We start from the raw sequence: 55,911 nt of genomic DNA, 5'->3' as shown, positions 1-55,911 counted from the left end.
ATCTGACATCAGAACTAAGACTGAAGAAGTTGTTAAATTAGCTAAGAGTGTAGCTGATATAACTGAAGCTGAATTCATCGTATCTGGTGGTAGAGGAGTAGGATCAAAAGAAAACTTTGAATTACTTCAAGAATTAGCTGATGTTTTAGATGGAAACATAGGAGGATCCCGTGCTGCTATAGATAACGCTTGGATCGATAAAGCTTACCAGGTAGGACAAACTGGTAAAACAGTTAGACCTAAGATATACATTGCAGTAGGTATTTCCGGAGCTATTCAGCATTTGGCTGGTATGCAGGATTCTGACTTTATAATAGCTATAAATAAAGATGAAGGCGCTCCAATTATGCAGATAGCTGATGTAGCATTAGTAGGAGACTTCAAGAAAGTTGTTCCTGAACTAATAGCTCAAATAAAAGAAGCTAAAAACTAGCATTTATAATACATGTTTGCACTTTTGTTAGTGCAAACATGTATATTTTCATATGTTTTGTTAAACTATAAAATATATTTGTTTAGGGAGGGTATATATTATGAAAAAGATTTGTGTTCTTGGTGCAGGAACTATGGGAGCAGGTATTGCTCAAGCTTTTGCAGCAAAAGGTTATGAAGTAGTATTAAGAGATATAAAGGATGAGTTCGTAGAAAGAGGACTTAACGGAATAAACAAAAGTCTTTCTAAGTTAGTTGCTAAGGGAAAAATGGCTCAGGAAGATATGGATGCTATACTTGAAAGATTAACTGGAACAGTTGACCTAAACATGGCAGCTGATTGTGATTTAGTTATAGAAGCAGCAGTAGAAAACATGAAAATAAAGAGAGAAATATTTGCTGAATTAGATAGAATCTGTAAGCCAGAAACTATTCTTTCCTCAAATACTTCATCTTTATCCATAACTGAAATAGCTACAGCTACAGCAAGACCAGACAAGGTTATAGGAATGCATTTCTTTAACCCAGCTCCAGTTATGAAGCTTGTAGAAATAATCAGAGGAATGGCTACATCACAGGAAACTTTCGATGCTGTTAAAGAAGCATCAGTAGCAATTGGCAAGGATCCAGTAGAAGTTGCTGAAGCTCCAGGATTCGTTGTAAACAGAATATTAATTCCAATGATCAACGAAGGAATTGGAATTTTTGCTGAAGGAATAGCTTCTGCAGAAGATATAGATAAGGCTATGATGCTTGGAGCTAACCATCCAATGGGACCTCTTGCATTAGGAGACTTAATAGGATTAGATGTATGCCTTGCTATAATGGACGTATTATACACAGAAACAGGAGACTCAAAATACAGAGCTCACTCCTTACTTAGAAAATACGTAAGAGCTGGATGGCTTGGAAGAAAATCAGGAAGAGGATTCCACAACTACGCAAAATAATTTTAAATATATAAAGCTAGAGTCTTTAATAGGACTCTAGTTTTTTTATTATTAAGACTTACTTAGCTAAAATTTTTATATTACCTCTTATATCGCTGATTTCATGGTTTGATTTTAAGAATATCTTAAATTATCTTACTTTTTTAGTTGATTATTTGACTATTATTTATATATAATAGTCTATAAGAAATGAAACACTTTATTTAGCTAAAATGTGCTAATTTATGAGGCGTACATAGTTTTATAATTGTCTAAGTAAAGATTAATTAAAGGAGGGAAATAAATGTATAAAATTTTAAATAAAAGACTTTTAGCACCAAATATTTATCTTATGGATATAGAAGCACCAAGAGTTGCCAAATCAGCAAAGCCAGGACAATTTGTAATAGTAAGAATGGATGAAAGAGGAGAAAGAATACCTTTAACTATTTGTGATTATGATAAGGAGAAAAAATCCGTAACAATAGTATTTCAGGTGGTTGGAAGCTCTACAAAAAAGATGGCGGCTTTAGAGGTCGGAGAGTATTTTATGGATTTTGTAGGACCACTTGGACAGCCTTCTGAATTAGTTCATGAAGACTTAGAAGAGTTAAAGAAAAAGAAAATAATATTTATTGCAGGTGGTGTTGGAGCTGCTCCGGTATATCCACAGGTTAAGTGGTTAAATTCTGTAGGCGTAAAGGCGGATGTAATAGTTGGAACTAAATCAAAGGAAACCCTAATACTTGAAGAAGAAATGAAAGAAGTAGCTGGAAGTATGTATGTGGCAACTGATGATGGTTCCTATGGATTTAAAGGGTTGGTTACAGATCTTCTTAAAAAGTTAATTGACGAAGATAAGAAGGAATACGATTTAGTTGTAGCTATAGGCCCTATGATAATGATGAAGTTTGTCACAAAGCTTACTAAAGAATATAATTTAAAAACCATAGTAAGTTTAAATACTTTAATGGTAGATGGTACAGGTATGTGTGGAGCTTGTAGAGTTACGGTAGCTGGAAAAACAAGGTTTGCCTGTGTAGAAGGTCCAGAATTTGATGGACATGAAGTAGACTTTGAGGAAGCTATGAGAAGACAAGGTATGTATAAGACAGAGGAAGGCAAAAAGTTACTTGAAGACCAGGAAAAAGCAGAAGGTCATAAATGCTTTGTAGGATTGGATGGTGAGGAATAATGGATAAATTTAAAAGAACTTTATCTAAAGAACAGAGCCCTGAGGAAAGAGTGAAAAATTTTAAGGAAGTATCTTTAGGTTATACTGAAGAAGAAGCCATAAAGGAAGCAAAAAGATGTTTAAATTGTAAAAATCCAATGTGTGTTCCTAAATGCCCTGTAGCTATAAATATACCTGAGTTTATACAGCATTTAAAAGAGGGGAATTTTGAAGAGGCAGCAAGGGTGATAAATAGAGATAGTTCACTTCCAGCAGTATGTGGAAGAGTATGTCCACAGGAAAGCCAATGTGAAGGCAAATGTATACTTGGGATTAAGGGGGAGCCAGTAGCAATTGGTAAACTTGAAAGATTTATTGGAGACTGGTCAAGAGAAAATAACATAGACTTAACTGTAAAGAGTGATAAGAAAAATAAAAGGGTTGCAGTTATAGGAAGTGGACCGGCTGGGCTTACTTGTGCAGGAGACCTAGCTAAAATGGGATATGATGTTACTATCTTTGAAGCTTTACATGAAGCAGGCGGAGTTTTGGTATATGGAATACCTGAATTTAGACTTCCAAAGGAAACTGTGGTAAAACATGAAATAGAAAATGTAAAAAAATTAGGCGTAAAAATTGAAACAGATGTTATAGTAGGTAGAACTGTTACTATTGAAGAACTTATGGAAGAAGAAGGTTTCGGTGCTGTATTTGTAGGCTCAGGGGCAGGACTTCCGAAGTTTATGGGGATACCTGGGGAAAATCTTAATGGAGTATTTTCTGCCAATGAGTTTTTAACTAGAAATAATCTTATGAAAGCATTTAGAAATGATTATGATACTCCTGTAAAGGTAGGAACAAAGCTTGCTGTAGTTGGCGGTGGTAACGTAGCTATGGATGCTGCTAGAACTGCAAGAAGACTTGGAGCAGAAGTTCATATAGTTTATAGAAGATCGGAAGAAGAACTTCCAGCAAGAAGAGAGGAAATTCACCACGCTAAGGAAGAAGGAATAATATTTGACTTACTTACAAACCCAATAGAAATACTTAGTGACGAAAATGGGTGGGTGAAAGGTATGAAGAGCATTAAGATGGAACTTGGTGCTCCTGATGAGTCTGGAAGAAGAAGACCTGTAGAAATAAAAGATTCAGAGTATGAAATAGAATTAGACACAGTTATAATGGCCCTTGGAACTTCTCCAAATCCGCTTATAACTTCAACCACTGAAGGATTAGATACAAATAAATGGGGATGCATCATTGCAGAAGATGAAACAGGTAAGACTACTAAAGAAGGAATATTTGCCGGTGGAGATGCTGTAACAGGAGCAGCTACAGTTATACTTGCCATGGGAGCAGGTAAAAAAGCAGCAAAGGCTATTGATGAATTTTTAAGTAAGTAATTAGGTGTTAGGTGCTAGGAGTTAGGAAATGTAGAAACTTTGTCATACAAAGTTTCTTATAATCCTAGTATCTAGTACCTTTGTTCCAGGTATGAATAAAAACTTTGTTATAGAAGTATAATAAAAGGATATTACGACGTTTTTAATGCTCTGTGTCGTATAGAATTTTCATCTAGGAAGGCGTTCATTTCGCCGAGAGCGGCTAATATTTATAAATTTAAGATCCCTAAGCCGCTTAAACTCGCTGTCGCTCAGACAATAGGCGTCTCTTAACGGTATTTTAAATTTGTAAATAAAGCCGTTCTAAGGCTCATTCAATGCCTTCTACGATGAAAATTCTATGCTCCTGAGCATTAAAAAGTTCTCCATGTGAACTGCTGAAGGAAGAAATTCAGCCGACTGAATTTCTAAAACATTTTAAGATTTGGCACGTAAAAATATTTTAGGCGACAGCCCGAGAGTTTATAAGAAGTTATAAGTAATGAATAGAAAACTTAATTCATTAGTCAAAGATGGGTAGTTTTATATAGGAAATTGGATAAATAGTATCTTGCGACATATCGGTTTTGCGGACTTACCAGTCCTTTAGTCAGGTAAGCATGAATGATATTTTTAATGTTGAACACAAGTATGGATTTTGCATTGTGGAAAGCATTGAGCAAACAATTAAAAGCTCTTTATTTCTGATTTTAAGGCGCCGTATAGAGTCTTCTATTGTTTGAGCTATAGCGAGTTTAGAAGGCTTAGGCGCCTTAAAAGGAAGAAATATTAGAGCTTTTTGAGTAGCGAACGCTTTCCTAAATGCAAATTCCATACGACCTGTTCAACATTAAATATGTCGCAAAATTTCTAAAAGGAGAGATAAAAGATGGATTTTAATTATATAGAAACATATATAGAAAATGATATAAGTGTGGTAGTTGTAAAGGATGTTTTAAACTTTGAACTACCACATATTTTTGAATGTGGACAGTGCTTTAGATGGAATAAACAAGAGGATGGCAGATATATAGGGGTAGCTTTTGGACGTGTGATAGAAGTAGAAAAAAGAAATAATGATGTTTTAATATATAATGCTACAGAAGAAGAATTTAAAAATATCTGGATGGAATATTTTGATTTAACTAGAGACTATGGAGATATAAAAGGTATATTAAGCAAAGATGATCTTTTAAAAAAAGCAGTAGAATTTGGTCATGGAATAAGACTTTTAAAGCAGGAGCCTTTTGAACTTATTGTTTCCTTTATAATATCTGCAAATAATAGAATACCAATGATAAAAAGAGCTATAGAAAAGATAAGTAAAAATTTCGGAGAGCCTCTTTATTATAAGAATAAAACTTATTATGCTTTTCCCACAATAGAGAAATTACATGCTGCTACAGAAGAGGAATTGGAAAGCATAGGAACAGGCTTTAGAGCAAAATATATAAGAGATACAGTTGAAAAAATATATAACAGTTTAAATCAATTAAGTCAAACTTACAATGAAAGCTTTGATATAAATTTAATAATAAGCAAAAATGATGATGAATGTCATAAGGAACTTCAAAATTTTATGGGAATAGGTCCTAAGGTGGCAGATTGTATAATGCTGTTTTCTATGGAAAAATACTCTGCATTTCCAGTAGATGTATGGGTGAAAAGGGCTATGCAACATTTCTATGTAGCTCCAGATGTATCTTTAAAGAAAATTAGAGATTTTGCTCGTGAAAAATTTGGAGAACTATCAGGTTTTGCTCAACAATATTTGTTTTATTATGCTCGAGAAAATAACATAATTGGGTAAATTCAACTACAATATCAAACGGTGACAGCAAAGGTAAAAAAAATTGTTAAAAAAATCGCAAATATGTATTAATTTTTTTTGAGTTTCTGTTATAATATATATAGTAAGAAAAATCTACAGTTACAAAACTGTAGTAACGATTTAAGTAATTTATTCACACAATTAAATTACTTTTTTGAAAATTAGGAGGAGCTAAAATTATGGAATTTGAAACTCAATTAAAAAAATTAAAATATTTAGTGCTTAAAGAAGTGGCTAAGATGACTTTGGAAGATAGATTAAACAAAGAGGAATTAGAAAAAGTTCCGTTTACTATAATAGAAGGTGATACAGCAGAATATAGATGTTGTGTATATAGAGAAAGAGCAATAGTTTATGAAAGAGCAAAACTTGCAATAGGCTGTCTTCCAAATGGACAAGAGGCTGAAAAGTTTGTACATGTAGAAGATAATGATCAAATAGTATATGTAATTGATGCGGCTTGTGATAAGTGTCCTATAAATAGATTTATTGTAACAGAAGCATGTAGAGGATGTATACAGCATAAGTGTATGGAAGTATGCCCAGCAGGGTCTATTACAAGAGCAGCAGGAAGAGCTTATATAAATCATGAAACATGTAAAGAGTGTGGACTATGTAAACAGGCGTGCCCTTATGGAGCTGTAGCAGAAGTAATGAGACCTTGTAAGAGAGCATGTCCTACAGGAGCTCTTCAAATGAATTTAGATAATAACAGAGCTACTATAGATAAAAAGGATTGTGTAAACTGTGGTGCGTGTATGGGAGCATGCCCATTTGGAGCTATATCTGACAAAAGTTATATAGTAGATGTAACTCGTTCACTTATGGATAAGAAAAAGGTATATGCAGTGGTGGCACCAGCTATTACAGGTCAATTTGGTAATAAAGCAAAAGTTGGACAGGTGAAAGCGGCATTTAAGAAAATGGGATTTGTAGATATGGTGGAGGCAGCTTGTGGTGCAGATGCAGTAGTTGTACATGAAGGCAATGAGTTTGTGGAAAGAATGGAAAAGGGAGATAAGTATATGACTAACTCCTGTTGTCCAGGTTTCTTAAACTACATTGAAAAGAAATTCCCAGATCAAATAGATAAGGTATCAGGTACAGTATCTCCTATGGTAGCCACAGGAAGAATGATAAAGAAAATGGATCCAGAAGCGGTAGTTGTATTTGTAGGACCATGTACTGCTAAGAAAAGTGAAATTAAGAGACCAAGTGTTAAAGATTCAGTAGATTATGTTATGACTTTTGAAGAAATTACAGCTTTGATGGGAGCATATGATATAGAACCTCAAAATTTAGAGGATGAAGATATAAATGATGCATCATCCTTTGGAAGAGGATTTGCTCAAGGCGGAGGACTTACAGCTGCTATTGAAAACTATATAGAGAAAAAAGAAGTTAATGTAGAATTTAACCCTGTTAAAGTAAGTGGCCCATTTGAAATAAAGAGAGCTATGATGATGGCTAAATCCGGAAGATTAGAAGGAAACTTTATTGAAGGTATGATGTGCGAAGGTGGATGCATAGGTGGCCCAGCTACTATGGTTTCTATGATGAAGGCAAGACCACAGCTTGCAAAATTTAGTAGGGAAGCTCAAATAAAACATGTTATTGATAATGAAAATTTAAAGCATTATGAAGAAGTTAATATGGAGAGATAGTAAAAGGGAAGTTGCCAGGGCAACTTCCCCTTTCAGTCTATAGTGACTAATCTCTAATCACAAGTTATGGACTAAAGAAATTTTCAATACTATAGTATATAATTAGCTATTAAATGTCATTTACAAAAGTGTATATAACTGCATATATCATAAGATAATAATAAATATATTTAAAAGTTTTGATATAATAGAAAAGGTAGAGAATAGGTACTATTTACTAAAGAGGGTGAAGTATATGAAAGGTGGAAAACAAGATGGTTTACTAGAGGTGTTTGAATATATAAAGGAAAACATGGGAGTTATAATATTTTCTGCTTTATTTATATTGTTTTTATTTGTGGGATATAAGTATTTCCATGATTATTTTTACATATTAAAAGATCCAAACGAAGTTAGAAATCTCATTAATTCCTATGGACAGTATAGTATACTAGCATTTATCCTTCTGCAAATGCTACAGGTAGTAGTATTTTTTATTCCTGGTGAGATAGTTCAAATTGCAGGTGGATACATTTTTGGAACGGTATCTGGCAGTATAATTTCACTTGTAGGTATTTGTTTAGGTAGCATTATAATATTTATAATATGTAATATATATGGTAAACCTTTTGTAGAAAGAATTATATCCAATAGACATTTAAAATTTTTTAAAAAGATATTAAAGCTTGGAAGTGTAAATTACATAGTATTTATACTTTATTTAGTACCTGGGATTCCAAAGGATGCATTAGCTTATATATGTGGAATTTCAGATATTAGTCTTAAAAATTTTGTTGTATATTCCACTTTAGGGAGATTTCCTGGAATATTTTTATCTGCTTACTTTGGAGCTAAAATAGGTACTGACAATAATCCATTATTAATTGGAATAGCTGTAGTTGCAACAGTGCTTTTTACATTAGGTATAATAAAGGGAGAAAAAATAATAAAAAATATAATAAGGAATGGAGAAAAAGAAGAGCCCTAAATTTTAGGGCTTTATTGCATTATGCTTATTTTTATAAAATATCATATATATTACTGAAAATATAAGTATTAACACAGCTATAAGTATAGCACAGTGCATAAAGAATTCTTCAGGAAGTATGCGTATTACAGGATCTTTATCTATATCAAATATCCAGTAATCATTATTAAAAAATATAGCATGAAAGGTATTAAAAACTTTGTTAAAGTTGATTGAAAATACTGTGAGTAAAAATATGGGTAGAGAAACTAAAAGCCAAGAACTATATTTAAAAATTGAAAAATTTTTATATTTATAACATAGGTATACAGCAACTGAATTTAACAGAAGCGATATGTAAAATATTTTGTCAACTAAAGAAAATATTTTTCTAACTTCATAAAAGTGTATTACACCTTCATGAGAAGCTTTAAAAGAGGGCAATTTAAATTGTGTATTAGGAGGAGAATATAAAAAACTTATAAGATAATTATAATTTTTTTTGATTTCGCTTGCACTCATATTTACAAATTTTTCTATGCCTAAATACTTTATATCAAAATAATATAATTGTCTGAAATTCACAGTGATTTTTACTGAAAGGGTTATAGCAAATAGTGTCAATGAAAGCACAAAGATATATTTTAATAAAGCATGAATTTTTTTCATAAAAATGCCACCTCCTGGAAATATTAATTATGTTGTAATGATATTATATAGTTTGGAGTATTTTATTAAAATATAGTATTAGAAAATAAAAGAAAAAATAAGCAAAATGCCAAAAAATATAGATAAATTATAATAATAGGGTATAATTTAACAGAAAGAATAAATAAGGGTAACATTTACATTTGATATTATATATGCTATTCTTTATTATAATAATTGTATTAGCACTCATTGATGGTGAGTGCTAATGATAAAAAATTAATTAATACATCTCGATTTATTTGAGATGATTCATTCTTATAAACATAAATATTTTAAGGAGGGTTTAAAATGAGAATTAGACCACTTGGAGACAGAGTTGTTATTAAAAGAATTGAAGTAGAAGAAACTACAAAGAGCGGAATAGTTTTACCAGGAACCGCTAAGGAAAAACCACAAGAAGCTGAGGTAGTAGCAGTAGGACCTGGTGGAAAAGAAGTTGTAATGGAATTAAAAGTAGGAGATAAAGTATTATTTTCTAAGTATGCAGGAAATGAAGTTAAAATTGATGGCGTAGAATACACAATATTAAAACAGGATGATATATTAGCTGTTTTAGAATAATTTCAAAATATAAATTAATTATCTAGGAGGTAAGTGTAATATGGCAAAGAGCTTATTATTTGGAGAAGAAGCTAGAAGAGCTATGCAAGCAGGTGTAGATAAGCTTGCAAATACAGTTAAGGTTACTTTAGGACCAAAGGGAAGAAATGTTGTTTTAGATAAAAAATTTGGATCACCACTTATAACTAACGATGGTGTTACTATAGCAAGAGAAATTGAACTTGAAGATGCATATGAAAATATGGGAGCACAACTTGTAAAAGAAGTTGCAACTAAGACAAATGATGTAGCAGGAGATGGTACTACAACAGCTACATTACTTGCTCAAGCTATAATTAGAGAAGGATTAAAGAACGTTACAGCAGGATCTAATCCAATGCTAATTAGACGTGGAATACAGATGGCAGTAGCAAAAGCTGTAGAGGAAATTAAAAATATTTCAAAACAGATAAATGGAAAAGAAGACATAGCAAGCGTTGCAGCAAATTCAGCAGCTGATGAAGAAATAGGAAAGCTTATAGCAGATGCTATGGAAAAAGTGGGCAACGAAGGTGTTATAACTATTGAAGAATCAAAATCTATGGGAACTGAATTAGATGTTGTTGAAGGAATGCAGTTTGATAGAGGATACTTAAGTGCATATATGGTAACTGATTCTGAAAAGATGGAAGCAGTGCTTGAAGAACCATATATATTAATTACAGATAAAAAGATAACTAGCATACAGGATATACTTCCAATACTTGAAAAAATAGTTCAACAGGGAAGAAAGCTGTTAATAGTAGCTGAAGATATAGAAGGAGAAGCATTAGCAACACTTGTTGTTAACAAATTAAGAGGAACATTTACTTGCGTAGCGGTTAAAGCTCCTGGATTTGGTGACAGAAGAAAAGATATGCTTCAGGATATAGCAATACTAACTGGTGGAGAAGTTATTGCTGAAGAATTAGGAAGAGATCTAAAGGATGTTACATTAGATATGCTTGGAATAGCTGAATCCGTTAAGATTACTAAGGAAAATACTACAATAGTTAACGGAAGAGGCCATAAAGAAGCTATAAAAGATAGAGTTAACCAGATAAAGGCTCAGATAGATGAATCCTCATCTGACTTTGACAGAGAAAAACTACAGGAAAGACTTGCAAAACTAGCTGGTGGAGTAGCTGTAATCAAAGTTGGTGCTGCAACAGAAACTGAATTAAAAGAAAGAAAGCTAAGAATAGAAGATGCTTTAGCAGCTACTAAAGCCGCTGTGGAAGAAGGAATTGTTCCAGGTGGTGGAACTGCATATGTAAGTGCTCTTAAAGAAATGCAAGAATTAACTTCTGACGTAATAGATATCAAAGTTGGTATTGATATTATAAGAAAAGCTCTTGAAGAACCAGTAAGACAAATAGCTACTAATGCTGGAGTAGAAGGTTCTGTAGTAATAGAAAGAGTTAAAAATGGCGAAGTTGGCGTAGGTTATGATGCTTTAAATGACAAATATATAAATATGATAGAAGCTGGTATAATTGACCCAACTAAGGTTACAAGATCTGCACTTCAAAATGCTGCATCAGTAGCTGCTACTTTCTTAACAACAGAAGCTGCTGTAGCTGATATGCCAGAAAAAAATCCTGCTCCAATGCCAGGACCAGGAATGGACGGAATGTATTAATATAAAAATAAGCTGTGGACTAGATCCACGGCTTTATTTTTGTACTAAAGTATATTAGTTGTTTATAATGAGGATTAATATTATGGAATACTTAATTATTTTTATTTTGGGAATTATAATTGGAAGTTTTTTAAATGTATGTATTTATAGAATACCTAAGGAGGAATCTATTTTATATCCACCATCTCATTGTACTAGCTGTAAAGGTAAATTAAAGTCTTATGATTTAATTCCAATTTTAAGTTATATTTTATTAAAGGGAAGGTGCAGGTATTGTAGAGAAAAAGTGTCAATAAGATATCCAATGATTGAATTTTTAACAGGGATATTATATGTGCTAGTTTATATAAAATATGGTGTTACCTTAGAAACTATAAAGTATATTATAATGGTAAGTATTTTAATTGTTATAGGAATGATTGATTTAGATACTACAAATGTTTACTTTAAAACTACGTTAACAGGATTTATCGTAGCTGTAACTTTTTTAGCTCTGCATGTCTATATGGGACTGCCTGTAATAAATTACATATATGGGAGTATCATAGGTGGGGGAACTTTATCTTTAATAATACTTATAACTAAAGGTGGCATGGGATGGGGAGATGCGGAAATTTGCTCCGTATGCGGATTATTTTTAGGATTTAAACTAACGTTATTAATGCTATTTTTATCCTTTATTATTGGATCCGTGATAGGACTAGCGCTTATAGCCTTAAAGAAAAAAACTAGAAAAGATTATGTGCCATTTGGACCATTTATAGTAGTAGCTTCTATTATAACTATACTTTGGGGACAAGACATTATAACGTGGTATTTATTATAAAATTAAGGTAGAGTGTATTTAATGAATCTGTTATGTCTAATGACTATGAGTTTTATGATAGTAAGAAAGAAGGCTTTGACAGCATTGCAGACATGTTTAAATAAGAGTAACTAGAGATTATTAGAAAGTTAGATTATTAAACATTTACATTACATTTTTATATTTAATAATGTGAAATAAAATAATTGACAAATTACGAAAAATTCAATAGAATAATGTCAATAGTTAAAATTAATGAAGGAAACATATCAAATATAAACATAACTCATATATCCCCTGAATATGGCAGGGAGTATCTACCGGGAGCCGTAAATTCCTGACTATGAGTGAAAGATAGACGTGTATTAAGTTGTACATGCTAATTTCACTTATAGAGAATAAGTAAAATTAGCATGTTTTTTTGTCTATAAATTATAGGTTTAGAGCAAATAATAATAATAAACATTTTCATGAACTTTAGATGTGATGAGCTGCAATAAAATTAAATTCTAAAAAATTATATAAGGGAGAGTGGATTAAATGGCAATTATTTTAAAACAAGGATATACTTTTGACGATGTACTTTTAGTTCCAAATAAATCAGAAATATTACCTAATGGTGTTACTCTTAAAACAAATTTGACTAAGACTATTAGCTTAAACATACCACTTATGAGTGCTGGAATGGATACTGTTACAGAATCCAAAATGGGAATAGCTATGGCTCGTGAAGGTGGTATTGGTATAATACACAAAAACATGACAATTGATCAGCAAGCTATGGAAGTGGACAGAGTTAAAAGACAAGAAAACGGAGTTATAACTGATCCATTTTTTTTATCTCCAGAAAATACTCTTCAAGATGCATTAGAACTTATGAGTAAGTATAGAATATCTGGTATTCCTGTAACAGTGAGCGGAAAATTAATAGGAATTATAACAAATAGAGATATAGTATTTGAGCAAGATTATTCAAAGAAAATATCAGATGTAATGACAAAAGAAAATTTAATTACAGCACCAGAAAATACAACTATAGAAGAAGCTAAGGCAATACTCAAAGAGCATAGAATAGAAAAACTTCCATTAGTTGATAAGGATAATAACTTAAAAGGACTTATAACTATAAAGGATATAGAAAAGGTAAGAAAATTTCCTAATAGTGCAAAGGATAGTAAAGGCAGACTTTTATGTGGTGCAGCTGTAGGTGTAACTAAGGATATGATGGAAAGAGTTAAAGCTTTAGTTGATGCACATGTAGATGTTATAACTGTAGATACTGCTCATGGACATTCAAAAGGTGTTATAGAAGCTGTAAGAACTATAAAGAAAGAGTATCCAGAGCTTCAAGTTATTGCAGGTAATGTAGCTACTGCAGAAGCAACTAAGGATCTTATAGAAGCTGGAGCAGACTGTATAAAAGTTGGTATAGGACCAGGATCCATCTGTACTACAAGAGTTGTAGCAGGAGTTGGTGTACCACAGCTTACAGCTGTAATGGATTGTGTTGAAGAAGCTAATAAATATGGAGTACCTGTTATAGCAGATGGAGGATTAAAGTACTCAGGAGATATAGTTAAGGCACTAGCTGCTGGAGCTAAGGTTTGCATGATGGGTTCTATGTTTGCAGGATGTGAGGAATCTCCAGGAGAAACTGAAATATATCAAGGAAGAAGTTATAAAGTTTATAGAGGTATGGGTTCTCTTGCAGCTATGGCTTGTGGAAGTAAGGATAGATATTTCCAAGAAGATAATAAGAAACTTGTTCCAGAAGGCGTAGAAGGAAGACTTCCATATAAGGGATTTGTATCAGAGACAATATTCCAGTTACTTGGTGGAATTCGTTCAGGTATGGGATATTTAGGTTCTAAGACTTTAGTTGATCTATATGAAACAGCTAGATTTGTAGTTCAAACATCAGCAGGTCTTAGAGAAAGCCATCCTCATGATATAGTAATGACAAAGGAAGCTCCAAATTACAGCGTATCACAGTAATTAAAAATAAATTTGAATTGAATATTACTAATAGATAATTAATAACCCCTGAGGAGGTAACTATGGAAAAGGAATTAGTTTTAGTAGTTGATTTTGGTGGACAGTACAACCAGCTTATTGCTAGAAGAGTAAGAGAAAATAATGTATATTGCGAAATAATTCCATACACATATTCAATAGATAAAATAAAAGAAAAAAATCCTAAAGGAATAATTTTTACTGGAGGACCTAACAGCGTTTATGGTGAAGGAGCTCCAAGAATCGATAAAGAAATATTTGAATTAGGTGTTCCAGTACTTGGAATATGCTACGGTGAACAGCTTATTGCCCATACTCTTGGAGGAAATGTTAAAAGCCCTGATAAAAGAGAATATGGTAAAACAGACGTAAAATTAGATAAAACATGTCTACTATTTGATGGAATAGAAGAGAATGAAAGTTGTTGGATGAGTCATACAGATTATGTAGAAGTGGCTCCAGAAGGTTTTAGAATAGTTGGAACTACAACTCAAACTCCTGTTGCAGCTATGGAGCATGTTGAAAGAAAAATATATGGAGTTCAATTCCATCCAGAAGTAGAGCATACTCCTTTTGGAAAGAAAATGCTATCAAACTTCCTATTCAATATCTGTGGATTAAAGGGAGATTGGTCAATGTCTTCTTTTGCTGAACAACAGATTAAAGCTATAAAAGAAAAAGTAGGAGACAAAAAAGTAATTTGTGCACTATCAGGTGGAGTTGATTCATCTGTAGCTGCAGTGCTTGTTCATAAAGCTATAGGCAAACAGTTAACATGTATATTTGTAGATCATGGTTTACTTAGAAAAGATGAAGGAGACCAGGTTGAAGAAATATTTAAAAAGCAGTTTGATATGAACTTAATAAGAGTAAATGCTCAAGATAGATTTTTAGGAAAGCTTAAAGGTGTAAGTGATCCAGAGAAAAAGAGAAAAATAATAGGTGAAGAATTTATAAGAGTATTTGAGGAAGAGGCAAATAAGCTAGGAGAAATAAGTTTCCTTGTTCAAGGTACTATATATGCAGATGTAGTTGAAAGTGGAACAGGAACTTCTGCTACTATAAAGAGTCATCATAATGTAGGAGGACTTCCAGAGGACATTCAATTTAGTCTTATAGAGCCTTTAAGAGAGTTATTTAAAGATGAAGTAAGAGCTGTTGGAGAAGAAATTGGAATACCTCATAACTTAGTTTGGAGACAGCCATTCCCAGGACCAGGTCTTGCAATAAGAGTACTTGGAGAAGTTACAGAAGAAAAGCTAGTTTTAGTTAGAGAAGCAGATGCTATATTCAGAGAAGAAATAGCTAATGCAGGATTAGAAGGAAAGGTATGGCAGTACTTTGCTTGTCTTCCAAACATACAATCAGTAGGAGTTATGGGAGATGAAAGAACTTACTGTCACACAATAGCACTAAGAGGAGTAACTTCATCAGATGGAATGACTTCAGATTGGGCTAGAATACCTTATGAAGTTTTAGATAAAGTTTCAAGAAGGATAGTTAACGAAGTTCATGGAGTAAATAGAATAGTTTATGATATAACTTCAAAACCACCTTCAACTATTGAGTGGGAATAATAGGTATTAGTTGAAACCTATTGTAAATCAATAACTTAGATAATATAAAAAGTGTTTTTGATATTAATTTCTAATAGAAATAATCAAAAACACTTTTTGCGTTTTTTGATTGATTTTAGGAGGTGTTTTAGACATGCGTAGAGGAGAAGTCAAAGGTACTCAACTATTTAAACAAAAACAAGAGATTAGAAAGACTTTCAAGGAGTTGTTTGAAGAATTTTTATTGTCAATAAAAGTAAAGGGGAGAAGTGAATATACAATAAGAAGTTACAAATATCACTGTAAGTATTTTATGGAATTTCTAGGAGAAGACACGTTATGTAGCACCATCAATGAGAGTACATTTGAAGAGTACATCTTATATATACAGGATGTAAAGAAGCTAAACAATGGTGTAACAGTTAACAGTTATTTAAGAAATATCAGTCCAATTGTTAAGTTTGGTATTAAGAAAAGATATATAGTGGAAGATTTTCAAATACCACAAGTAAAATGTCAAGAAACGTTTAAGGAAATATACACCAGAGAAGAATTAAATCTATTATTAGGAAAACCTAAAAAGCATGATTTTAATACACTAAGGACATGGGCTGTAATCTGGACATTTGCAAGTACAGGGGTAAGAGCAAGAGAGTTAAGAGAATTAAAGGTAAAGGGAGTGGATTTATTAAATAGAAGCGTTGCTGTAAATTCTACGAAGAATAAAAAGGCTCGTTATCTACCTATAAGTAATTCTCTCGCAGAGGTATTAACAGAATACTTGGAAGTCAGAAATGGTGAATCAGAAGATTACTTATTTCCGACTGTATATGGTGACCAGTTAGCACAATCTACTCTGCAGAAATCTATAAAAATATATTGTAATACACTAGGAATTGATAAATGTTCATTGCATTTATTTAGACATACTTTCATAACAAGTGCAGTTAATCAAAATGTTAGTCCGTTGATACTTAAAAAGATAACAGGACATTCAACCTTAAAACAATTAAATAACTATTACAACGCTAAAACAACTGATATGGTCAATGTTATTGATGAAATAGCACCAAAGATAAATAGAAAAGAAAGTATGTTTAAGAAAGCGAGAAGAAAGTAATAGGTTAAAAGTTCTTATTTCAGATAATAAAAAATAAATTAAGAATCAAATACAGGCATTAGAACGCTTTATAAGGAATGATATAGAGAAAGATATACAATATACCTTAAAATCTCTCTAAACAAAGAATAAACAGGCAATATGCGGAAGGATGGGGAACTACAATGGAAAGCAGTAGAATAACTATAAATCCAGTTTTTGAGTTATTGAGAAGTGATGGAAGTATAACAATAAATAAAGCATTATGTTTTGCTGTTGGAATTAATGAAACTATTATATATAGTGAGTTGCTTAGTAGATTCAACTATTTTAAAAATGAAAATAAGCTAACGGAGGATGGATATTTTTACAATACTGTGGATGATTTATGTCTTGGAACAGGATTAGGTGAAAAAGTACAAAGAAATGCTATTAACAACTTAGTTAAGCTAGGTTTAATTGAAACTGCTTTAAAGGGTGTACCTGCAAGAAGACACTTTAAAATCAATGAAAGCACAGATACTATTCTAGCTTTAATTGAAGAAGGTAAGAAACAGATAGATGAATTAGAAAAGAAGCAAAAAGAGAGGATGAAGCAGAAAATTAAGCGCAATAAATTTCATAACTCTAGTTACGCCAAAAAGAAGGAGCTTATTTGTGTCCAAGTGGAGGAACTAGGAGAGTTTAGTTCTGACGAAAATAAGGAATTTAGCACTATCAATAGTTCCTGCGAAAACACAGAACTAGATACGCAGAATCCAGTTCCTGCTGAAAGTAATCCACAGTTCCTCCAAAAAGAAGTATACAGTTCTGAGAAAAATGAGGAAGAAGAACCTTCTGAGAGCAGGATAAATAATACTAATATAATAATACAAAATAATAATACTGAGAATAATAGAGAAGATATGGAAGCCACCTCTATATCTATCTCAGATAACAATACATATCAAGAAATCCTATGGAGTAATTTTATGGGTGTTATAAGGCAACAGTTATCAGAAGTTAGCTTCAATACTTGGATTAAATCACTAGCCATGGATGAAATTAAGGATAATGTGGTAGTTCTAAAAGCACCTAACGACTTTACAAAGGAAATCTATGAATCAAGGTATAAAGAAGTGTCTTTGAAGGCTGTAAAAGTGAATAATCCAGAGATAAATGATATTGAAATAGTAGTTGGATAGGTTACGTATTACAATCAAAAAAGAAAATAGCTACTTTCACAGAGTAGCTATCTTCTAAAACATACATTCAGTTTTAACCCACATTGGAAGGGTTATATACATATTATACCATAGTAATGAATTTGTATTCAATAAGTAATTAAAGTTTTTTAGTCATATATTGACTGCATATTGTAGTCGATATATAAAAAAATAGCATACAATATGTTGACGAAAATATTACAAAGTGATATTCTTATAAAAGAAAGGAGGTGAAAATATGGGACTAAAGAAAATATTAAAAATTTATAATATAAGCGTAGCTGATTTAGCACAAAGACTAGGAATTGCGAGAGGGAATATTTATAACTGGTTTAATGGGAAAAGAAAAATACCTAAAAGCATGTTAGAGAAGTTATCACAATTATTTAATTTGCCAGAGGAGTTTTTTTGTAAAGAGTTGAGTGAGATAGATATATTAAATATAAAAAAGACTATGGTAGAAAACTTAATAGATGATTCATTCAAGAATGCAGAAACAGATGAAGCTGAACAGTGTATTAGTAACTCATTGTTAGAGTGGAAAAATAGCTTGTGTGATGATATTGATAATCTAGAAATGAAAAATTCAATATTAAGTAGAATTAGTGAAACATTAAATGGAAAAAACATTGATGGTATAAGTAAAAATTACAATAATGTTGCAGACGTAATTGATAGTAACAAAGTACCACATTCTGTGTTGAATGATGTTTTACAAGCAGTTTTATTTTCTTATGATGTAAAGGAATATAAGAGTAATAATAAATTTATAGATGATTTGATGAAAATAATTAAGGATTATGAAAATGAAAGGCAAAGGGAGAAAAAAGAATTAGATGAATTAATTAAATCATCTAAAGTATGGGACTTGTTTTCATAATTTGGTATGTTCGTATATTGAAAGTAATTTTATATGGAAAAAAGGAGTGAAAAATATGAATAAATACATTAATGAAAAAGGAGTGGAAAAGTTTTTAATGGAATCTAATGGACAATCTTCAAGGAGAGAAGTAGAAGAATTTTTAACTGAATGCTGTATGGAATATTATGATGAATTGGAGAAATCGACAGATACAATTAGGGAATTGAAACTCCAATGTGAGGAATATGGTTTTGATTATGAAGAATTATGTTCATAAGTTTAAAGGAAAGTAACAAGGAGGATAGTAGAGTTATGTATGAAAATGGTAGTAGTTATAGTATTTTTGGAAGGATAGTAGACAATGTTATTGAAAAAGGAGAAACGAACGAATATAAAAATGATAGTGAAGATAATTGGTTTGAGAAGTTAATTGAAGAACAAGATACCAGAATAGCAGAAAAGGAGAAATCACAATCTGTTAACGCTATAATGAAGAAAAATGAGGAATTTTTTATTGATGGTAAATTTAACCCTAACTTATTAAAGAACTACCTAATAGAAAATTACAATATTATTTATGTAGCTGAAATAGGATTCTTTATGTTTGACAAGTGCTGGAACAAGGTTAATGAGGAAAGTATTAAACATATTGCACAAGACAAACTTGGAGATAGAGTAAGAGCATATATGCTGGATGAAATTGTTAAATTGCTAAAATCTAAAGTGTTAATACCTTTGGAGAAGCTAAATAAGAATAAGAATAGAATAGTTGTAAATAATGGAACTTTAGATATAACAGATTGGGAACATCCTAAATTTTGTAAGGACAAATTCTTTCTAGAGGATTATTGTACAATACGATTAAATTGTAATTATGACAGAGAAGCTAAATGTCCTGCATTTGAAGATTTTCTTAAAACAACATTTGAAGGCGATGAAGCGAGAAAGAATATAATATATGAATTATTGGGATATTGTCTGACATCATCAACAAGATTTCATAAGGCTTTTATATTGTATGGAGAAGGTTCTAATGGTAAAAGTGTACTACTTAATGTTATTGAAAAATTGGTAACACGAAAAAATGTTTCTAGTGTTAGTATGTCAGATTTAGATAAAGCATTCTCTAGGGCTTCTTTGTATGATAAATTAGTTAATATAAGTTCAGAGCAAGAAAATAGAATAACAGATACAGCTTATTTTAAAAAGGTCGTGTCAGGTGATTTAATTGACGCACAGCACAAGTTTAAACCTTTATTCGAGTTTAATCCTATATGTAAAATGATGCTTGCAATGAATAAGTTACCAGAAACACAGGATAAAACGGATGGATTCTACAGAAGGTGTTTAATTATACCGTTTAACAGAAAGTTTAGTGCCAGTGAACAAAATAGGAAACTTAATGAGAAGCTAGAACATGAATTAGATGGAATATTACAGCTAGCACTAATGGGACTTAAACAGCTATCGCGAAATGGTGATTTTACATATTCATCAATTGCAGATGAAGTTCTTAATCAATATAAATATGATAATAACCCTGTTGAGCAATTTTTAGATGAATGTATTGTACAAGATAAAAGCGGACAAGTTATATGTAATGAATTGTTTAATAAATATAGAGTGTATTGTAGTGAAAATAGCATTAAGTGTACCAGTAGTGCAATATTTGGCAAAGAGGTAAGAAAAAAATTTGACAATATTATTGAAAGAAAGTATTTAACTATTAAAGAAGCAGGTAAAAGAGAATATGTATATACAGGAATTAAATGGTTATAAATAGGATGTGTCAGAATAGAGTTAGGAATGAGTTAGTAGAAAGTAAGTGTTTTCAACAGTTGTGTTAGTAGTGTTAGTAAATTTAATAAATGTTTTATATAAAAAATAATATTAAATTACATTGTAAGTAACAATAACTTAACTTTTATAATTACCTAGCACACCGTAAACAGCGAATACAAGCATAATTACTATGTGAACAAGATAAGTAAATATAATTAAAATCCCTAAAAACAAATATATTAAAACAGGTAGGGTGATAACAAATGCCAGAGAGCAGAGAAACAGATAAACAGGATAACAAAGTATAGAATCACTTACATATTTATAGAAAGTATGTAGGTGATTTTTTATTACGTAAAATTAGATAGTATGTCACTTTAAATTACATTTGTGATATTTATTATTATTTAATAATGAGTATGATGTTTTTTTTATTGCATAAAATATCATTACATTAGATTAAAATTTATTATAAGGAGGTTGTAAAAAAGTGGGTAAGCGTTCATTTTGGACTGATTATGAATTAGATTTGCTAAAGGCTAATTATCTAAAAAAAACTAAGGAGGGACTATGTGGATTATTACCAAATAGAACATGGAAATCAATAAGAGATATGGCGAATAAATTAGGATTGAAAAGGAGCAATGATTATAAAGATATACCAATTAATGAGAGATACAAAAAGGTAGATAATTTAACTTATAAAAAATGTAAATCTTGTAGGAGATACTTACCTTTTAACCTATTATATTTTCCAAAAGATAAAACTTGTAACGATGGTTATAGAAATATTTGTAAGGAATGTAAGGGAGAAAACTTTGCTATATCGGATAACTGTAGTTGGACAGATGAACAAAATGAAACTTTTATAAGAGAATATCCTTATCATACTAATAATGAATTAATACAAAAATTTTTCCCAGACAAAATGCTAATACAGTTGCAGAGGAAAGCAGATACATTAAATAGAGAAAAAGGATTAAGTTTATATAAGACAGAAGAAGCTTACAAGAAAACTTGTAAAGATAGGATGAATGGTGAAGTTAGAGAAAAACTTTCTAGAGCCAAAAAAGGTATGTATAAAGGAAATAAGAATCCTATGTATGGTGTTAAAAGATTTGGTGAATTAAATCCAAACTGGAAGGGGGGAAGAAGAACAGAAAAGGAAATCTTTATGGCAAGTGATGAATGTAAGAAATGGAGAAAAGAAGTTTTTGAAAGAGATAACTATATTTGCCAATGCTGTGGTTCGAGAAAAAGTAATGTGTTAGAAGCACATCATAGAGAAAACTATGCAAATAATCCAGAATTAAGATTAGATGTTTCTAATGGAATTACCCTATGTAAGAAATGCCATAATCCAAATCAAAAGGGAAGTTTTCATAATATATATGGTACTATTAATAATAATGGAAAGCAATTAAGAGAATATATTGGTAAATACAAAGTTAAAAATTCATATATGAAGATGTAAGTAATATTTCGTATGTAGTAAATATAATTAAAGGAAGTTATTTTCTCTTTAATTATAAAGATACAAATACAATTTAAGGAGAAATAAGTAATGAAAAATATGATAAAAGTAAGATAAACCACTTTTGCTGAATAGGTAGAGGTGGTTTTATTAGTTTGCCAAAGATTATATTATGAGTTGCTAATAAAATAATAGTTTTATAAGTTAATTATTAAATGAAAAAGGGATTGTCCAACATTATGTTAGACAATCTCCATTTGTAGGTGGTTTTCGATTAGTTAGTGCATTAATTACTGCGAGTACTATAACAATTAGTAGATATTGTATTATTGTATTGACGATAGTAGGGTATTTTTGTACGAAGTCTGCTAAAATTGGTGCGAATTGTATTGGTGCAGTTCTGCCAACCATAAAAGATATAGTTGCAGGTAGTAGTAGTGGGTTGTTAATTTTTAAGTTTTTCATAAAATCATGTCCTTTCATTTTTAAATTTGAATTACTCTGGAGGACTTAATGATTGTCTTCCAGAAATGTTACTTAATGCAATCTGCATTTATATCCCCCCTTTATACACAAGATTTTAGGTGATGATGTAGGAATACATATCCCACATACTCTAATTCACCTAATTTATGCAATACAAACAACCCACGTAGTTTAGTACCACATATTACATTATAAACCATTATATACATTTAATAAATGTGTTTTAACTAATTTAAAAATATGCAAGCGTAGTCATAACTTAAAAGTATTAACTATGGTTTTTAAGCTGTGTATAATCAGAGTATAGAAAGTAATCAAAACTTATAATCAAAACTGTGGAGAAAATTTTTGGAGGTTTGTAATATAAGCAAAGTAAGGAATGGATAAATACCATTCTTTTTTATTCACAAAAAATTAATAAAACTAAGTTTAAAATTTTGATATAAAAGTTGTATATAGTAATGTAGAAAATAACATATAAGGGGGAAAGCAATGTGGAAAATGAGATATTTTATAGTGACAAAAGATTTTTAGAACTAGATGGCGAAAATCAATTACAGACAAAGAGATTAATTAATTTACTCGAAGCTAGGTATTTGTCCGATTTAGAGTGGAGAGGGTATACTACTCCCATACAAAACCCTAAAAGGCAATTCACTTTCAAAAATGCTAATCAACTATACAGAGTAAAAGTTCTTGCAACTGCAACTATAGTAATTTCAAAACAAGAAATTCATATTGAGGTTCGCCAAAGTGAGTATACTAATAAAAATCCATTTGTATTTAGTTGTATAACTACAGATAATGAACTTAAAAAGTTGGTTACTGCAATAGAAAATCTTCTCTGGATAAAACGTAGATTTGTTACTTAGGGTCTGCTTTTAAAATTACGCTATGTAGCTATAGCTTAAAAATAACGGAAATCTAATGAAAACTTATAAAATATTACATTTAATTTATGTATTACTAAATAAAAAAGTATGAATATATAATGCAACATAATATAATTTATGTTGCGTTTTATATTTAAAAATGATACTCTTATACTAAGAAATGCAACATAATTTATTGTGTATTAGAGTAAAATTAATGCAACATAATTTATAGGAGTGAGTATATGTTAAAAGAATTTGAAAATTATTTAGTGCAGGAAGGTAAATCAGTAAATACTATTAAATCTTATTTGCTTCATATAGGCAATTATTTTATATGGTATAAAGGCAGTTTTGGCGAACAACCAACAAAGCTATTTAGGCAAAATGTATTAGAGTATAAAACTTACCTACAGAATGTTAAAAAAGAAAGTGGTAGGACAATAAATAGTAAGTTATCTGCACTAATTAAATATAATGAATACTTACAAGATAAAGAGATTCAAGATGATATAGTATTAAGTAAAAAGGATAACATTAAAATACAAACTGAATTTGCTTCACCTGCAACGGTAGGAAAGCAGGAGGTTGAAACATTTAGACAAAGTATATTAAAACATGAGGGTAATAGGAATTATGCTGTGGTAACTATAATGGCTTATGCAGGACTTAGAATATCAGAATGTCTAAACTTAAAATTGAATGATATAAACTTAACTTCAAAGGAAATTGTAGTTAAAGAAGGTAAGGGAAATAAGCAAAGATTAGTTTATATAAATTCTAAAATTGTTGAAGCTGTAAAGGAATATCTAAAAGAGCGTAAAGAAGTTGAATGTGATTACTTGTTTGTATCAAATAAAGGAAATAAGATTGATAGAACTGTTATAAATAAATTATTCAACAAATATTCAAATAAGATAACACCACATACATTAAGGCACTTCTATTGCAGTAATGCTCTAGAATCTGGATATTCAGTACATGAAGTAGCGAATCAAGCAGGACATAGCAATATTCATACAACGTTACTTTATACGAATCCAACTAAAGAAAAGATGAAAAGTAAAGCAGAATTATTATAGGTGATGTTTGAAAAAACATCTCTTTTTGTTATTGTAGCGGGCTCAATTGGATATGACTGTTTAGAAAATGGACATTAGAATTGTAAAAGGTTGGGCTATTGGTTTAATGAATTAAAGCAACAAGGAGAAATAAGGAAGTAAGTTCATAGGGTTTCGGAGGTAATTTCAGATAACGAAAGAATTTACAAAAATATGTTCGAAAATAAACGAATATTAAGGAATTTAACAGGAATATGAGTGTTAAAAAAAGGAACATAGTAATTTACTACTGTTATTGCATTCGATAAGGGGGGATAGTTAACAACTTGAAATGTATGTTGTTTTTATGTAGGGTGTAGTAGTACGTATAGTCGGCTGTGGATTTTTAGATTAATTTTGATTGAATTATTATTTGAATGGGAAAGTTTTAGAGATTACTATGTAGAAAAATTAATAGAGTAGACTTGATTTTATGTGTAAATATAGGAAGTAATTCAAATAAGAAGATGATATGTCTATATCTCAATTTAATGAGAGTTTGCATATCAGAATTGATAATTTAGAAAGAAAGTCAAGATTAATGACAGATGACAGCCAAGTATATGAAGAAGATGATTTATTTCATTGTGTGTATAAGTTTCAGTAGTAGGTATTATTATTTGTAGAAAATGTGGTTGGTATGGTGTATAATAATGTAATAAATTACAAGCCTGCATAAAAATGTGTAAAAATACAGGAGATATAGGGGGGGATTAGTATGGTAAAGTTTGAGTTTATTGAAGTAACTGATAGGGGACATTCAAGTTATAGGGTTAAGGTAAATGGACTTGAAGATAAAAATTCCTATAGATTGAGCATTGAGGGAAAAGTATATATAAGTTTATATTCAGAGAAAATATGTAATATAATAAGAAACGAAAAAATTGCTGATTTATTAGAAGAAGTAGATGAAATAAAAATACCGTTAGAAAGGGAATATGCACCAAAGACAATTGAAGTTAACGATTCAGCTAATGTTAGTATTGAAAAAGATGGTAAGGAGTGTACAATAAGCGTTGAGTTTCAATACGATTACGAGTATTGGTCAAAAGGATATTCTGTACCTGATATAGTAAATAAATTGAAGGAGGTTAACAGAAAAAATAATCATATTTTATTTAGCCTAAATGATTCGGAAACCACATTAAATGGATTTATATTTTCTAAAGTAATACAAAATACAGATATCATACTAAAAGATGAGATAAAAAATCTTACTATGGAACTTCAAGCTACATTTCAAGAAGCTGTTGAATCTTTTGAATACTATAATAAGGATTCAATATACTTTGAATTTGATATTGACAAGCCTATGCAAGTTGCATCTAAACAATATTTAATGTACTTCATACAGTTTTTAGAAGACATTGGTATAGAAGCAGAATCATCAATGAAAGATGAGCCTAAGAAAATTATGTTTGAAGTAATACCTAAGGATAAAACAGTTGCTTTAGATAACATAAGGAAGTGTTTAGAAATATATTTGGGACTTATTGATAATAAAGAACTTGAACTTTATCAAGATTATAGCAATGTAGCAGTTATGCAATTAAAAGCAAATATAAATCACTTAAATAATCAGATTATGTTAGCAAATACGATTATAGAGCAAAAACAAGTTACAATAGATTTACTAAGGAGTGGAAAAGCAATTATTCCAAAGGAAGAAAAAAGTGAAATTAGCCTACTTAATGGTGCTGTTAAGATTAAAGAATTTCAATGGAAGGGTTTAATTGTAAATCCAGCCCAAGTTATCAATTTATTGAAACGTAGAAAATAAAAGAATAACATATTTTAATAACATCTATTTTTTTAACATTATAGTCAATAATTAGACTTGAAGAATGGTATAGATGATAATATTAAGGTAAGTAAATCTATAAGAGCAATAACTGGTTCAATATATGGTAGATGTAAAATTCCTTCATATTATAAATAGGACTTTTTAAAGGAGAAAATTTGATTAATATTGATGGAATACCCTAATATTAGACTTGATTTCATAGCGAGTATAATGATACTATTAATATAGTAACATTGGAAAAATATCGAAGATACAATTTTATAAAAATCTAAGTTACCGTTTTAGATAAAGTTTCAAGAAGAATAGTTAATGAAGTTCATGGAGTAAACAGAATTGTTTATGATATAACTTCAAAACCACCTTCAACAATTGAGTGGGAATAATAGATATTAGTAAATAAATAAGGAGGAAATTTCGCTTTGTGGAATTTCCTCCTTACTTTTTTATTAAATATTATGATATGCTTAACATGATTACTCGAAGACTTGATTTATTTTGTATAATATACTAAGATTTTACTATAATAATTTATATATGATTTGTAAAGAGCTATGGTTTTGTTACAAATCGGCACATCTCAAATCAATGGGTGTTTTATTAAAATAAATCATGGGTATCAAGGGAGAGTTATATTATGAAAACAGGGGTAAAGGTAGATTTAACTAAGGTAAAGCCACATTTAGGCGAGGAAGAAATAAGTTATTTTAATCCATATATTAAGGAAGCTCATAAAATCCTTCATGAAAAAACAGGGGAAGGAAATGACTTTTTAGGATGGATGGATTTGCCCGTAAACTATGATAAAGAAGAATTTGAAAGAATACAAAAGGCTGCTGAAAAGATAAAAAATAATTCGGATGCTCTTATAGTAATAGGTATTGGGGGATCATACTTAGGAGCAAGGGCGGCTATAGAAATGCTTAGCCACACTTTTTATAATAGTTTAAGCAAGGATAAAAGAAAAAATCCAGCTATATATTTTGTAGGAAATAATATAAGCTCTACATATATGGCAGATTTATTAGAGCTAGTAGAAAATATGGATATATCCGTTAATGTAATATCAAAATCAGGAACTACTACAGAACCTGCCATAGCTTTTAGAATTTTTAAGGAATTACTAGAAAAGAAATATGGCAAGGAAGAGGCTAAAGAGAGAATATATGCTACCACTGATAAGTCAAAGGGTGCACTAAAATCTTTAGCAGATAAGGAAGGATACGAAACCTTTGTAATACCAGATGATGTAGGGGGGAGATATTCAGTGCTCACTGCTGTAGGGTTGTTACCTATTGCTGTATCTGGCACTAATATAGAGGAAATGATGATAGGGGCAAGGGATGCAAGAGAAGCCTTTATGGAAGATGATTTAGAAAATAATCAGTGCTATAAATATGCAGCAGTAAGAAATGCTTTTTATAAAAAGGGAAAAAGTATAGAAATACTAGCGAACTTTGAGCCTAGTCTTCATTATTTTGGGGAATGGTGGAAGCAGCTTTATGGAGAAAGTGAAGGAAAGGATCAAAAGGGAATTTATCCAGCAGCGGTAGATTTTTCAACAGATTTACATTCCATGGGGCAATATATACAAGATGGACTAAGAATATTGTTTGAGACATTTATAAATATAGAAAATCCAAGAAAGAGTATAACTGTAAAAGAAGATGTGGATAATGTAGATGGATTGAACTTCTTATCTGGAAAAACTATGGACTTTATAAATAAGCAGGCCTTTAGAGGGACGGTACTTGCACATAGTGACGGAAACGTACCAAGCATAGTTATAAATATTCCTGAACTAACTCCATATTATTTTGGATATATGGCATACTTTTTTGAAAAAGCCTGTGCTATAAGTGGGTATCTTTTAAGAGTAAATCCTTTTAATCAGCCAGGAGTTGAAGCGTACAAAAAAAATATGTTTGCTCTTTTAGGAAAGCCTGGCTATGAGGAAATGAAATTAGAATTGGAAGCTAGATTAAAATAAATTATAAGGCTTTGGATTAAAGGTTTTAATGTTAATAGCCTTTAATCCAGGCCTTTAAGCATTACAAAAGGAGAAATCTATGAGAATATTAGTTGACGCAGATGCCTGCCCAGGTAAACATATGATTGAAAGGGCAGCAAAGGAAAATGATATAGAAGTTATAATGTATTGTGATATAAATCATGTTCTTAATAGTGATTATAGTACTGTTAAGTACTTGGATAGTGGATTTCAAAGTGTAGATATGTATCTTATAAATGAAGCTAAAGCAGGGGACATAATAATTACACAAGATTATGGGGTAGCAGCCCTAGCCTTAGGTAAAAAGGCTTATGCAATAAATCCTAAGGGATATATTTATAATGATGAGAATATGGATAGGCTGCTTTTTGAAAGGCATCTTTCAGCCAAGGTTAGAAGAGGCGGAGGGAAAACGACAAGTCATAAAAAGAGAACACAGGAAGATGATTTAAGGCTTTATGAAAGCATTATAAAAATTGTGAAGAGATTTTTTATTAATAGTTAATATTAAAAATTTAATAGTAGTGGAAAAATTCTGCCCTAGCAGAATTTCCACATTAACTATTAAGGATTAATTATTATTTATACATAACTGTTGTACTTATACCCTCAACAGTTATTTTTGAGCCTTCGATGGTATTGATAAGGTCCGTTCCGGCAATATCTCTATTTACAACCATTTTCCAAGTTCCTACAGGAATATTAAATTCTGCCACATATTTGGTTGGATTATATATTACAAGTATATCTTTCCAACTATCCCCTTGTGCATGGTCTTTTAAGATAAAAGCTACAATGTTTTTTGGGGTATTTTCTAAAAAAAGTAGATGTTTTCTTATTTCATCTGCATTATTCATTTTAAATGCAGTATGTTCTTTTCTAAGTTTAATTAGTCCTTTGTAATAATTATTAACATCAATAAATTTTTCTTTCCTATCCCAATCCATCCAATTTATTATATCTGGTGATTTATAGCTATTTTCATCCATATTTTTTGTTCTGCAGAATTCTACGCCGCTATGAAGAAAAGAAATACCCTGAGAGGTTAAAACTATAGCGTTACATAATTTATGTATATATTTTTTTTCTTCAAAATCTTTATCTCTACAGCTGAGTTCTATCTTATCCCATAAGGTATGGTTATCATGAGCAGATACATAGTTTATTGTATTAATGGGACTTTGAAACATTCCTTTTATATGCTCATTGTAATTTATAGAACCAGAAGCACAAATCTTTATATTATTTTCCATATCTTCTTTCCCAGAAGCGTAACCTATATCTGTGGGTATAAAGGTGGACCCTTTAATACTGTCTCTTACAAAATCATTAAAATGACCAATATAGGGAATTTTATAAAAGTTTTTTTGAGTTGCTTTCTTTTCTTCAGGTAAGGAGGTATTTAAGTTCCACCCCTCTCCATATATAATGATGTAAGGATTTATCTTATATAATTCATCTCTTATAATATTCATGGTATCTAGATCGTGAATTCCCATTAAGTCAAATCTAAATCCATCTAGGTGATATTCCTTAGCCCAAAATTTCACAGAGTCAACTATGAATTTTCTCACCATAGGATTTTCGGATGCTATATCATTCCCACATCCGCTGCCATTGCTTAGGCAGCCATCCTCATTGTATCTAAAATAGTATTTAGGAAATATATTTTCAAAATTACTCTTAGAAGCATTAAAAACATGGTTATATACTACATCCATATTTACGCCTATATTGTTTTTATGAAAGGTGTATATTAGTGTCTTAAGTTCTTGTATTCTGCAATAAGGATTATAGGGATCTGTAGCATATATACCTTCAACTGAATTATAATTTTCAGGGTCATATCCCCAATTATAAAGCAGGGGATATTTTTCACTAGAATTTATGTGACTAAAGTCAAAAATTGGCATAAGTTGTACATGGGTAATTCCTAATTCCTTAACATGGCTAAGGCCTGTGCGTATATTGCTATTAGAATAAGTATTATCTTCTGATAGTCCTAAAAATTTAGCTCTATTTATTATTCCACTATTAGGGTGAGTGGACATATCTCTTATGCTTAATTCATAAATTATGGCGTCTGTAAGAGAATTTAGCTTTAAAGGAGAGTCTTTTTCAAAGTTTTTAGGATTAGACTTATTTAAGTTTATTATAGCGCCTCTTAAACCATTTATACCAACTGTTGGAGTATAAGGATCTATAACTTCTCTTATGATTCCATCTATATTTATTTCATAAGTGTAAAAATATCCATCTAAGTTTTCTTTGATGCTGCATCTCCAAACTCCATTTTCATATTCTTTCATTTGTGCTCTGCGGGGCTTTTCTTCTAAACTAGGGTCTCCAGAGTCGTAAATTAAAAGATTTATACTTAATGCAATAGGAGACCATAAGGAAAACAAGGTTTCTTCCGATGAATAAGTATATCCAAGATTGCCAGCATAATAATATAATTTATTAAATTCATCTGACTTATATAGTGGATAATAATTTACAGAAACTTTATTTTTACCTAATATTAATTCGCTTTTTTCTTTTATATTAATAAAAGCGTTTAAAGTTATTTGTAACACATCTTTATTCAGATAATACTCTTTTACACGCAAAGTTGTAAGGCCATTGCGTATCTTTAGTTTGAGTAATTTATCCATAGAACAGTTGTCGGTTTTAAGTTTTATAGTATCAAATGATACGAGTTCAGCATTATATAGTCTCATAAAAACCCCCCTAGTTTATAAGGAAATATCTCTATAAATTGGGATATACTAATTTAGGATAAAATCAGATATTTTTCCAAATTATCCATATGTAAATAAAAACCACATTACAGAATATGGTACTTATAGTATAATATAAAATAGGAAGAGTTTAAATGGGGGTTATGAATTATGAATGAGATTTCCATCACCTTTAGTTTAGAAAGTCCCCGAGAGAGGGAAGAGGAAATAATTATAAAGGCGGAAGTATCTGATAACGATAATTTATTATATAAATTTTTTGTAGGATGTAATGGTATATGGGAAGTATTAAGAGATTTTGATTATAAAAACAATATAAAATGGGTACCAAAAGAAGATGGAAAGTACACTATAATGGTACAAGCTAAAGTAAAAGACAGTATAAAACCTTTTGAATATTTATCAAGAAGTGATTTTATAATAGGTAAATCACAAGAAAAAATAATAGATTCTCTTAAAATAAATAAAAAGGAAATAAAAGTTGGAGAAAAAATAAAAGTAGATGTTACTTCAAATAAAGATAATATTATGTATAGGTATTGGCTAAAGGAAGAATTTAATTGGCAAATTATAAAGGACTATACTTTAGATAATTTTTTAGAATGTACTATAAAGAATCCTGGTAAACATGAAATATTGGTTGAATGTAAGGAGGTTAATTCTCTTAAGCAATATAATGATTTTACAAGGGTAGATTTTAACGTACTTCCATTAAAAAAAATAGAAATAAGAAATTTTAGGTGTATAACTAGCGAGAGAATATGTAACGAAGAGTTATTATTTGAAGTGGATACCGATGGAGACAAGGACAGAGTAATACTTTATAAGTTTATAAAGATATCTAAAAATGGAGAATTTAAATGTGTACAAGAATATTCCACGAAAAAAGTGGTAGCGTACACTGAAGAAGTGTCTGGAGACTATAGATTAATGTGTATGGTAAAGGATATGTATTCTCCTAAGGAATATGATGATAGGGCTATAATAAATTTTAATATCCGCCCATATAAGGATATCGAAATAAATAGTTTTACCGCAAATAAAATGAGCCCACAGCGGGTAGAAACAGAAATTGAACTTCAAGCAATAGTTACTGGAGGACATGAACTTCTTTATAGATATATCATAGATGGAAATTCTAGTGCTGATTCAGGTTACATAAGACTAAATGATTATGCTTGGAAGCCAGAAAAATCAGGAGAATATAAGGTTATATTATGGGTAAAAGATTCATCTTTTGATGGCGAATATGAACAAAAAGAGGAGTTTTACTTTACAGTTGATGAAAAAGTTAAACTTCCCATAAAAATAGATAATATTATTATAGATAAGGGAAATGAGATATTAAAGCATGAAGAAGTTATAATAGAGGTAAATGCTTCTGGCAGCGCTACTTTAAGGTATAGCTTTATAATAAGAAAAGAAGGACAAGAAAGGGGAAGAATAGATTATGGAAGCTGCAACTTTATAAAGTTTGTACCACAAGAAGAAGGTAAGTTTGAAATAGAAGTAATGGTAAAAGATAAATATTCTTTGAAGGAATATGATAGTCATAAAATTATATATATAAATTCCTATGAATTTTTTCCAGCAAATATAGACTATATTTTAATGCCTTTAAATGAGTATTATGTTGCTGGTGATACCATAAAACTTAATATAATATCAACAAATACAAAGGATTTATTATTTAAGTATGTTTTAAAAATAAATGGACATAAAATTGAAGAAACAAATTATGTAGAAAGCATAGAATATTACTTTATTGCTCCACATAGTGGCATGTATGTAGTAGAAATGTATGTTAAAAATAAATTAAGTAATAAGGAATTTGATAATAAAAAAGAAGCTAGGATACCAGTTCATCAGGCATTGCCAGTTACTAATACAACTATAAAATGCAGTGATAGCAAAATGGAAATTAATAAGCCTATTATAGTTACTGCAGAAAATGAAGGTGGCAAGGATACTATATATGAATTTTATTTGATGGAAGAAGATGAATGGTTTAAGGTTCAAAATTACTGCAAAAAAAATTATTATAGCTTTGTTCCTTTTAAAAAGGGAAAATATAAGGTGCTTGCTTTGTGTAAAAGCAATTATAAGAAGTGTGCTTATGAAGACTATGCTATTTTAGAATTTATTATTTAGAGGTGATATGAGGATGAATATAGATGACAATAAAAAAGTAGAGCAGTTTTATCAAATGCAGCTTATGACACAAATGTTTAAGGAAGCAATGGGGGATTCGCCAGCTTTTGAAATAGTGATGCAAAGTATTACTGAGGCTATGATGGATTCAAATGGCAATATAGATTTTGCTAATCTAGGGCTTACAGATGAACAAGGACAAAGTCTTGGATATGGAGGACAAGAAAGAGTTACAGCTGCTATAAAAGACATAAGTTCTAGTATGAAAAGTGATGATGCAAGGATAGAGGAAGCTGTGGAAAAGGCTTCTAAAAAATATGGTATAGATAAGGAACTGATAAATACAATCATTTATCACGAATCAAGATTTAAACCAAACGTAACATCTTCAGCTGGTGCAATGGGATTGATGCAGCTGATGCCAGGAACGGCTAAGGCTATGGGAGTTGAAAATCCTTATGAGATAGAAGACAATGTCATGGGTGGGACAAAGCTTCTTAAAAATCTTTTAGATACCTATGGGAATAGTAAAGAGCTAGCTTTAGCAGGATATAGTGCGGGAACGGGTACTGTAGAAAAATTAGGGGTAAAGAGTAAAGAAGATATACATAAGTTACCTTATGAATCCAGAGAGTTTATACAATATGTTATGAAAAACTACGGGAAATAATGGGTATGTGTAATAATTAATAGATGATAGTTAATAATTTTAGATAAAAGGTCAGCCTCAAGCTGACTTTTTATATTTTAAAGAATTACAAGAGAAAATGGTGGTAAAATATATAAGATAAATGGTATATTAATTTTGTATTTAAAAATGAGGGAGGAAAAATAGTGGAAAGATTAGATAAAATACTTGCTAACTTAGGATTTGGAAGTAGAAAAGAAGTAAAATCATTAGTAAAAAATGGGAGAGTAGAAGTAGATGGAGAAATAGTTAAAGACTCCTCAATGAGTATAGATCCAGAAAAAAGCATTGTAAAGGTAAACGGAGAGGAACTTTTATATAGAAAGTACATATACATTATGATGAATAAGCCTGATGGAGTCATTTCAGCTACCTTTGATAATCGTGATGAAACGGTAATAGATTTATTAGATATAGATTATCAGGTGTTTAAACCATTCCCAGTAGGAAGACTAGATAAAGATACTGTAGGATTACTTCTTATTACCAATGATGGAGAGTTAAATCACAAATTAATTTCTCCTAAGTGGCATGTAGATAAGGTGTATTATGCCGAAATAGATAAAGAAGTGAATGAAGGAGATATTGAGGCTTTTAAAAAGGGTATAATTTTAGATGATGACTATAAATGTCTTCCTGCAAAACTTGAAATAGTAGACGCAAATGAAGATGGCTCCAAAGTTTATATAACTATACAAGAAGGGAAATTCCACCAAGTAAAAAGGATGTTTCAGGCTAGGGGAAAGGAAGTAGTTTATTTAAAGAGAGTTAAGTTTGGTAATTTATCTTTGGATACTGAACTTATGGAAGGAGAATATAGAGAACTTACATCAGAAGAATTAGAAACGCTTAAAGATATATAAAAATTGAAGGTTTTTATTTCATTTAACAAAAATTTTAAAATCAAATTTTCAAATATCACTTGAATTTAAATTAGTATTCTTATATAATTAGTTATGCAAGAATAAATAAAAGAATGAATAGCCCCCTTTTATTTATTAAAAAACAACCCATGCCCCAATGGGTTGTTTTATTTTTTTGAAAATAATAAATATTATCAAAGATTTTTACAAATTATGCAATGTAAACGATAAAATTTATCATATATGTGCTATAATAGAGAGAACACATTAAATAAATCAAGGTATGTTGATTTATAGCGAAATTATATATTTTTATAAATTACATAAGAAAATATTTTAATTATGAATAAGGAGCTGAAAATCATGGGAAATTTTAGTTCAAAAGTTGAGAGTAAAGAAATGGATTTTTTATGTAAAGCCATTTTAAGCTTGGAGACCAGGGAAGAGTGTTATAGATTGTTTGATGACATTTGTACTATAAATGAAATACAAGTTCTTAGTCAAAGATTACAAGTGGCAAAGATGTTAAAAGAAAAGAGAACTTATCAGGATATATCAGCGGCAACAGGAGCAAGTACTGCAACCATAAGCAGAGTAAATAGATGCTTAAATTATGGAAGCGAAGGTTATAAAATAGTATTAAAAAGACTTGAGGAAAAAGAAGAAGCTTAAAAAATGCTAAGCAGTTTTTAGGATTAAGGATTTAGGTGTTAGGAGTTAGAAATTATAGAAATTTTACATACGCAAAATTTCTACAATTCCTAGCATCTAGCACCTTATTTATAGTCCCTAAAAAACTTCTTGGTATTTTTTTTATCTAAAATTATAAAAATATTAAAACATATGAAATTATAATGATTGTTAGTTGTATATGTATAATGATATAAATTATAAAAACTTGAAAAAATGGAATGAATTATTGAAGGGTAACAGAATATACATATATATATAAACAAAGATTAAAATGTTAAAAGAGGTTGGTAAAAATGAAGGATTTAAAAAATAATTTATTTAAAAACATAGATTTGTCTTTGGACGAATTAATAAGTTTAAGAAGAGATTTTCATAAATATGCAGAAAGTGGATGGACTGAATTTAGAACTGCATCAAAAATAGCAGATTATTTGAAGGATGTTGGATTAGAAGTGAAAATAGGAGAAGAGGTTATAGATATAAACTCTATGATGGGAGTCCCTAGTAAAGAAAGGTTAGAAGAATATAAAAAGAGGGCTCTTTCCCAAGGAGCAAAGGAAGAATATTTAAATTTAATGAAAAATGGAGCAACAGGAGTAGTTGGAATATTAGATACAAAAAAAGAAGGGGAAACTATTGCATTTAGATTTGATATAGATTCTTTAGAGGGAATAGAAAGTGATGATATAAATCATAGACCTACAAATGAAGGATTTGCTTCAATAAATGAAGGTAATATGCATGCTTGCGGTCATGATGGACATGCTGCTATAGGATTAGTATTAGCAAAAGCAATGAATAATATAAAGGAACAATTAAAGGGGAAGATTTTATTTGTATTTCAACCAGCTGAAGAAGGCACTAGAGGAGCTTACTCTATGGTTAACAAAGGAATTTTAGATAATGTAAATTATTTATTTACTGGGCATATAGGATTTAAGTCTGGAAAATTAGGAGAACTCGTTGTAAATACAGGAGGATTCCTATCCACAACAAAGCTTGATGTGTATTATAAAGGAAGAGCAACTCATGCAGGAGCTACCCCTGAAAAGGGGAAAAATGCATTACTTGCAGCAGCTACAGCGGCATTAAATTTACACACTTTATGTCAGCATGGAGATGGCACAGCTAGAATAAATGTAGGAGTCTTAAAAGCAGGTACAGGAAGAAATGTAGTACCAGATAGAGCAGAAATGAAAATAGAAACTAGGGGGGAAACTACTGAAATAAATGAATATATTACACAAAGAGCAATAAAAATACTTGAAAGTGCAGCAAATATGTATGATGTAACTTGTGAGGTTACTTTAGCAGGAAAGGCAGAGAGTGGATATAGTGACAAGGAATTATCCTTATTAGTAAAAGAGGCATCAAATGAAGTTTCAGATATAACTAATATAGTAGAATATACAAGTTTATCAGGCTCAGAAGACGCAACTTATATGATGAATAAGGTTCAACAAAATAAGGGGAAAGCAGTTTATTTAATGTTTGGCACAGAAAGGGCAGCAGATCATCACAATAATGGATTTGATTTTAATGAAGAGGTTTTAAAAGTAGCTGTAAAGGTTTATGCTACTACTGTCTTAAAGCTTTATGAAAAGGAGGGGAATTAATTATTTATCAATATTGTTTGTTGAGCCTTAATTAATAAATCTTTAATTGTGTTAGGAGGGGGATTATGCAAACTAATAAAAATGTAAAGACCGTTCAAAAAACGGGGGGATTCTTAGGCTGGGTAGAAAGGGTAGGAAATAAAATACCTCATCCATTTATGCTATTCATAGGGCTTATTATATTAATATGGATTATATCTGTAATTTGCGGAATGACTGGTGTTCAAGTAATGGACCCTGTAACAAATAAACCTGTTGTTGCCAAAAATCTCTTATCAAGAGAAGGCATAGTATTTATGCTAGAAAGCATGATTAAAAACTTTACAGGATTTGCACCACTTGGACTTGTTCTTACTATGACACTTGGTATTGGACTTGCGGAACATGTAGGCTTTATGGGAACTTTTATGAAAGAAACTATAATGGGAGCCTCTCCTAAAGTAATAACATTTGCAATTGCTGTAATTGGTATATGTGGAAATATAGCATCAGATGCAGCTATTGTAATAATCCCACCTATAGCTGCAGTTATATTTGCGTCTATGGGAAGGCATCCAGTAGCAGGTATTGCTCTTGGCTATGCTGCCACTACAGCAGGATTTAGTGCAAACTTAATGGTAGCTGGTACTGATGCATTACTTGCAGGTATTTCCACAGAAGCAGTTCATTTAGTAAATAAAAATATATCTGTAACAGCTGTAGATAACTGGTATTTTATGTTTGTATCAACTTTCGTACTTGCAATTATATGCACCTTAGTTTCAGAAAAGATTGTGGAACCAAGACTTGGAAAATATACAGGAAAGAAACAAGTTGAAAATAAACCTTCAACACCTGAAGAAAAAAGAGGACTTAAGAAAGCTGGAATTGCTGCGCTTATATATATAGCTATAGTACTTATTGCGGTAGTTCCAAAGAACGGATTATTAAGAAATCCTAAAACTCATGGACTTATCCCATCCCCATTTTTAAATTCAATAATTCCATTACTACTATTCTTATTTGTGCTAGTCTCTGTAATATACGGAAGAGAGGTAGGAAAAATAAAGACCTCTGCAGATATTCCTAAATATATGGCTGTAGCTATAAAAGATATGGCATCTTATATTGTACTTGTATTTGTTATAGGACAATTTATAGCATACTTTAATTGGAGTAACTTAGGTTATATTTTAGCTGTAAATGGAGCTAATGCATTAAAGGCGGCTAATTTAACAGGTATTCCATTATTCGTATTATTTATACTTCTTACTGCATTTATCAACTTATTTATAGGTAGTGGTTCAGCAAAATGGGCATTACTTGCACCAATATTTGTTCCAATGTTTTATATGCTTGGTTACCATCCAGCAGTAACACAATTATTTTATAGAATAGGTGATTCAACTACTAATATCATATCACCTCTATTCCCATATTTCCCAATCGTATTAGGTTTTGTAAATGAATATGATGAAGATGCAGGAGTAGGAACAGTTTTATCAACAGCTATGCCTTATAGTTTGATAATGTTAGTTGTATGGATTGTATTTGCAATGGCATGGTATGGACTGGGCTTACCAATAGGACCTGGAGTAAGTATAAAATAATATATAATACAATTTTTTTCAATCTCTAGTCGGGAGTTAATAATAGCTATTAAAAATGTTAAAAATTTCCTAGTACTCGATTACTGATTTAAGCATTAGGAATTGAGGATTTGAGGCTAGAGATTGAGAACTGGAAAATAAGGATTATTATAACGGGGGGATTATATATGATAAATTTAGATGCAAGTTCTAGGATGAATTTGCAGATTGATTCCATGATAGAGAATATTACTGAAGAGATAATTAATATAAGAAGAGAAATTCATAAGCATCCTGAACTTGGAATGAATGAACATAAAACGGCTAAAATAGTAGAGGAAAATCTTAAAGGATTAGGGCTTGAAATTGAAACAGGAGTAGGAAAAACTGGAGTGGTGGCACTTTTAAGGGGAAAAGAAAGTGGAAAAACACTTCTTTTAAGAGCAGATATGGATGCACTTCCTATAGAGGAGCAAACAGATATTCCATTTAAATCACAGGTTACCGGAGTAATGCATGCTTGTGGTCATGATGTTCATACTTCCATTTTGATAGGAGCAGCTAAGGTGTTATCTCAAATGAAGGATGAAATAAAGGGGAATATAAAATTTGTGTTTCAACCTGCAGAGGAATGCAATCCAACAGGTGGTGCAAATTATATGATAGAGGATGGGGTGCTTCAAAATCCTAAAGTAGATGCAGCAGTAGCACTTCATGTATGGGATATTCCAGTGGGAAAGGTGGCACTTAAAACTGGAGTTATGATGGCTCAATCTGATAGAATATTTATAAAGGTTAAAGGGAAAAGTGCTCATGGTTCAGCACCTCATCAGGGAGCGGATGCGATAGTTGCTGCGGGACATGTTATTACAGCTCTTCAAACTATAGTAAGCAGAAATGTAAATCCGCTAGATAGTGCAGTGGTAACCCTTGGAGTTATAAGAGGTGGATATAGATATAATGTAATACCGGATGGAGTAGAAATAGAGGGAACTGTAAGAACCTTTGCACCAGAAGTAGCGGGCATGATGCCTGGTAGAATTGAAAATGTAATAAAGAATATATGTCAGGCTTTAGGATGTGATTATGAATTTAAATATGTACTAGGATATCCGCTGACTTATAATGATGAAGAACTTACTAGAGAAGTTATTGAGGGACTTAGAGAGTATATAGGAGAAAAAAATGTAGTGATACCTGAAAGACCAGCTACAGGAGCAGAAGATTTCTCTTTCTTTAATAAGCATGTTCCTTGTACATTTATGTGGGTAGGATGTAAGTCTGAAATAAATGAAAACTCCTGCATAGTGCATAATCCTAATTTTATTTGTGATGAAAGAGTTATACCTGTGGGAATTAAGGCAATGTGTGCAGCAGCGCTGAAGTTAGTAGGCGGGGATAAGTAACTAGGGGCAAGGTTCAAGATGCTAGTAAATAGGAGAAAATCGCTAGTCGCTAATCTCCAATATCTAATTCTTAGTTTGTAAGTTTATTTGAAATAATGATAAGTAAATATATACAAACAAGTCAAAAGGATTTTGCAATGCAAAGTCCTTTTGACTTTTAGTTTTTATTTAAATAAACAATCTCCAGAGTTAATAATGAAACTATAAATTGATTTTTTTATCAATTCCAATCTAGAGTAATCTATCATTTCTGGAGTATCATTTGGAGTATGAATTATATCTTTAACATTTTCTTCAATTATTCCTATGGCTGGATAACCTTTTTCTTGGAAGCTATAATCGTCGCTCCCTAGGTAGGGCAATTTTTTTCTTGAGATAGTCAGGTTGTTATTTTCAAAATGAATTTTAAGGTTAGTATATAATTTATTGAAGTCATTATTATTTGATAATCCTCTTAAATTGTTAAAACTATTATTTAGTACGACACTACTAGTATTTTTATAGCCTACTGAATCGATATTTATATTATAAAAGTTATCATAAATTTTACCTATTTGTGAAACGAAGCTTTTGCTTCCAGTCATTCCAACTTCTTCACCATTGAATACAGCAAAAACGATGTCATAATCAAATTTAATTTTATTTGACTGCTTTTTTAATTCATCAGCTAAATTAATTAGAACTGCAACTCCCGAAGCATTATCAATAGCACCTTTGATGATTTTTCCGTTTCTTATGCCGATATGATCCAGATGTGCTGAAATAATAAGTGCATTCTTATTATTTGTTCCAGTTATTTTACCAACTAAGTTATTAGCTTGCTTATCAAAAGTAATTCTAGTATCATGCTCTGCGGTGGTTTTATAAGTATAAGGAGCATAATAACTATCGTCAAAAACTGGTTCTAGTTTAAGTAGAGAAAATAAATTATAAATATATTCTTCTGCAAGCTTATTTCCATCGCTTCCCAAAAGTCTACCTTCAAGTTCATCAGAGCATAAATTTTGTATTATTTCTCTTGAGTTAGGAATATTTAATTGTTTAATTTCATTAGTGTTTTTTTGGTTTTCAATAGTTAGTTGTTTGGTTTTATTGGTACATCCAGCTAATAACAGAGCAAGTATTAATATTGTTGATATAATTAATTTTATTTTTTTGAACATAATGACCTCCATAAAAATAGCTTATAGTATTTATGTTATTCAATTAATAGAAAAATTATAAATTAAGGATTACCTCAAAACAAAAAAACTATTAAGTTTAAATGAGCCTAACTTAATAGTTTTTTATTTTCATATTAGTCGTTGAAAGATATAATTGAATTTATATTATAAAACTTCGCAAACATCCCCACTTATCCAACCAACTACCCCATTGGATTTTTGAACTTTATACCAATTGGTTCCATAGGAATCTGAACGCACTTCTTGAAGAAAATCTAGATATTGTCCATAATTAGCAGTTGCTACAATTGAGTAATTATTACCAGCACCAGATCTAATATTTGCTCCACTTGTAGCTATTACTCTCACCATAGAATGTGCTCTACGCTGTATGACTTGTTGAAGTACAGGTTCTTCTTTATTTTCTAAAGTAGCAGCCTTAGTTGGAATATTAGAAGTAACAAAATTACCTCCAACTATAGTAAGTGCAATTAAAGATGATAATAGTTTTTTATTCATAATAACCCTTCTAAAATAAAGTAAATATTTTACAGTTACATATTAACACACAGCTGTGAAAAATAATGTAGTAAACTGACATTTAAATATAACTTTTCCTCATCAATTTATAGTAAAAATTAATTATTTTATATAATAAACTTTATTAATGTAATAATTTTTATAATTTTCACCAAAATTTTTACAATTAAAAATTGGACAGTAGAAATTAAAAATTCATATGATTAAATGCTTAGTAAAATGTTATAATATAAAACGAACCAGGAATTAATAAGATAAATTTTGGGAGTGAATTATATGGATTTGAGAAAGTTACTTAACAAGGAGCAGTACGAAGCGGCATCAACGGTAGATGGGCCACTGCTTATTCTTGCAGGGGCAGGATCAGGGAAAACAAGAGTGCTTACATATAGAATTGCAAATTTAATAAAAAATCTAGATGTTTATCCTTCACAAATTCTCGCTATTACATTTACAAATAAAGCGGCTAAGGAAATGAAGGAAAGAGTAAGGAATATAGTTGGAAATGAAGCAGAAAATATGTGGATATCCACTTTTCACTCTACTTGTGTAAAAATACTTAGAAGAGAAATAGAAAAGCTTGGATATAACAAAAATTTTGCTATATATGATAGCTATGATCAAAAGACTCTTATGAAGGAATGTATTAAGGAATTAAATATAAACGAAAAGGATATAGATGATAAGCAAATTATAAATAAAATAGGAGAACAAAAGGATAATCTTATATCTCCGGAACAATTTAAAAGGGAAAATGAAGATAATTATAGAACTAATAAAATAGCAGATGTGTATCTTTTATATCAAAAGAAGTTAAAGAGTAACAATGCGTTAGACTTTGACGATTTGATATATAAAACTGTTGAATTATTTAGAAAAAATCCTGATGTTTTAGAATTTTATCAAAGAAAATTTAAATATATAATGGTAGATGAGTATCAAGATACGAATAAATGTCAGTATGAGCTTACCAGATTACTTGCAGCAGCTCATAGAAATATATGCGTTGTAGGTGATGATGATCAATGTATATATGCTTGGAGAGGTGCTGACATAAGAAATATATTAGATTTTGAAAAGGATTATCCAGAGGCAAAGGTTGTAAAATTAGAGCAAAACTATAGGTCAACTCCAAATATATTATATGCAGCTAATGGAGTTATAAAAAATAATAGTGAAAGAAAAAATAAAGCCCTTAGACCATACAATGAAAGCAGTATGGGAGAAAGCATAAAGATATATAGAGCAAATTCTGATATAGATGAGGCACAATTTATATGTAGTGAAATAAAGAAAGTAAGAGATGATGAAAATAAATGTTACAATCAAATGTCTATTCTTTATAGAACAAATGCTCAATCTCGTATATTTGAGGAAGTTTTTATAAGAAATAAAATACCTTATAAAATAGTAGGTGGACTTAGATTTTATGATAGAAAAGAAATAAAGGATATAATGGGATACTTAAGACTTATAAATAATCCATTAGATGATATAAGTTTAAAAAGAATAATAAATGTACCTAAAAGAGGTATAGGCGATGCTACTGTTGAGAAACTTCAAGAGTTTGCAGTAGATATGGATGAATGTATGTATAGTGTGCTATTAGATGCTGAAAATATAGGACTTTCATCGAGAGCTGTTGCTTCTATAAATAAGTTTGTAGGACTTATAAATAGTTTTATAAGAAAGAAAGATGAAGTATCTGTATCAAAGCTTATTCAAGAAATTTTACAAACTACAGGGTATATTGATGAACTTCAAAAATCTAATGATATAGAAGATTTAACTAGACTTGAAAATTTAAAGGAATTAGTTTCTGCTGCAGTAGATTTTGAAAGTGGATCTGAGGATAAGAGTTTATCGGCTTTCTTAGAACAGGTCACACTAGTATCTGATGTGGATAACTATAGTGAAGATGTAGATGCTATAGTACTTATGACAGTGCATAGTGCTAAGGGATTAGAGTTTGATGTAGTATTTATGGCAGGAATGGAAAATGGAATATTCCCAGGGGCTCAATCCATAAGTAATCCAGCAGAGATGGAGGAATCCAGAAGACTTTGTTATGTAGGTATTACAAGAGCTAAGGAAAGGCTTTATATGACTTCAGCATCTTCAAGAAGGGTATTTGGAAGATTTGTAAACTATCCGGAGTCGGATTTTATAAGGGAAATACCTATGAATTTAAAAGATGATATAAGTCCACGTACTTCTTTTAATAGATATATGAATGATAGTAGTAATTATATAAATAGAAATCAAAGTGGGGTAAATACTAATATAACTAGGCAAAATATTCAAAAGGAGGCTGCTATTGAATCTAATAGTAGTAAGTTAACTCAAATTGATGCAACTCCAGGTAAAAAGGTAAAACATGGTAAGTTTGGAATAGGAACTATAGTAAGTGCAGTTAAAAGTGGAGAAGATGTAAAATTAACCATTGCATTTGATAGAATGGGAGTTAAAATATTGATGTTAAGTGTAGCTCCTTTAGAGGCAGTTTAGAGGAGGGCTAAGGTATGGAAAGTCTTGAACTAAAGAAAAAGGAAATAGAAGAACTTATAGAGGAACTTAATAGGTATGCTTATGAATACTATGTATTAGATAATCCTTCTATATCAGATAAAGAATACGATAAAAAGTATGATAAACTCAAAGCACTAGAAAAAGAAACAATGTATATATTACCATATTCTCCAACTCAAAGGGTTGGAGATGTGGTACTTACTCAATTTCAAAAATACGCTCATAAGGCAAGACTTTGGAGTCTTGACAAAGCTCAAAGTCTTCAGGAATTAAAGGAGTGGCACAATAAAAATATTAAGGCAGTAAATGATTATAATTCAATTCATGAAGAAAAGCTTCCAGAGCTTACGTATATAATTACAAAAAAATTTGATGGCCTTAGTATAAATTGTACTTATAATGAACTTGGAGTGTTATCTAAAGCTGCAACTAGAGGTACTGGTGAAGTTGGAGAAGATATAACTTTTCAGGCCAAGACTATCAAAACATTACCATTAAAAATAGATAATTATAGCTTGATTGAAGTTCATGGAGAAGCTATAATGACTAAGGATGCTTTTAACGAGTATAATAAAGAAGCTTCAACTCCATTAAAGAATTTAAGAAATGGAGCAGCAGGAGCATTAAGAAATTTAGACATAAGGGAGACTGCTAGAAGAAATCTTTCAGCTTTTTTCTATGATGTAGGATATAATGAGGGAAAACCTTTTAAAAGCTATACCGAAATGATGAATTTCATTAAAAAGATGGGACTTCCTATGGATGACTATATGAAGGCTTGTAAAAATATAGATGAAATTCAAGAAGAAATAGCTTACATAGAAAGTATTAGAAATGATTTAGACTATGACATAGATGGAATAGTTACTGCAATCGATGATGTTAAAACAAGAGAAGTTTTAGGATACACTATTAAATTTCCTAAATGGGCAATAGCTTATAAATTTGAAGCAGAAGAAGCTTCAACTGCACTATTAGATGTGGAATGGAATGTAGGCAGAAGCGGGAGAGTAACTCCTACAGCATTGCTGAAGCCTGTAGAACTTGCAGGAGCAACTATAAAAAGAGCTACATTAAATAATATGGATGATATAAAGAGAAAAGGTGTTAAAATAGGTTGCGATGTATTTATTAGAAGATCAAATGATGTAATACCTGAAATAATGGGAGTTGTAGAAGAAACTTTGCCTAATGGAAAGGAAATAGAACCCCCAAGTAAGTGTCCATATTGTGGCAGTGAGCTTATACAAGAAGGTGTACATTATTTTTGTGAGAACACATTATCTTGTAAGCCTCAAATGGTGAAGAGTATAGTTCACTTTGCAAATCGTGAAGGAATGAACATAGAAGGTTTTAGTGAAAAAACTGCAGAGCAATTTTTTGAAAAACTTAATATAAAATCAATTGCTGATTTATATAGAATAACTAAGGAAGAATTACTTACTTTAGAAAAGTTTGGAGAAAAGAAGGCTCAAAATATAATAAATGCATTAGAAAAAAGTAAAAAACCAGAATTATCTTCATTTATATATGCATTAGGTATCCCAAATGTAGGGAAAAAGACTGCAAAGGACTTAGTAAAAAAATTTAAAAATTTAAAAAACATAATTGATGCAAACTTTGAAGAGCTTATATCCGTAGAAGATATAGGGGATATAGTTGCAAAAAGTGTAATAGATTTTTTTAATCAAGAGAAAATAATAAAGAGTATTGAAGAATTATTAAATCTTGGAATAGAGCCTATATCAGATGATTTGGAAGTAACAGAAGAAAGTGTATTTACAAATAAAACAGTAGTGGTTACAGGAGTTTTAAAAAAGTATAGTAGAAATGAAATAAAAGAAAAGCTAGAAGTTTTAGGAGCAAAGGTATCTGGTAGTGTCAGTAAAAAAACAGATTACGTACTTGCAGGTGAAGATGCAGGATCAAAGTACGATAAGGCTGTTGAACTTGGAATAAAGATACTTAATGAAGAAGAATTTGAAAAACTTATAGAAAAGTAGGTATATTAGAGAAGGTATATGAGAGAAACTGGAGGACAATAAAATGAGGAGAGCAGTAGATGTGTTAGGATGGGGACTTGTTTTAATAACTACTCTAGCATTAATACTTACAATACTAACAACTTATCAATTTGTTTATATAAAGTATTTTTATGGTTATTATACTTTGCAATGGTGTATTTTTTTTACAATGATAGTATGGAGTATAAAACTTATAGATTTTAAAAGTGGATTGACAAATAAGGTATATCCTTTAATATGTATAGTTTTTGCTGCAGGCAGTATATTTTTTATATTTATGAATGTACAATAATTTAAGCCGACCTTGTATATAATGTATGAGGTTGGCTTAAAATGTTATATGGTATATAATTTGTATTTTTTATGATACAATATAAGAGTTTAAAAAAATTTAATATAGAAAGAGAGGGAATGTAAATGGCTGTTTCTAAAAAAGATGTGGAATATGTAGCAGAGTTAGCTAGAATAGAACTTACAGAAGAGGAAAAAGAAGGTCTTCTTGTGGATTTGAATAATGTTTTAAACTATATGGAAAAGCTAAATGAATTAGATACAGATAACACTGATATTATAGTTAATCCATATTATATCGAAAATAAATTTAGAGAAGACGAAGTAGAGGAATCTATGAATATAGAAGATGTAATGAATAATGCTCCAGAAAGTTTAGAGGAGTATATAAAGGTTCCAAATGTAATAGAAAACTAAAGATTGCATTTTAAAGGGAGGGAACAGATATAATGGAAATATATAATCTTACAGCCCATGAGCTGAAAGATAAAATTAAAACTAAAGAAGTAAAAGTTGAAGAAGTAGTACATAGTTACTTAAATAGAATAGAAAAAGTTGATTTTACTTTAGGAGCATATTTATATGTAGCAGGAGAAGAAGCTTTAAATAAGGCAAAAGAATTAGATAATAAAATAGCTAGTGGAGAAGAGCTTAAGAGCCTTGCAGGGATTCCTGTAGCTATAAAAGATAACATAAGTGTAAAAGGTATGCAAAATACTTGTGCATCTAAAATACTTGAAGGATATAAGGCTCCTTATGATGCTCATGTTATAGAAAAGATAAAGAGGCAAGATGGAATAATACTTGGAAAATTAAATATGGATGAGTTTGCAATGGGTTCTTCAAATGAAAACAGTGCATATAAGCCAGTAAGAAATCCTTGGAATACAGATATGGTACCAGGAGGTTCTTCAGGTGGTTCTGCAGCTTGTGTTTCAGGATTTGAGGCACCGCTAGCTCTTGGAACAGATACTGGTGGTTCAGTTAGACAGCCAGCAGCTTTATGTGGAGTAGTTGGACTAAAACCTACCTATGGAAGAATATCTAGGTATGGGGCAGTGGCTTTTGGTTCCACATTAGATCAAGTTGGAATACTTTCAAGGGATGTGGAAGATTCTGCGCTCTTAGCTCAAAATATTTCAGGATTAGATAAAAGAGACTTTACTACAGCTCCTATAGAAATTGTTGATTATACTAAAGCTTTATCTAAGGATTTGAAGGGCAAAAAAATAGGTATTCCAAAGGAATTTTTTGCGGAAGGACTTAACGCTGAAGTAAGAAAAACTGTAGAAGACGCTATAAAGGTACTAAAGGAAAATGGAGCAGATGTAAAAGAATGTTCACTTCCTTTAACCGACTATGCTCTTGCAGCTTATTATATAATTTCTAGTGCAGAAGCTTCATCAAACCTTGCAAGATTTGATGGAATAAGATATGGTTACAGAACAGAAAATTCAAAAAATGCTGTAGATATTTACTTTAAATCCAGAGATGAAGGATTTGGATCAGAGGTAAAGAGAAGAATAATGCTTGGAACTTATGTTTTATCAGCAGGGTATTATGATGCTTATTATAAAAAGGCATTAAAGGTTAGAAATTTAATAAAACAAGATTATGAAAGAGTTTTTAAAGAGTTTGATGCAATAGTATGTCCAACTTCTCCAACACCTGCATTCAAAATAGGAGAAAAATCAAATAATGTTATGGAGATGTATTTATCTGATGTATATACTGTGCCTGTAAGTGTAGCAGGTCTTCCAGCTATTTCAATACCATGTGGAATGGTGAATGGATTACCAGTAGGACTTCAAATAATAAGTAATTACTATAGAGAAGATATATTATTTAATTTAGCATATAGTTTTGAACAATCAACTAGCTGGCATACTATGAAGCCAAGTATTTAGTTAATAGTTAATAGTTAATGTATAATAGTTAATAGTTAGATTTCAAAGTTTACTAGCTAGCTGACTTTTGAGAAGTGAAAAGTGAAAAGGAGTGAAGAGATAGATGGAATTTGAAGCGGTAATAGGTCTTGAAGTTCATGCAGAACTTTCTACAAAGACTAAAATATATTGCGGATGTACAACTGAGTTTGGTGGAAAATCAAATACTCATGTATGTCCTGTATGTTTAGGGCTTCCAGGTTCACTACCACAGTTAAATAAAAAGGTAGTGGATTGTGCTATAAAGGCAGGATTGGCTCTCGATTGTTCTATAAATCAAGTAAGCAGAATGGACAGAAAAAATTATTTTTATCCAGACTGCCCTAAGAACTATCAGATAACTCAAGATGAAGTTCCAATATGTAGAGATGGGTATATAGAAATAGAGCTTGAGAGTGGAGAAAAGAAAAAAATAGGTATTGAAAGAATACATATGGAAGAAGATGCAGGTAAGTTACTTCATACAGACAATGGGACATTAGTAGATTATAATAGAGCAGGAGTGCCTCTTATAGAAATAGTATCAAAACCTGATATTAAGACACCAGAAGAAGCAACTTTATATCTTCAAAAACTTCGAAGTATATTATCCTCCATTGAAGTATCTGATTGTAAAATGGAAGAAGGTTCTTTAAGATGTGATGGAAACATATCTGTTATGCCAAAAGGCAGCAGTGTATTCGGCACTAGAGTTGAAATAAAAAATATGAATTCATTTAAAGCTCTTGAAAAAGCTCTAAGATATGAATATGATAGACAAATTGAAGCCAATAAAAATGGAGAAAAAATTGAGCCAGAAACAAGAAGATGGGATGAAGCAAATAATATAACTATAGTTATGAGAAATAAAGAGCAAGCAAATGACTATAGATATTTCCCAGAAGGAGATTTAGTAACTCTTAATATATCTGATGAGTGGATAGAACAGGTTAGAAAAACAATACCTGAGCTTCCGCATGAAAAGCAAGAGAGATTTGTTAAGGAATATGGCATTCCAAAATATGATGCATCAGTTCTTACGTTAACTACAGCTATGGCAGAGTTTTTTGAGAGTACCGTAAAGCTATCTAATGATGCTAAGGCAACTTCTAATTGGCTTATGGGTGATATTTCAAGAATAATAAATGAAAAAGCTATAACCATAGCAGAAGTTAAGTTTACTCCAGAACATTTAGCAGAACTTATAAAGCTTATAGGTGCAGGAACTATTTCAAATAATATAGGTAAAAAAGTTATAGAAGAAATGTTTGAAACAGGAAAGTCTCCAAAGATCATAGTGGAAGAAAAGGGACTAGTACAAAATAATGATGAGGGAGCTATACTTGAAGTAGTTAGAAAGATAATAGCAAATAATCCTCAATCTATAGAAGATTTTAAAAATGGTAAAACGAGAGCGATAGGCTTCTTAGTAGGTCTTGTAATGAAGGAAACTAAGGGTAAAGCAAATCCTCAAATAGTAAATAAACTTGTAAGTGAAGAAGTAAGCAAAGCTTAATAAAAAATTCCCCATATAATTGGGGAATTTTTTTTATTTATTTATTAACTTCTTCTTGAGTTTGTAAGTCTTTAGATGAATCAGGAACATTAAATTTTTGACATAAATTATGCATATGTACATTTAACTTTTCCAGCAAGTAATTTTTATATTTTAATTGATTATATACCTGCTGTAATGTTACAAATCCCCATACAACTACAAATATTAATATGCACATGGATATTATAGCAAGTATTTCTAATGCTAAAATCATATAAATTTCCCTCCAATAGATGAAAACTTGTAATAATTATACCATAAAAATAAATTATAACCTATAGTAACTTATTTAGGAAATTAATATTCACCTCGTTCATATAATATTAATAATCAATATTTAGGAGAAATGAATGAGGGATAAATTTTATAAAGCTTACTTTAAGTTAATAAAAGCAGAGGAAAATAAGGCCCTTTCAATGCTCAATAAACTAAGTATAGATAAAATATTTCATAGTTTAGTTAAGGTATGTTGGGAAAATAATATACAATATCATGTTGTTCTTAAAAATAATGAAGCACTTATGATGTATTTAAGTGTAAAAGAAGATAGTGTTTTTTTAAATTTTTCTAAAGAAAAAATGATATTTGAGGAAATATTTGAATGTTTTTTAACACAGGCACTAAAATATAATGCTAAAAAGTCTATATTTATAACTATGGGTATATTTGATAATAAAATAATAAAAAGTCCTACTTTAGTTGTTCATAGAAATATAAAGCTTATAGATAGATATACGTTTATAAGACATCAAGTAGGATTTACAGGAGATATTTGTAATGATTTAAAGGAGAATAATTTTAAATTTTATAGATATTTACCTATTTCTTGAAATAAACAAAATATAGATTTAGTTTATTTTTTTTTACTTTGGTAATAATTATTATTGCTAAGTAAAGGAGAGAGTAAAATGAAAAAAATTATAGCAGTAGCTATAACAATATGTGTTTTATTAAATGGATGTATAGAAAAAAAACAAAGTTTTAATCAAAGTGTGTTAAATAAGGAGTATATAACCTATGCTATGACTGAGTTCCCTAAAAATTTAAATATGAGAGCTATTTATGACGATAATTCATTAGAAATGCTAAATTCTATTTTTCAAGGACTTGTAAAAAAAGATGATGAAGGAAATATAATTCCAGCTATCGCAGAAAGATGGGAAGTAAGTAAAGATAAAACTACATATAAATTTTATATAAGAAAGGATGCACGATTCAGTAATGGAGAAATTATAACTGCAGAAAAATTTAAAATATTTTTTTCTGAACTTTTAAATAAAAATACTGATAATCCTTTAGCCTATGAACTATTTTGCATATCTGGAGCAGAAGCTTATAAAAATGGCAAGGTGGATTTTAGTAATGTAGCTATAAGCAGTATAGAAGATAATATTCTTCAAATAAAACTTAATAATCCATGTAGCTTTTTTATAGAATTACTTGCGAATCCATTATATGGATTAAGAGAATTGGATAATAAAATTAATCATTGGGAAACTGAATATTCTAATCTAAAATATTCAGGACAATATATAATAAAAAGTGTAAATGGTGATGAAATAAACTTGGTGGCTAATGAAAAATATTGGGGAATCACGCCAAGTAATAAGATAAAAGTCATTAAGGTTGAAAATGATGAAGAAGCACTTGTAGATCTTCAATTGGGAAAGGTTGATTTGTTTAAAAGCCAATATTTAAATAATATAGGTAATATACTAGAAGAACCTTTAAAGAATGAAGAGTATAAGTTTCAATATTTAGTATTTAATGTAAAAGAAAATAGAGTGCCATATAAGGTGAGAGAAGTTATAAAACAAGTCTTAGATAAAGAAAAAATTTATAATGAACTATTGAAGGATGAAACTACACCTATAAATGGGTTTATGAATTTAGGAGAAAATAAGGTTAAAAATGACACTAAAAATAATGAAAATAATATAGAACTAAATCCTAAATCAACGTTTAAATTTATATTTAAGGATACGGCAGAAGATAAAAAAGTGGCAAATTATTTAAAAGCCAATATAGAAAAAAATTCGGATATAACTATAGAATTAAAAGAATGTAGTGAGAGGGACTTTTTAAAATATATAAATAATGGTGAATATGATATGACTCTTATAAAGTATGATAAAGAGTATGATAATGCCCTGAATATATTTGAAAAATTTACTCATAATAATCCTTTTAATTATTCAAAGTATAATAATTCTTTGTATAATGGATATGTAAATTTACTTAAGACAAATAAAGATACTAAAAAACAAAATGAAATACAAAATAAATGTTTTGAAATATTAGAAGAAGATATTCCTGTAATCCCCTTATATTCAAATAATATATATGTTTATAAAAACAAATATATAGAAGGATTAAAATTAAACTATAAATCATATATAAATTTTGAAGAACTTTTAATAAATAAAAGTATCATTTAAAAAGCTCCTCCTAATTTATAGGAGAAGCTTTTTTTGAAGATTCCTTTTCAGTGTAATAGCCGCATTTTCCATTGGTAATTACACTGGTGGAGGCACTAAGTATAGTATTAAAAGTACATATCCCGTCTCGTCCATACATACAGTTTTCAGAACAATTTATGTTCATCATAGTTCTTACCTCCTATACAAAGGGTGGTTAATAAGAGGAAAATTAATTGTACTGTAGGGTAATTTTAGTATGTGTATTTATATATAAAATATTTTATAAAAATAATTACTTAATTGCCATAAAATTTTAAAATGCCCCATGATTTTTTAAAAATATATATAAGAAAAATATAAACATGTTTTTTTCACTATAAAATGAATACTTTGGAGTTTTAAATATACCTTTTCTTTCACTAAATTTTACTTCTTTTGAGAATACAGGTGATAATTCTATACTTTCAGGTGTTGGTATTGAATTCATTTTAAAGTTATCCTCATCAAGTAAATCTTCACTATTTAATGAAAATTTATTATACCTTTCTCTATCATCTAAAGATGGGGCTTCAGGCCAACTTAATATTATTCCTGATTCAACTAATTGTTTTTTAAATACATTAATTAAGATGTGATTTTCATCTGATTTTGAATTAGAATCTCCTTCGGTAAAAAATTTGTTATAAGGAAGCAAAGACATTATATATAAGTTGATATCTTCTGCAGAGTAAACCATTTTATCTTTATCTGCATCCTTTATAAATAAACTTAGATCTTTATTATAGAGATTTAAAATGCTGTCATATATATTTCTATATAAGTCTTTAAATTTTAATATGCCTGTATTTTTATAAAATAATATATAGTTAAGAGAACACAAGCATTGATTTTCAAGTTTATGTCTCCTTTGCAATAGCATAGATTCTTCATAGTTTTCTTGGATAAGTTCTAATAAATCTAATAGTATACATTTTACATCTTCATCTTTATAATATTCGTACATTATATTAAATGCTAAGGCTAATTTTATTATTTCATCCATGCTTAATTTGTATAATTCATCTTTATAGTGTTTAAACATATTTAAAATATCTAGTGAAAAGTTTTTAAATTCTTCACTCTCTTTATCTTCATAAAGAGAAGCTTTATAAAAAGCAGTCATCAAAAAGCTTTGATCAGAGAACTTAAATTCAGCACATTTATTCTCAAATTTTAAATCATTTTCATCTTCCGCTGCTATATTAATTTTATCTACGAATACTCCAGCATCATTCCTTAAATAAGAATAATAAAATTGAAGTTGCTTTTTAGTAAGCTTTGCATACAAACCACAATAAGAATACTTATGTTCATCTAGATCTTTAAATTTAGAATAATAATCTGATAGTTCTAAAAGTGCTAAAGACATAAACGCATTAGAAGGTATTAATACTTCTTTTTTTAATTTTTTAATGTCCCAAAGAGATTTATTGTCTGGGCTTATTTTAGGTTCAGCTTTTCTATATATACATATAAGTGGATATGAACCTTTAATTAAACTGAGTTCGCTCTGATGAAGGTCTTTTATCCTAAAGTCCTTGCGTGAAGTTGTAAGTCCTCCTCCAGTGTTTAAAACGATATGTTTCATAGCTTCTTTTGATAAGTGAAATAGTTGATTTTTAATATTTTCTTCGGTTAAACTATTAATTCTAAGGAATGGTCCCATATACCTCAATTTAACACCTACTCTAAAATTAATCCTTATATAAATAATATGAAGGAAAGTACGAAATGTTGATTATTTATTTTAAACTGTGGACATTTAATTTATATGTAGGTAAAATGAAGAATATAGTAGCAATTATGTAATTTGAATAGGTGGTGAATTTCATTAAATGAATAGAAAATTAGTTGTTGCGAGTAATAATAAACATAAAATAAGTGAAATAAAAGATATACTGTCAAAGTTAAATATAGAAGTAATTTCACTAAGAGAAGCAAATATTGATGTTGATGTGGAAGAAGATGGGATTACTTTTATGGAAAATGCTTGTAAAAAGGCACAGGTAATATTTGATATGCTAAAAGGAGGAGCTATGGTACTAGCAGATGATTCAGGAATAGCTGTAGACGCCTTAGATGGAGCTCCTGGGGTTTTTTCAGCTAGATTTGCAGGAGAACATGGCAATGATAAGAAAAATAATGAGAAGCTACTAAAATTAATGGAAGGAAAGCAAAATAGGAAAGCTAAATTTGTATGTGCTATGGTACTTTTCATAAATAAGAATACTGTGATTAAAGTACAAGGGGAAGTTCATGGTGTAGTTGCTGAAGAACTTAAAGGGCATGAGGGATTTGGATATGATCCAGTATTTTATATACCTCAATATGGAAAAACTTTTGGTGAGCTTAGCTCAACTATAAAAAATACTATAAGTCATAGAGCACAGGCTTTAAGTAAACTAGAAGATGCTTTTAAGGAATATTTACAGGAGGAATAAAAAAATTGCTGATAGGAGTTGTAAGTGATACACATAGGCATACATGGATTATAGAAAGAGTTATGGAAAAACTTCAAAATATAGATATGCTTATTCATTTAGGTGATAATATTCAGGATGTGAAGGATTTTAAAAGATACTATAGTGGAGAAATAATAAACGTAAAGGGAAATTGCGATTATTCTACAAGTGTACCTGCAGATATAGTAACGGATATAGAAGGTCATAAGTTCTTGATAACTCATGGGCATTATTATGATGTAAAACATAGCTTAACCAGATTGAAGTTTAAAGCATTAGAGCTTGGAGTAGAAGTAGTTTTATTTGGGCATACTCATATATCTCAAATAATATATGAAGAGGGTATATGGTTTGTGAATCCCGGGAGCCCAGCTGTTGCTAGAGACGGATTTAATAGTGTGGCAGTAATAGAATTAGAAGGTAATAAAATAAATGCTAGTATAAGAGCTATAAAATAAGACTTGATTTTATTAAAAGTGAGCATTTGTTTAAAAATATTTCGATTTATTTAAAGCTAGAAATCATTGATATAACTGAGATGCAATGCACTTAAAGTAAAGTTTTATAAAAAAACATAAAAAAACTTTAAAAAAGGTGTTGACGGATTTAAGATTATCATGTAGAATAATTTATGTTGTCAGGAGCGAGCGAAACAAACGAAAGCTTCTGAAGAATATCGGGGTGTAGCGCAGATGGGAGCGCGCGTGGTTTGGGACCATGAGGTCGCAGGTTCAATCCCTGTCACCCCGACCATTAACCTGCGGGTGTAACTCAATGGTAGAGTGCTAGCCTTCCAAGCTAGTTACGAGGGTTCGATTCCCTTCACCCGCTCCAAATATGCGTCTTTAGCTCAGCTGGATAGAGCAACGCCCTTCTAA

General features: G+C 30.3%; 47 protein-coding genes, 2 tRNA genes, 1 pseudogene and 1 riboswitch. Of the genes and pseudogenes, 43 read left to right on the top strand and 7 right to left on the bottom strand.

Going from position 1 to position 55,911, the window contains the following annotated elements:
- The 7 genes from CRN98_RS14160 to CRN98_RS14130 all read left to right on the top strand — a co-directional run.
- A partial coding sequence (locus CRN98_RS14160) for an electron transfer flavoprotein subunit alpha/FixB family protein (protein WP_143331304.1) occupies nt 1–433 on the top strand: 433 nt, incomplete at its 5' end.
- 100 nt (nt 434–533) lie between these two features.
- Nucleotides 534–1,382, top strand: coding sequence for a 3-hydroxybutyryl-CoA dehydrogenase (locus CRN98_RS14155; protein ID WP_097028079.1), 849 nt, complete (start codon nt 534–536; stop codon nt 1,380–1,382).
- Between the two features lie 283 nt (nt 1,383–1,665).
- A complete protein-coding gene (locus CRN98_RS14150) occupies nt 1,666–2,556 on the top strand; it encodes a sulfide/dihydroorotate dehydrogenase-like FAD/NAD-binding protein (RefSeq protein ID WP_097028078.1) in 891 nt (296 codons plus the stop codon).
- Entirely contained in the window at nt 2,556–3,938 is a 1,383-nt protein-coding gene (gene gltA / locus CRN98_RS14145) for an NADPH-dependent glutamate synthase (RefSeq protein ID WP_097028077.1), read from the top strand. The genes CRN98_RS14150 and gltA overlap by 1 nt, the downstream gene beginning before the upstream one ends.
- 868 nt (nt 3,939–4,806) lie before the next feature.
- The gene (locus CRN98_RS14140; RefSeq protein ID WP_097028076.1) at nt 4,807–5,727 is read left to right on the top strand and encodes a DNA-3-methyladenine glycosylase family protein; all 921 of its coding nucleotides are present in this window, start codon (nt 4,807–4,809) and stop codon (nt 5,725–5,727) included.
- Between the two features lie 197 nt (nt 5,728–5,924).
- Nucleotides 5,925–7,412 (top strand): 4Fe-4S dicluster domain-containing protein, encoded by a 1,488-nt coding sequence (locus CRN98_RS14135; protein ID WP_097028075.1) that lies wholly within the window; start codon nt 5,925–5,927, stop codon nt 7,410–7,412.
- A 235-nt stretch (nt 7,413–7,647) separates the two neighbouring features.
- On the top strand, nt 7,648–8,379 hold the full coding sequence (locus tag CRN98_RS14130) for a TVP38/TMEM64 family protein (RefSeq protein ID WP_097028074.1): 732 nt from the start codon (nt 7,648–7,650) through the stop codon (nt 8,377–8,379).
- Between the two features lie 3 nt (nt 8,380–8,382).
- Here CRN98_RS14130 and CRN98_RS14125 read toward each other — a convergent pair whose 3' ends face one another.
- Nucleotides 8,383–9,027, bottom strand: a complete 645-nt coding sequence (locus CRN98_RS14125) for a TIGR01906 family membrane protein (RefSeq protein ID WP_097028073.1) — start codon at nt 9,025–9,027, stop codon at nt 8,383–8,385.
- A gap of 330 nt (nt 9,028–9,357) precedes the next feature.
- Between CRN98_RS14125 and CRN98_RS14120 the strand changes: the two genes are divergently transcribed.
- The 17 genes and pseudogenes from CRN98_RS14120 (at nt 9,358) to CRN98_RS14035 (ending at nt 28,861) form a co-directional block, all read left to right on the top strand.
- Nucleotides 9,358–9,630: a co-chaperone GroES gene (locus CRN98_RS14120; RefSeq protein ID WP_097028072.1), complete on the top strand. Its 273-nt coding sequence runs from the start codon at nt 9,358–9,360 to the stop codon at nt 9,628–9,630.
- Between the two features lie 40 nt (nt 9,631–9,670).
- Nucleotides 9,671–11,290 carry a chaperonin GroEL gene (gene groL, locus CRN98_RS14115; protein WP_097028071.1) on the top strand — a complete coding sequence of 540 codons (1,620 nt, stop codon included), beginning with the start codon at nt 9,671–9,673 and terminating at the stop codon, nt 11,288–11,290.
- A gap of 82 nt (nt 11,291–11,372) precedes the next feature.
- Nucleotides 11,373–12,116 (top strand): prepilin peptidase, encoded by a 744-nt coding sequence (locus CRN98_RS14110; RefSeq protein ID WP_179632165.1) that lies wholly within the window; start codon nt 11,373–11,375, stop codon nt 12,114–12,116.
- Nucleotides 12,117–12,361: 245 nt separating this feature from the next.
- A riboswitch (purine riboswitch) is annotated at nt 12,362–12,459 on the top strand.
- 176 nt (nt 12,460–12,635) lie between these two features.
- Entirely contained in the window at nt 12,636–14,090 is a 1,455-nt protein-coding gene (gene guaB / locus CRN98_RS14105) for an IMP dehydrogenase (RefSeq protein ID WP_097028070.1), read from the top strand.
- 62 nt (nt 14,091–14,152) lie between these two features.
- Nucleotides 14,153–15,685 (top strand): glutamine-hydrolyzing GMP synthase, encoded by a 1,533-nt coding sequence (gene guaA, locus CRN98_RS14100; protein WP_097028069.1) that lies wholly within the window; start codon nt 14,153–14,155, stop codon nt 15,683–15,685.
- Nucleotides 15,686–15,818: 133 nt separating this feature from the next.
- Complete coding sequence (locus CRN98_RS14095; protein WP_097028068.1) at nt 15,819–16,784, top strand: tyrosine-type recombinase/integrase; 966 nt, start codon at nt 15,819–15,821, stop codon at nt 16,782–16,784.
- Nucleotides 16,785–16,948: 164 nt separating this feature from the next.
- On the top strand, nt 16,949–17,947 hold the full coding sequence (locus CRN98_RS14090) for a DnaA N-terminal domain-containing protein (protein ID WP_097028067.1): 999 nt from the start codon (nt 16,949–16,951) through the stop codon (nt 17,945–17,947).
- Between the two features lie 259 nt (nt 17,948–18,206).
- Complete coding sequence (locus tag CRN98_RS14085; protein ID WP_097028066.1) at nt 18,207–18,848, top strand: helix-turn-helix domain-containing protein; 642 nt, start codon at nt 18,207–18,209, stop codon at nt 18,846–18,848.
- A 55-nt stretch (nt 18,849–18,903) separates the two neighbouring features.
- Nucleotides 18,904–19,107 carry a hypothetical protein gene (locus tag CRN98_RS14080; RefSeq protein ID WP_097028065.1) on the top strand — a complete coding sequence of 68 codons (204 nt, stop codon included), beginning with the start codon at nt 18,904–18,906 and terminating at the stop codon, nt 19,105–19,107.
- A 35-nt stretch (nt 19,108–19,142) separates the two neighbouring features.
- Nucleotides 19,143–20,609: a DNA primase family protein gene (locus CRN98_RS14075; protein ID WP_179632163.1), complete on the top strand. Its 1,467-nt coding sequence runs from the start codon at nt 19,143–19,145 to the stop codon at nt 20,607–20,609.
- A 493-nt stretch (nt 20,610–21,102) separates the two neighbouring features.
- Nucleotides 21,103–22,086, top strand: a complete 984-nt coding sequence (locus CRN98_RS14070) for an HNH endonuclease (protein WP_097028063.1) — start codon at nt 21,103–21,105, stop codon at nt 22,084–22,086.
- Nucleotides 22,087–23,066: 980 nt separating this feature from the next.
- The gene (locus CRN98_RS14060; RefSeq protein ID WP_097028061.1) at nt 23,067–23,444 is read left to right on the top strand and encodes a hypothetical protein; all 378 of its coding nucleotides are present in this window, start codon (nt 23,067–23,069) and stop codon (nt 23,442–23,444) included.
- Nucleotides 23,445–23,689: 245 nt separating this feature from the next.
- Complete coding sequence (locus CRN98_RS14055) at nt 23,690–24,526, top strand: tyrosine-type recombinase/integrase (protein ID WP_097028060.1); 837 nt, start codon at nt 23,690–23,692, stop codon at nt 24,524–24,526.
- A gap of 736 nt (nt 24,527–25,262) precedes the next feature.
- Nucleotides 25,263–26,324: a hypothetical protein gene (locus CRN98_RS14050; RefSeq protein WP_097028059.1), complete on the top strand. Its 1,062-nt coding sequence runs from the start codon at nt 25,263–25,265 to the stop codon at nt 26,322–26,324.
- A gap of 302 nt (nt 26,325–26,626) precedes the next feature.
- A pseudogene (locus CRN98_RS18090) lies at nt 26,627–26,731 on the top strand (GMP synthase (glutamine-hydrolyzing)); the annotation flags it as partial.
- A 251-nt stretch (nt 26,732–26,982) separates the two neighbouring features.
- A complete protein-coding gene (locus CRN98_RS14040) occupies nt 26,983–28,335 on the top strand; it encodes a glucose-6-phosphate isomerase (RefSeq protein ID WP_097028058.1) in 1,353 nt (450 codons plus the stop codon).
- Between the two features lie 79 nt (nt 28,336–28,414).
- A complete protein-coding gene (locus CRN98_RS14035) occupies nt 28,415–28,861 on the top strand; it encodes a YaiI/YqxD family protein (RefSeq protein WP_097028057.1) in 447 nt (148 codons plus the stop codon).
- A gap of 73 nt (nt 28,862–28,934) precedes the next feature.
- Here CRN98_RS14035 and pulA read toward each other — a convergent pair whose 3' ends face one another.
- Nucleotides 28,935–31,076 (bottom strand): type I pullulanase, encoded by a 2,142-nt coding sequence (gene pulA, locus CRN98_RS14030; protein WP_097028056.1) that lies wholly within the window; start codon nt 31,074–31,076, stop codon nt 28,935–28,937.
- A gap of 171 nt (nt 31,077–31,247) precedes the next feature.
- Here pulA and CRN98_RS14025 point away from each other — a divergent pair, with 171 nt between their 5' ends.
- From CRN98_RS14025 to CRN98_RS13995, 7 genes are all read left to right on the top strand, one after another.
- Nucleotides 31,248–33,248: a triple tyrosine motif-containing protein gene (locus CRN98_RS14025; RefSeq protein WP_097028055.1), complete on the top strand. Its 2,001-nt coding sequence runs from the start codon at nt 31,248–31,250 to the stop codon at nt 33,246–33,248.
- 13 nt (nt 33,249–33,261) lie between these two features.
- Nucleotides 33,262–33,918, top strand: coding sequence for a lytic transglycosylase domain-containing protein (locus tag CRN98_RS14020; RefSeq protein ID WP_097028054.1), 657 nt, complete (start codon nt 33,262–33,264; stop codon nt 33,916–33,918).
- 164 nt (nt 33,919–34,082) lie between these two features.
- Nucleotides 34,083–34,799, top strand: coding sequence for a pseudouridine synthase (locus tag CRN98_RS14015; protein WP_097028053.1), 717 nt, complete (start codon nt 34,083–34,085; stop codon nt 34,797–34,799).
- 363 nt (nt 34,800–35,162) lie between these two features.
- Entirely contained in the window at nt 35,163–35,471 is a 309-nt protein-coding gene (locus CRN98_RS14010; protein ID WP_097028052.1) for a YerC/YecD family TrpR-related protein, read from the top strand.
- A gap of 314 nt (nt 35,472–35,785) precedes the next feature.
- On the top strand, nt 35,786–37,108 hold the full coding sequence (locus tag CRN98_RS14005; RefSeq protein WP_097028051.1) for an amidohydrolase: 1,323 nt from the start codon (nt 35,786–35,788) through the stop codon (nt 37,106–37,108).
- A gap of 65 nt (nt 37,109–37,173) precedes the next feature.
- Nucleotides 37,174–38,697 carry an AbgT family transporter gene (locus CRN98_RS14000; RefSeq protein ID WP_097028050.1) on the top strand — a complete coding sequence of 508 codons (1,524 nt, stop codon included), beginning with the start codon at nt 37,174–37,176 and terminating at the stop codon, nt 38,695–38,697.
- A gap of 167 nt (nt 38,698–38,864) precedes the next feature.
- Nucleotides 38,865–40,082 carry a M20 metallopeptidase family protein gene (locus CRN98_RS13995; protein ID WP_207653598.1) on the top strand — a complete coding sequence of 406 codons (1,218 nt, stop codon included), beginning with the start codon at nt 38,865–38,867 and terminating at the stop codon, nt 40,080–40,082.
- A 164-nt stretch (nt 40,083–40,246) separates the two neighbouring features.
- On the opposite strand, the gene CRN98_RS13990 is transcribed toward CRN98_RS13995, so the two are convergent.
- Both CRN98_RS13990 and CRN98_RS13985 read right to left on the bottom strand, forming a co-directional pair.
- Nucleotides 40,247–41,245 (bottom strand): M28 family peptidase, encoded by a 999-nt coding sequence (locus CRN98_RS13990; RefSeq protein WP_179632161.1) that lies wholly within the window; start codon nt 41,243–41,245, stop codon nt 40,247–40,249.
- Nucleotides 41,246–41,410: 165 nt separating this feature from the next.
- Complete coding sequence (locus CRN98_RS13985; RefSeq protein ID WP_097028048.1) at nt 41,411–41,764, bottom strand: SH3 domain-containing protein; 354 nt, start codon at nt 41,762–41,764, stop codon at nt 41,411–41,413.
- 297 nt (nt 41,765–42,061) lie between these two features.
- Between CRN98_RS13985 and pcrA the strand changes: the two genes are divergently transcribed.
- The 6 genes from pcrA to gatB all read left to right on the top strand — a co-directional run bounded on the left by pcrA (nt 42,062) and on the right by gatB (nt 50,070).
- The gene (gene pcrA / locus CRN98_RS13980; RefSeq protein WP_097028047.1) at nt 42,062–44,293 is read left to right on the top strand and encodes a DNA helicase PcrA; all 2,232 of its coding nucleotides are present in this window, start codon (nt 42,062–42,064) and stop codon (nt 44,291–44,293) included.
- Nucleotides 44,294–44,307: 14 nt separating this feature from the next.
- On the top strand, nt 44,308–46,317 hold the full coding sequence (gene ligA, locus CRN98_RS13975) for an NAD-dependent DNA ligase LigA (RefSeq protein WP_097028046.1): 2,010 nt from the start codon (nt 44,308–44,310) through the stop codon (nt 46,315–46,317).
- Between the two features lie 43 nt (nt 46,318–46,360).
- On the top strand, nt 46,361–46,630 hold the full coding sequence (locus tag CRN98_RS13970; RefSeq protein WP_097028045.1) for a hypothetical protein: 270 nt from the start codon (nt 46,361–46,363) through the stop codon (nt 46,628–46,630).
- A 125-nt stretch (nt 46,631–46,755) separates the two neighbouring features.
- On the top strand, nt 46,756–47,046 hold the full coding sequence (gene gatC, locus CRN98_RS13965; RefSeq protein WP_097028044.1) for an Asp-tRNA(Asn)/Glu-tRNA(Gln) amidotransferase subunit GatC: 291 nt from the start codon (nt 46,756–46,758) through the stop codon (nt 47,044–47,046).
- A gap of 32 nt (nt 47,047–47,078) precedes the next feature.
- Nucleotides 47,079–48,536 (top strand): Asp-tRNA(Asn)/Glu-tRNA(Gln) amidotransferase subunit GatA, encoded by a 1,458-nt coding sequence (gene gatA, locus CRN98_RS13960; protein ID WP_097028043.1) that lies wholly within the window; start codon nt 47,079–47,081, stop codon nt 48,534–48,536.
- A gap of 103 nt (nt 48,537–48,639) precedes the next feature.
- Nucleotides 48,640–50,070, top strand: a complete 1,431-nt coding sequence (gene gatB / locus CRN98_RS13955; protein WP_097028042.1) for an Asp-tRNA(Asn)/Glu-tRNA(Gln) amidotransferase subunit GatB — start codon at nt 48,640–48,642, stop codon at nt 50,068–50,070.
- A 37-nt stretch (nt 50,071–50,107) separates the two neighbouring features.
- Here the strand turns inward: gatB and CRN98_RS13950 are convergent, their stop codons facing one another.
- Entirely contained in the window at nt 50,108–50,326 is a 219-nt protein-coding gene (locus tag CRN98_RS13950) for a hypothetical protein (RefSeq protein ID WP_097028041.1), read from the bottom strand.
- A gap of 136 nt (nt 50,327–50,462) precedes the next feature.
- On the opposite strand from CRN98_RS13950, the gene CRN98_RS13945 reads away from it, so the two are divergent.
- Both CRN98_RS13945 and CRN98_RS13940 read left to right on the top strand, forming a co-directional pair.
- Entirely contained in the window at nt 50,463–50,942 is a 480-nt protein-coding gene (locus tag CRN98_RS13945; RefSeq protein ID WP_097028040.1) for a hypothetical protein, read from the top strand.
- 78 nt (nt 50,943–51,020) lie between these two features.
- Nucleotides 51,021–52,550: an ABC transporter substrate-binding protein gene (locus CRN98_RS13940; protein ID WP_097028039.1), complete on the top strand. Its 1,530-nt coding sequence runs from the start codon at nt 51,021–51,023 to the stop codon at nt 52,548–52,550.
- Between the two features lie 10 nt (nt 52,551–52,560).
- On the opposite strand, the gene CRN98_RS13935 is transcribed toward CRN98_RS13940, so the two are convergent.
- Both CRN98_RS13935 and CRN98_RS13930 read right to left on the bottom strand, forming a co-directional pair.
- The gene (locus tag CRN98_RS13935) at nt 52,561–52,719 is read right to left on the bottom strand and encodes a hydroxymyristoyl-ACP dehydratase (protein ID WP_097028038.1); all 159 of its coding nucleotides are present in this window, start codon (nt 52,717–52,719) and stop codon (nt 52,561–52,563) included.
- A gap of 126 nt (nt 52,720–52,845) precedes the next feature.
- Complete coding sequence (locus tag CRN98_RS13930) at nt 52,846–54,246, bottom strand: hypothetical protein (RefSeq protein ID WP_143331303.1); 1,401 nt, start codon at nt 54,244–54,246, stop codon at nt 52,846–52,848.
- A 160-nt stretch (nt 54,247–54,406) separates the two neighbouring features.
- On the opposite strand from CRN98_RS13930, the gene CRN98_RS13925 reads away from it, so the two are divergent.
- The 4 genes from CRN98_RS13925 (at nt 54,407) to CRN98_RS13910 (ending at nt 55,867) form a co-directional block, all read left to right on the top strand.
- Nucleotides 54,407–55,012, top strand: coding sequence for an XTP/dITP diphosphatase (locus tag CRN98_RS13925; protein WP_097028036.1), 606 nt, complete (start codon nt 54,407–54,409; stop codon nt 55,010–55,012).
- 5 nt (nt 55,013–55,017) lie between these two features.
- Entirely contained in the window at nt 55,018–55,491 is a 474-nt protein-coding gene (locus tag CRN98_RS13920) for a metallophosphoesterase family protein (RefSeq protein WP_097028035.1), read from the top strand.
- A 219-nt stretch (nt 55,492–55,710) separates the two neighbouring features.
- Nucleotides 55,711–55,786, top strand: a tRNA-Pro gene (locus CRN98_RS13915).
- Nucleotides 55,787–55,793: 7 nt separating this feature from the next.
- A tRNA-Gly gene (locus tag CRN98_RS13910) sits at nt 55,794–55,867 on the top strand.
- Nucleotides 55,868–55,911: the final 44 nt, after the last annotated feature.

The organism is Clostridium peptidivorans (assembly GCF_900205925.1).
Classification (GTDB): Bacteria; Bacillota; Clostridia; order Clostridiales; family Clostridiaceae; genus Clostridium_AK; species Clostridium_AK peptidivorans.
The sequence above is the reverse complement of the archived record's forward strand: the minus strand, read 5'-3'. Positions and strand labels throughout refer to the sequence as shown.

Excerpts from the sequence above, each read along its gene's own strand:
- CRN98_RS14155 (WP_097028079.1), top strand. The coding sequence starts at position 534 with ATGAAAAAGATTTGTGTTCTTGGTGCAGGAACTATGGGAGCAGGTATT.
- CRN98_RS14150 (WP_097028078.1), top strand. The coding sequence starts at position 1,666 with ATGTATAAAATTTTAAATAAAAGACTTTTAGCACCAAATATTTATCTT.
- gltA (WP_097028077.1), top strand. The coding sequence starts at position 2,556 with ATGGATAAATTTAAAAGAACTTTATCTAAAGAACAGAGCCCTGAGGAA.
- CRN98_RS14140 (WP_097028076.1), top strand. The coding sequence starts at position 4,807 with ATGGATTTTAATTATATAGAAACATATATAGAAAATGATATAAGTGTG.
- CRN98_RS14130 (WP_097028074.1), top strand. The coding sequence starts at position 7,648 with ATGAAAGGTGGAAAACAAGATGGTTTACTAGAGGTGTTTGAATATATA.
- CRN98_RS14125 (WP_097028073.1), bottom strand. The coding sequence starts at position 9,027 with ATGAAAAAAATTCATGCTTTATTAAAATATATCTTTGTGCTTTCATTG.
- CRN98_RS14120 (WP_097028072.1), top strand. The coding sequence starts at position 9,358 with ATGAGAATTAGACCACTTGGAGACAGAGTTGTTATTAAAAGAATTGAA.
- groL (WP_097028071.1), top strand. The coding sequence starts at position 9,671 with ATGGCAAAGAGCTTATTATTTGGAGAAGAAGCTAGAAGAGCTATGCAA.
- CRN98_RS14110 (WP_179632165.1), top strand. The coding sequence starts at position 11,373 with ATGGAATACTTAATTATTTTTATTTTGGGAATTATAATTGGAAGTTTT.
- guaB (WP_097028070.1), top strand. The coding sequence starts at position 12,636 with ATGGCAATTATTTTAAAACAAGGATATACTTTTGACGATGTACTTTTA.
- guaA (WP_097028069.1), top strand. The coding sequence starts at position 14,153 with ATGGAAAAGGAATTAGTTTTAGTAGTTGATTTTGGTGGACAGTACAAC.
- CRN98_RS14095 (WP_097028068.1), top strand. The coding sequence starts at position 15,819 with ATGCGTAGAGGAGAAGTCAAAGGTACTCAACTATTTAAACAAAAACAA.
- CRN98_RS14090 (WP_097028067.1), top strand. The coding sequence starts at position 16,949 with ATGGAAAGCAGTAGAATAACTATAAATCCAGTTTTTGAGTTATTGAGA.
- CRN98_RS14085 (WP_097028066.1), top strand. The coding sequence starts at position 18,207 with ATGGGACTAAAGAAAATATTAAAAATTTATAATATAAGCGTAGCTGAT.
- CRN98_RS14080 (WP_097028065.1), top strand. The coding sequence starts at position 18,904 with ATGAATAAATACATTAATGAAAAAGGAGTGGAAAAGTTTTTAATGGAA.
- CRN98_RS14075 (WP_179632163.1), top strand. The coding sequence starts at position 19,143 with ATGTATGAAAATGGTAGTAGTTATAGTATTTTTGGAAGGATAGTAGAC.
- CRN98_RS14055 (WP_097028060.1), top strand. The coding sequence starts at position 23,690 with ATGTTAAAAGAATTTGAAAATTATTTAGTGCAGGAAGGTAAATCAGTA.
- CRN98_RS14050 (WP_097028059.1), top strand. The coding sequence starts at position 25,263 with ATGGTAAAGTTTGAGTTTATTGAAGTAACTGATAGGGGACATTCAAGT.
- CRN98_RS14040 (WP_097028058.1), top strand. The coding sequence starts at position 26,983 with ATGAAAACAGGGGTAAAGGTAGATTTAACTAAGGTAAAGCCACATTTA.
- CRN98_RS14035 (WP_097028057.1), top strand. The coding sequence starts at position 28,415 with ATGAGAATATTAGTTGACGCAGATGCCTGCCCAGGTAAACATATGATT.
- pulA (WP_097028056.1), bottom strand. The coding sequence starts at position 31,076 with ATGAGACTATATAATGCTGAACTCGTATCATTTGATACTATAAAACTT.
- CRN98_RS14025 (WP_097028055.1), top strand. The coding sequence starts at position 31,248 with ATGAATGAGATTTCCATCACCTTTAGTTTAGAAAGTCCCCGAGAGAGG.
- CRN98_RS14020 (WP_097028054.1), top strand. The coding sequence starts at position 33,262 with ATGAATATAGATGACAATAAAAAAGTAGAGCAGTTTTATCAAATGCAG.
- CRN98_RS14010 (WP_097028052.1), top strand. The coding sequence starts at position 35,163 with ATGGGAAATTTTAGTTCAAAAGTTGAGAGTAAAGAAATGGATTTTTTA.
- CRN98_RS14005 (WP_097028051.1), top strand. The coding sequence starts at position 35,786 with ATGAAGGATTTAAAAAATAATTTATTTAAAAACATAGATTTGTCTTTG.
- CRN98_RS14000 (WP_097028050.1), top strand. The coding sequence starts at position 37,174 with ATGCAAACTAATAAAAATGTAAAGACCGTTCAAAAAACGGGGGGATTC.
- CRN98_RS13995 (WP_207653598.1), top strand. The coding sequence starts at position 38,865 with ATGATAAATTTAGATGCAAGTTCTAGGATGAATTTGCAGATTGATTCC.
- CRN98_RS13990 (WP_179632161.1), bottom strand. The coding sequence starts at position 41,245 with ATGTTCAAAAAAATAAAATTAATTATATCAACAATATTAATACTTGCT.
- CRN98_RS13985 (WP_097028048.1), bottom strand. The coding sequence starts at position 41,764 with ATGAATAAAAAACTATTATCATCTTTAATTGCACTTACTATAGTTGGA.
- pcrA (WP_097028047.1), top strand. The coding sequence starts at position 42,062 with ATGGATTTGAGAAAGTTACTTAACAAGGAGCAGTACGAAGCGGCATCA.
- ligA (WP_097028046.1), top strand. The coding sequence starts at position 44,308 with ATGGAAAGTCTTGAACTAAAGAAAAAGGAAATAGAAGAACTTATAGAG.
- CRN98_RS13970 (WP_097028045.1), top strand. The coding sequence starts at position 46,361 with ATGAGGAGAGCAGTAGATGTGTTAGGATGGGGACTTGTTTTAATAACT.
- gatC (WP_097028044.1), top strand. The coding sequence starts at position 46,756 with ATGGCTGTTTCTAAAAAAGATGTGGAATATGTAGCAGAGTTAGCTAGA.
- gatA (WP_097028043.1), top strand. The coding sequence starts at position 47,079 with ATGGAAATATATAATCTTACAGCCCATGAGCTGAAAGATAAAATTAAA.
- gatB (WP_097028042.1), top strand. The coding sequence starts at position 48,640 with ATGGAATTTGAAGCGGTAATAGGTCTTGAAGTTCATGCAGAACTTTCT.
- CRN98_RS13950 (WP_097028041.1), bottom strand. The coding sequence starts at position 50,326 with ATGATTTTAGCATTAGAAATACTTGCTATAATATCCATGTGCATATTA.
- CRN98_RS13945 (WP_097028040.1), top strand. The coding sequence starts at position 50,463 with ATGAGGGATAAATTTTATAAAGCTTACTTTAAGTTAATAAAAGCAGAG.
- CRN98_RS13940 (WP_097028039.1), top strand. The coding sequence starts at position 51,021 with ATGAAAAAAATTATAGCAGTAGCTATAACAATATGTGTTTTATTAAAT.
- CRN98_RS13935 (WP_097028038.1), bottom strand. The coding sequence starts at position 52,719 with ATGATGAACATAAATTGTTCTGAAAACTGTATGTATGGACGAGACGGG.
- CRN98_RS13925 (WP_097028036.1), top strand. The coding sequence starts at position 54,407 with ATGAATAGAAAATTAGTTGTTGCGAGTAATAATAAACATAAAATAAGT.